Raw genomic sequence first — 57,163 nt, forward strand, 5'->3', positions numbered from 1 at the left:
AAGCGGCGGCCACGGCCCTCGTGCGCCTGACGGTGGCGCGGCAGGCGCTGTCGATCAAGCTGGGCACAGGCAGCCTGCTGCGCGAGTATTCGACCAGCGTGCTGCAAAAGGACTTTACCGTGTTCGTTTCCGACAGCGCAGGCAATGCCGTGTCCGGCGTCGCCATCACGGCCGCCGCCTGGCCCAGCCGCTATGCCAAGGGATATTATGTGTGGCAAGCGGACAAGCCCGAGTTCCCCGACACGGGCGTCTGGCGCCTGGCCCTGCCCCACTACAGCTGCGTCAATGAAGATGTCTTACGCAACGGCATTTTTGACGCCGCCTATGACCGCAACGGCAATGGCGTGCTCGATCCGGGCATCCCCCTGACCGTCAGCGCCAGCGGCCTGAGCGACGCGCTGGGCATGGCCACCGTCACCGTCAGTTATCCGCGCAACCATGGTTCCTGGGTGGACGTCGCCCTGACGGTGCGCGGCACGGTCAGCGGCACGGAAGCGAGCGCCACGACGGATTTTCCATTACCCACGCTGGCCAGCGATTTCAGCGCGCGCCGCGTGGACCCGCCAGGACGCATCAGCCCCTATGGCAGCGGCCCCTGCGACAGCCCCGACTGAGGAACAAGCATGCCACTTGCCATTCAATCAAATTATTTGCAACATGGATAAGAAAACAGTCTTGCCACATGGAAATATTTTCGTTATGCTCATTTTTCCCGCCCAGGCCGCCACAAGCGGCCGGGCCTGCAGGAATACTTTGAGACAGATTGCTTGCCAGACCAATATGCGAAAAAAGAATACTGTAGCCTGGACACCCGGCACCACCGCCCGCCCCGTACCCGGCGCCGGACGGCGCGTGACCTCGTATGACGTGGCCCTGCTGGCCGGCGTGTCGCAATCGGCCGTGTCGCGCTGCTTCAAGCCGGGCGCCAGCATCTCGCCCGCCACCCAGGCCAAGGTCATGCAGGCGGCCATCCGTCTCGACTACATCCCCAACGCGGCCGCGCGCAGCCTGATCACGCGGCGCTCGAACCTGGTGGCCGTCATCATTTCCAACCTGGCCAACCTGTACTATCCGCAAGCGCTGTCCGACCTGAGCCAGCAAATCGCCCGCCTGGGCAAGCGTCTATTATTGTTTACCCTGGAGCGCGAAGCCGATATCGGCAAGGTCTTGAGCGACGTATGGCAATACCAGGTCGATGGCGCCGTCGTGGCCGCAGGCCTGTCGGACGAGCAGATGCTTGAGTTTGGCCGGCGCGACGTGCCGCTGGTGCTGTTCAACCGCAGCCCGCGCGAGCACGCCGTGCATGCCGTGCTGTGCGACCAGGGGGAAGCGGCGCGCCTGCTCGTGTCGCGCCTGGCCGAGGCGGGTCACCGCCAGTTCGCCGTCATCGACGGCCCCGGCGACTCGGCCGTGGCGCAGGAACGCAAGGCCGGCGTGCTGGACCGCCTGTTCACGCTGGGCTTGCCCGCGCCCATCGTCGTCAGCGGCAACTACGATTACGCCAGCGGCGGACGGGGCCTGCGCAAGGTCATCGACCGCCTGGGCCGCGTGCCGGACGCCGTCATTTGCGGCAACGACATCATGGCCATCGGCTGCCTGGACACGGCGCGCCACCAGATGGGCATCCAGGTGCCGCTGCAAATGTCCGTGGCTGGCTTCGACGCGCTGGAAGCATCGGGCTGGCTCAGCTACGACATCACCACCCTGCGCCAGCCCGTGCAAAAGATGGCCACCGACGCCGTCGCCATGCTGGGAGAATTAATGGAACGGCGCGGCGGCAACGCCGAACGGCGCCGCTATTGCTCGTATCTGGTGGAGGGGAGCACGGCCAGGCTGACCAGCGAACCTCAGCGTTTCGGCATGATGGCCGCCGCCTGAAAACAAAAAAACCTCGCATCGCTGCGAGGTTTTTTGTTGTGGCATCGGCTGCTCAACCGAAGATCTTGCCCTTGAGCATATTCAAGCCCTGGCTGACGAGGTCATTGCCTTCTGGCACTTGGCCGTTCGGCGTCAGTTTGTCGATCAGCTGGGGCAGCAAGGCTGCCAGGCCGCCCGAGGCCGCGTCTGGTGCGACACCCGCTTTTTCAGCGATCTGCGTGATGGTGTCGGCACCCAGCGCATCCTTGATCTGTTCGCCGGATACGGGCGCATTGGCGCCGGTGCCGATCCAGCTGGCCACCTGGTCGCCCAGGCCGCTTTCCTGGAATTTCTGCAGCAGGCCCGGCAAGCCGCCATGCTGGTTGACCAGGTCCATCACGCTGGCCATCAGCCCTGATGGCGCTTCCCCATCCGCGCCCTTGTTGCCCAAAGCGCTCATCGCCTGTCCTGCAAGTTGATCTAGCAAACTCATCGTATTCTCCTGAACGCTGTCAATCAGTGCCGCGCATAGCGGCGTCCGGTTTAGTCGGCAACAATTCTCCGACATACACAACAATTATACTATGAATAATTATAATGTTACATTTACAATGTAACAGGCGAATCAAAAACAATCTCTGCCGTAGCTGCGCCCACCTCCATCATATTTAGTTCGGCACAACATGCAAGCGTAAATTGACGGTTCGCAGAAACGTGTAAAATTAATTTTCCTACTTACTGAGGAGTATCAATACATGAACATCAATAAAGCGGTAGACAAAGCCTATGAGAAAAAAACGTTCAAGGAAATCGCCGATGCGCCCGTCGATGCGCTGCAAGGCGTGAGCGAAAAAGATGCGGAGCTGCTCAAGCAAGCCTTCAATATCAAGACCGTGCGCGACCTGGCAAACCTGAAATACGCGAAGTGGGCGCGCGCCATCGTCACCCTGGCCGACACGGAAGAATAGACGGGGCCATGCCGCAGGCATTCCCGTCAGCACGGCCCGCCCCCGCCGGCGGGCTTTTTTACGCCATGGCGGCTGGCAAGCCGGTCGCCGCGCGGAGGCTTCATTGCCCACGCCGCTGACCCTGCCCGGCATCTGCTGGCCCCTGCAAGCGAGCACGGGCGATCTTGCCGTCGCCACCTCCCACATCACGGGACACTTTCGCGCTGGCGCGGGCTTCGATGCCATCATCGTGTGCGATCTATTACCCGCCGGAAAGTTTCGCAATGGCGCGTCGCGCCACTGGTGCCGCACGCACCAGTGCTACTGGGGCACGCTTGCCGACCTGGCCGACTGGCAAGCGACGCGGCAGATGCGCTGCCGCCAGCACGCCAGCCCCATGGGCTATGTGCTGTATCCGCAACTGTTCGATCCCATGCGGTTTCATGCCACCACCTTGCGCCTGGGCCCCGATGGCTTGCTGCAACTGCGCGCCCGAACCGATGACGGCGGCGCCCTGTTCCACCGCGACCTGCCAGCCCTGGCCATCGACTGCCGCGCCCTGCCCGGCCTGTTTCCGCCCGACATAGTGCAGCTGAACCTCACGCCGCCCGCCGCGCAGGCGTTCTCCGCCGCCTTGCAGGCGGGCACGCCGCTGGACTGCAGCGACTGCGCCCGCTGCGGCCATCCGCATCTGGACCTGGGCAGCTTCGCGCTGGCGCCGCACCGCCGCCACAGCTGCGGCCATTGCGGCCACGACGCCTCGCACAGCGCCACGGCCATCGTCTCGACGCCCTTGTGGCGGCTGCGCCAACGCTACCTGCACTGCTTCTGACACAATGCTTCTGAAGGTGCGCCCGCCCACAGTCGGCCTGGTCGCTTGTGCGTAGACTGCTTCCATCACCACTGCGAGGACCAGCCCATGCCACACGCGCAACACCAGGATGAAGATGGCCAGCCCGGCGACGAAGGCGACTTGTCCGACCTGCTCAGCGAATTGCGCATCCTCTTGCCGGGCGCGCAGATGCTGACGGCCTTCCTCATCATCCTGCCTTTCAACGGCGGCTTCGCGAAGATCGTGCAGGCGGAAAAAATCATCTTCCTGCTGACGTTTTTCCTGTCCATGACCAGCCTGGTACTGCTCAGCGCGCCAGCCATCCAGCACCGCGTGATGCGCCCCCTGCAAGACCGCGAACGCTTCAAGCGCGTGGCCGACCGCATCATGATGTGCGGCGCCTTTTCGCTGGCGTTGGCGTTTATTTTGGGCACCAATCTGGTGATGTCGGAAGTGTTCGGTCACATCGCCGGCATCGTCGCCTGCGGGCTGATGGGCACACTCATCATTTGCATGTGGTGGTGGCTGCCCCTGCACTTGAAGCACGCCAGGAAAATCTAGGCGGTAAGGCCCGCCTGCTCCAGCAAGGTCTCGAGGAAGATCCCCCAACAGCGGATGCATTCCGTGTTATCGTTAACAAAAAGCGCAATCGCTGGTGTGTGCAGTGCAGCAGATTTTAGCCGTCACCCAGCAGAGCTTGCCCGAATCTTTTACAATGTTGTCCCTGGGCAGCTGTTATAGCCCGAAAATACCGGCCAGCCGTCGACTCTGGTGGCGCATGGCCACTTCCGGCCCGGCCACCGCGCGCCTCTCCACCCAGTCATTCTTTACCCAACCAACAAGAACATGCACGCCTCCGTAGATCCCCTGATTCCGCGCGTCACCGCGCCTTTTGGCGCCGGCTATGCCGACCTGGCCCTGGCCATCGGCGGCCTCGCCATCGGCACGGGCGAATTCGCCTCCATGAGCATCCTGCCCGTGGTCGCCGACGACCTGGGTACGACCTTGCCGCAGATGAGCCACATGATCAGCGCCTACGCGCTGGGCGTGGTCATCGGCGCGCCATTAATCACCATCTTCCTGGCGCGCATGCCGCGCCGCCTGATGCTGATCTGTTTGATGCTGATGTTCGCTGGCGGCAACTTGCTCAGCGCCATCGCCCCCAATTATGGCTTGCTGGTGGTGGCCCGCTTCGTGGCCGGCATCCCGCATGGCGCTTACTTTGGCGTGGCAGCCCTGGTGGCGGCCGCCCTGGCCGAACCGGACAAGCGCGGCCAGGCTGTCGCCCGTGTCCTCATGGGCTTGACTGTTGCGAATATCTTCGGCGTGCCGCTGGCCACGTATATCGGCCAGACCCTGGGCTGGCGCTCGGCCTTTTTGCTGGTCGCCGCGCTGGGCTTGCTGACCATGCTGATGGTGCGCATCTTCGTGCCCATGGTGGCCGCCGGCGATTCCAGCCCGCGCCGCGAGCTGGGCGTGTTCCGCCGCCTGCAAGTGTGGCTGACCCTGCTGATGGTGGCCATCGGCTTCGGCGGCATGTTCGCCGTCTACACCTTCATCACGCCCACCTTGCTGGAAATCACGAAAGTGTCGCCCCTGGTCATTTCCATCTTGCTGGCCATCATCGGTGTCGGCATGACTTTGGGTAATCTGATCGGCGGCTGGCTGGCCGACCGCTCGCGCCTGTGGACGATTTTTGGCGTGCTGCTGTGGAACGTGGCCGCGCTGGCCGCGTTTACCTATACCAGCAGCAATGTCTGGTTGACGGCGATCAACCTGTTCGCCATCGGCGCCGGCATCGCCGTGGCTCCCGCCGTGCAGACGCGCCTGATGGACGTGGCCGGCGATGCGCAAACCGTGGCCGCCGCCCTCAACCATTCCGCCTTCAACATCGCCAACGCGCTGGGCGCCTGGGCCGGCGGCATCGCCATCGCCATGGGCATGGGCTTGCGCTCAACGGGCTGGGTCGGCGCCATGCTGGCCTGCGGCGGCATCGTCGTGCTCGGTATTTCCGTGCTGGTGGAAAACCGCAGCCGCAATGTGGGCGGCGCGCAGCCGGCTTGATGCTGGCGCATAGGAATACTAATTCTATTTGTATCGTTATCATTTCCTATATCATGAATAGGGAGCGGATTTCACAATTCCTGCGTATCCGATTTCTTTACATGATGAAGCGTGCAAGCCATGAACAAAGCAATCATCGCCAGGTACAAATCTGAAAGCTGGCATCTGTGAATACAGCGACCATCTTCATTGACGAGGTCCTCGGGCGGGCGCAGCAAGGCATAACAGAACCATTTATTTGCCGAGGTGACGATGGAGCGATTTACTTTATCAAAGGCAAGGGAGCTGGTCGACGCAGCCAGATTTGCGAGTGGGTCTCGGCGCAACTGGCGACGGAATTTGGCCTTCCGATCGCAGAATATGCCTTGGCCGAAGTAGCTGTGGAGCTTATTGAAGCAAATGTATTTCCCAATATCAGCCAACTCGGTAGCGGGATAGTCTTTGCCTCGAGAGAACTTCCACATCCACAAGAGCTGACAGCGATCACACGAGACCTTGTGCCGGATCAATTGGCAAGCGATGTGTTGGTTTTTGACTGGTGGCTGCATAACGAAGATCGTCATTTGACCGAACGTGGCGGCAACCCTAACTTGCTTTGGGACATGCAGAATTCAGAATTGGTCGTGATCGACCATAACCAAGCCTTTGATCGGCACTTCAATCCGAGTAACTTCCTGAAAACGCATGTGTTTGCGAGCAGGTGGAACGATATTTTTAGCGACCATCTTCAACGCGAGCACTACGCAAGCAAGTTAGAGGCAATTTTGCCAAGATTGTCGGGCATCCGTGCTAACATACCGGACTCTTGGTGGTATGTTGATGATGGCGTACCAGCAGATGTGACGTGGGATGAAATCGAGACCTGCCTGCAGCGTTGCCGCCAAGAAGATTTTTGGAATACCCCATGAAAAAGTTCGCCTGCCAATATGCTCTTTTGCGATTTCGCCCGTTTGTGGAAACCGGAGAGTTCGCCAACGTCGGTATTGCGCTGATCGCCCCCGAAGCGCGCTTCTTTGGCTTCCGCATACTGAAGCGGTATGGCCGTATCACGCAATTCTTTCATCAACTTGACCGTCAAATCTACCTGGATGGCCGACAACTTTTTAAAGAAGAGATGGATCGCTTCGCTCTTGAGCTTCGTCGACTGGCATTGGATGGACGAAAAACGCAACCCGATATAGTACTCGCAAGAAATCTGTTTGCTGAGGTAGTTCGTCCACGAGAAGCGATGCTGCAGTTTGCCGATCAGCGCGTCGTCCTGGCGGAGGATCCAAAAGCCAAACTTCTGCAGCTATTTGATCATTATGTCGAACGCAACTTTGTAACCAAAGAATATCAAGAGCGTTTATTGGAAAACAACGTTCGCAAACTCCTGTTCAACGCGCAAGTCGGAGCACGATATCAACGTGAAAAGGTTGGTACGGACGATTTCGCCGTAAACTTTCCGTTTGTTGACATGGTTGAAGGCAAAGCTGAGCGAGTGATCAAACCGCTGTACCTTGCCCAAGGCGATAGCACCAAAATCCTCACGCATGGCGGTCAATGGGTCGATAAAGTACGGCGCTTACGCAAACGCAATGCACTACCACCAAAAGTACTGTTCCCGGTCACTCAACCGGCAGCCAACACCAAGCCTTACTATGCATTCCAAGAGATTCGACAAGATTTGCTGGCTGAAAATGTACAGGTAGTGGCCGCAGACGATGAACGTCAAATTCTCAAATTCGCTACTGACAGAAACTGACTATAGCGCCTGATCATAATAGTAGTAGCGATCTTGAACGTGGCAGTAGCGCTCAAAATGCCCATGAATGTCAGGATTGCTACTCCGCAATGGCAAACGCCACCGCCTCCTCGCAGTGAATCGCCGTGGTATTAAATAGCGGCAAGTCGACATCGCCGGACTGGATCAGCAGCGGCATCTCCGTGCAACCCAGGATCACGCCCTGCACGATTTCCTGGCCGGCCGCATCGGCGTCACCGTCACCGTCACCGTCACGATGCCGCACTGCCCCAGCGCCTGGTGATAAAAACTGCCCGCCATCGTCTGCTTGACGCCCAGCAAGCCTGCCTTGCGCACACCCGACTGCTGCACCCGCTTTGCCGTTTCCTCGGCGATAATTATACGTTGAGGCGTATCAATTTAACTGCAGCGAGACTAGCGGACGAAAAAGTGAAACATGGCAATGACGGCGCGCCAGTCAACTTAATGCTCCACACAGCTCGCACCAAAGCCTGCACGCCATTGTTCGCAGCCCGCTCCGGCCCTAGCCGCCTCGGCCAGCAAGCGCCCCACCCCATGAAAGCCGAACAGGCTGGCGCTGGCACGCAGCGCGGCGTCATCCACCTCATCCTCGCAGACATCGAGAAACAGCTCCGCCAGCAAACCCTGCAATGAAGCGTAGCTGCACCATACCTCGTCAATATTTTCCAGGCTGCAGCGTTCAAAGCGGCCATTGGCGGGATGGAAGTAATCGAGCACCATGCCGCATTCCCACAGAGGCACGATGCCACGCCCGGCAATGGGCGAGGAACGCCACGCGCGTGCCTCTTGGCAACGGTAGTCCAATGGCGGCGCAACGCTGTCGCCATCCAGATGGCACAGCATGGCTTCGGTGAGGCCCAGCGCACGCAACACTTTGCTGTTAATCATTCGCGCTTTACTTGATGTCATGTCCATTCGAGGTCTGTCGGCTGTATTCACGCTCGAACGCGGCCAAGCCTTCCGCCTGCGCCCACAGGCTGGCGATATAGCGGAATTCATCCTCGAACGGCTGCTCGAAATCGGGCACGTCGATCGCGTATTCGCAATTACGGCTCAACATGACCAGCCAGTCGGGATAATCTAGCGCCGGGTACAGGCGGGTCAATTTGCCGTCGAGCGACGACACGCTTTCCCGGCCCGCCAGGTAGGCGGCGCGCAATTCGACGATGAATTTTCCGGCCAGAAACTGGTCACTGAGCCGCTGAGCGCCCCGGTAGCGCTCGATGATGGTCTCGGCCAGGGGCAACACCTCGTCAATGCCCCGGGCGCTGGCCAGCAGCACGACTTCCAGGTCGTCGCCTTCCTGGTCCAGGCGCAAGCGCTCCACGGCCCAGTCCACGCAACGGTCGGCATGGCCAAAACCCATGCGCAGCTGGAAAACGGCGATTTCCAATTCTGTCAGTTGTTCCATTACCTGCCGTTCACGCATACTCTTCTCACCCGGCCCGCAACATCTTTTGCAGCACCGCATCGAGCTCATAAAAATCCACCGGCTTGGTGAGATGCAAATCAAAGCCCGCGTCGGACGCCATCTGGCGGTCCTTGTCCTGGCCCCAGCCCGTCACGGCGACCAGGATGGCATGTTGCCCGCACGGCTCGGAACGCAGCAGGCGCGCCACGTCATAGCCGTTCATGTGCGGCAGGCCGATGTCGAGCAAGATCACTTGCGGCATGAAGGTTTGCGCTGCCGCAACGCCCGCCGCGCCATCGTAGGCCGTGCGCACTTCATAGCCGAGGATGTCGAGCGCCAGCGCCAGGCTTTCGGCCGCGTCGGCGCTGTCGTCGATGACCAGCACCTTGCCTTCGCGCGTACCGGCCAGCAGGCGGCGGTCCGGGGGTACGGCCGGCTGCAGCGGCACGGCGGGCAGCGGCAAACGCAGCTCGAAGGTGCTGCCCTGCCCCACGCCATCGCTGTGCGCGCTGACCGTGCCGCCATGCAATTCGGCCAGGCCGCGCACGAGGGACAGGCCGATGCCCAGGCCGCCCTGGGCCCGCGACAGGGCCGGTTCCAGCTGCGAAAACAGCTCGAAGACGGTGTCCAGGTGCTCGGGCGCGATGCCGATGCCCGAGTCGCGCACGCTGATGCGCACTTCGTCATCCGTACAGGTCACTTCCAGCCCGATGATGCCGTTGGCGGGCGTGTACTTGACGGCGTTGGTCAGCAGGTTGGCGATCATCTGCCCCAGGCGGGTGGCGTCGGCGTCGAGCCAGATCGGCTGCGGCCATTGCTCCACATGCACCTGGTGGCCGGCCTGCGCCGCCAGCTCCGCCACGCTGTGCAGCGCCGCTTCCACCACGGGCGCCAGCTCCACGCTGGCGCGGCGCAGTTCCAGGCGTCCCCGCGTGATGCGCGACACTTCCGTCAAATCGTCGACCAGGTGCGTCATGTGGCCCACCTGGCGGCCCAGCACCTCGCGCGCCCAGCGCAGCTGCGGATCGTCCAGCTGCGCCAGGCGCAGCACTTCCAGCACGTTGCGCATGGGCGCCAGCGGATTGCGCAGCTCGTGCGCCAGGGTGGCGAGAAACTCGTCCTTGCGCCGGTCGGCGGCCGCCAGTTGTTCGTTGAGCTCGCCGGCCTCCTTGCGCGCCAGCTGCAGCTGCTGCTCGTATTTGCGCCGGTCGCTGGCGACAAAGACGGCGATCTCGTCATAGCGCACGCCTTCATGCACGCGGCGCACGGCGTTGAGCAGCATGGGGATGGATTGCCCCTGGCGCTGGCGCATGTCAAGCAGGATTTCCGACACGCTGCCTTGCACCTGCATCAGCGGCAGCCAGTGCGTCTGGTGGAACACGCGCCCGCCGATGGTCAGCAAGTCTTGCAGTTTCTTTTTCCCGAGCAATTCCCCGGCGCCATAGCCGAGCCAGCCGCAAAAGGTGGCATTCGCCTGCACGATGGTGCCGTCGGCCGTGCACAGCAGCAAGCCGCAGGCCGCATGCTGGAACAAGGTATTGGCGTCAGGCAAGGAAGGCAGCGTGTCGTGCATTACAGGTGCAAGCCGTCGAGAAAGTGACGGATGGCGCGGTGGCTGGCAACGGGCACGCTCATGTGCGGGCAATGGCCCACGTTCTCGACCACGTGCAGGCTGCTGCACGGCAGCATGGCGCGCAAATACTCGCCCACGGGCGGCGGCGCGATGAAGTCGTCGCTGCATTGCACGATCAAGGCCGGCGTGCGGTTGTGCGGCAAGACGGCGCGGTGGTCGGACAAGAACGTCACTTGCGCAAAATGCCGGGCGATGGCGGGGTCCGTGCGGCAAAAGCTGCTGGCCAGCTCGTCGCCCAGCGCCGGTTGTCCGGGCGCGCCCATGATGGCCGGTGCCATGCTGGCGGACCAGCCCAGGTAATTGCTGTCCATGGCGCCCAGCAAGTCGTCGATATCGGCGCGGCTGAAGCCGCCCCGGTAGCCGTCCGCCGCATCGTCGACATAGCACGGCGACGGCGCCAGCATCACTTGCGCGGCGAACAGGTCCGGCTCGGCGATGCTGGCCAGCAAGGCGCTCATGGCGCTGACGGAGTGGCCGACGCAAATGACGGGGCCACCGCCGACGGCATGGATGACGTGCCGCAAATCGGCGCCATGCGCGTCCAGGTGCGCATAGCGCTCGAAATCATAGGCGTCCAGGTCGGAAGCGCCGCTGCCGACCAGGTCGAACAGCACGGTGCGGTAACGGGGACGGAACATCGGCTCCAGGTAGCGCCACATGGTCTGGTCGCAGCCAAAGCCGTGCATGAACACCACGGTGGCGGCCGCGCCGGCTTGCGGCGCGGCACTGCATTCGCTCACGCGGATATTGTTACGATCTTCTATGCGCATGCCGCTTCAGCCTTGAATATTTCTATGTGGAATGTAAATTAACTTATTGCCAGCACCATCTTAGCATGCGCGATTTGCCCCGGGCCAATACCAATGGCGCTGGACAAACGCCTGGCCACGGCGGATAATGAGAACGATTCCCATTATCAAAATACCAGGCCCGTGCCTGGCGTTCCCTGTGCGCCGCCATGGCGCCTGCTGGCGGCAACAAGCCGGTTTCATGTTGAAGGTTTGTACCGCATGCGCGCTTTCTGGACTGTCATACACCGCTGGGCCGGTCTCACCGTCGCCCTCTTCCTCATCGTCGCGGGCCTCACGGGCGCCGTCACGTCGTGGGACCACGAACTCGATGAATGGCTCAACGCCGACATCATGGACACGCCGGGCCGCGGCGCCCTGCAGCAACCATTTGCGCTGGCGCAAAAGGTCGCCGCCGCCGACCCGCGCGTGGCAGTCAATTACATGACCCTGGGCCTGGAAGAAGGCCATGCGGCCGCCTTCATGGTGCGCCCCCTGACCGACCCGGCCACCAACAAGCCGTTCGCGCTCGACTACAACACCGTCTACATCGACCCCGTCACGGCGCGCATCACGGGCACGCGCGATTCGACGGCCATTTCCCTGTCGCGCCGCAGCCTGATGCCGTTCTTGCGCCACCTGCACTACAGCCTGCACGTGCCCGCCTTCTGGGGCACCGACCGCTGGGGCTACTGGCTGATGGGGAGCGTAGCCCTGATCTGGCTGCTCGACAGCATGGTGGCGTTCTATCTGACCACGCCGCGCCGTTTGCGCCCGCGCGCGCAGGACGAGGCGCCGCGCCACCGCGACGCCGCCAGCTGGTGGCAACGGTGGAAACCGTCGTGGGTGGTGCGCTGGGCGGCCGGCGGCTACAAGCTCAATTTCGATCTGCACCGCGCGGGCGGCCTGTGGGTGTGGGCCATCATCATCGTCGTCGCGTTCACCTCGTTCTCGCTGAACCTGTACCGCGAAGTGTTTTATCCCGTCATGTCGCTCGTGTCGACCACCACGCCGGGTCCGTACGAAACGCAGACGCCGGCGCCGTACGGCACGTATATCACACCAGTGATCGGCTTCGAACAGGCGGTGGAGATTGCGAAAAAACAAGCCGTGCAGCGCGGCATCAGCGCGCCCATCGGCGGCATTTATTATGGCGGCAATTATTCGTTCTACAACGTCTCGTTCTTCGACCCGGCCGACGAATTCGGCGCGGCCGGCATGGGCCTGTCGAACCTGTACGTCGACGGCATGGACGGCAGCATCATCGGCCAGCACAAGCCGTGGGAAGGCACGGCCGCCGACGTCTTCGTGCAACTGCAATTCCCCCTGCACTCGGGCCGCATCCTCGGCTTGCCGGGACGCATCTTGATGTCCTGCATGGGCCTCATGGTCGCCATGCTGTCGGTGACGGGCATCGTCATCTGGGAGCGCAAACGGCGCGCGCGCCGGCTGCAGGCGACAAAGCCATTGCAATCCACCTGAAGTAGCGACACCACAACGGCGCAGGCAGACTGGCTCGGCCTGCGCGCTTTCCATGCGCCAGCCATCAAAACCCTCAAATGCAGTTTACTTGCAATAGCATTGCGCGCAAGCTATTATTGCAACTCGATTGCATTTACGTCGTCGCGCTGCGCCTGCGTCCAGCGCCAGCACCCCCATTCCGCCTTTTCAGAAAGTCCCATGCGCCATCACGTATTCGCAGCCGCCATGCTGTCCACTACCCCGCTCGCTTACGCGTCGGACGACATCACCCTGCAGACCATCAAAGTCCGCGCAGACAAGCCGGCAAGCATCGACAGCGTCGTTGTCGTTGAAAATACGCAAGCTCAGAACAGGACGCTGGGCAGCATGCTCGAGCATGTCTCGGGTGTGCAAAGCAGCGCCTTCGGGCCGAATGCCGGCGCACCGGTGATACGCAGCCTGAGCGGCAGCCGCGTGCAGATCCTCGAAGATGGCCAGTCCGTCCTCGGCATGAATGCGCTCAGCGGCGACATCAACATCCCGTTCGATCCGCTGTTTGCGCGCAGCGTCAGCGTGAACAAATCGTCCGATAGCGTGCGTTTCGGCGGCAATGCCATCGGCGGCAGCGTCGACGTCGATTCCGGCCTCATTTCCAGGAAGATGGAGGACCAGCCTAAAGACCTGGAACTGGTCCTGCGCAAGGGTTTCAACGATGCCGATGCGCAAGGCTTGCGCCTGAATTTCAACGATGGCAAACGCTTCTCGACCAACCTGCAGCTATCATTCCAGAACATCGGGCATTACGCTATTGCGGGCAACAGCAAGGCCGGCGTGTGCAACAGCCAGTTGTTTCCGGCGACAGGCGGCGTCAACACCTTTCTGGCCGACAGTTGCCAGAAAGAAGCGAGAATCCAGCAGGTCTACAACAAGGCGTCGCAACCGTTTATCGACCAGTTCATGACGGAAAATCCGGACTGGGCGGACGGCGATTTTTCCTTCTACACAAATAACCCGACCTCCGTCTGGCAGCGCAAGACCTACGTCAATCCGGCCAACCCCGCCTACGTGCCCGGTACGCCATCGATGACCCAGAACAAGATCAACAAGGACGTGACGCCTGATTACCACGGCACCCTGGGCAACAGCCATGCCAGTAACAGCCACTTTGGCGTCGGCACGACCTACTTTTTCGATCGCGGCTACGTGGCCGTCAGCCTCGATGCGAAGGAAAGCGAATATGGCGTGCCGGGCTTTTCCATGGAGAACAAGTCGTTCGGCGCGAATGATGACGCGGGGCTGCCCGTCGGCGTGATCATCAAGCAGGATAAATATGCGCTGGAAGCCCATCTGCGCGATCCCGTCGCGTACATTGAAAGCGCGCAACTGCGCGTGTCTCGCCTGAACAATACGTCGGGAGAGCGCCTCGGTACTACCAAGGCGAACGACTACCGGTTCGACACCAATCAAGCCGAGCTCCTGCTGGCGCACCGACGTGCAGGGCCATTGAGCGGATTGCTTGGCCTCAGCCATCAAGCCAGGGATATCGCCGGCAGCGGCCCGCAGCTGTACCTTCCCGATGCCAGCACGGTCAGCCGCGCGCTGTTCGTCAAGGAGAGCCTCGACGTCGACTGGGCCACTTTCGATGCGGGCTTTCGCCATGAAAAAGTGGAGCACGACATCCGCAAGAGCGGATTCAAGACGTCGAGAAATGCGAGCAACGCCAAACTCGAGGACAAGTCGTTCAGCCTGAACAGCTATAGCCTGGGGGCCTCGGCCAAGCTTGGCCAGCTTTTCGGTGCGAAGCTGCGCTATGCCTCCTCGGAAAGAGCGCCCGACGTCAATGAGTTGTATGCGAGCAACCGCCACTATTCGATCATGACCCAGGAAGAAGGCAACCAGAACCTGAAGGCCGAGCGTGCCAGGAATACCGAACTCACCGCCCTGTTCGGCGATCGCGGCTTCAACCTGTCCGCCACCGGCTACGTCATGAAGTACGAGAACTATCTGTACCTCGGCCATTCTGGAGCCCAGATGGCCAATCGCCTGCCATTAAAATACTGGAAGCAGACCGATACGACGGTCAAGGGATTCGAGATCGACGCTTCCCAGGTCGTTCAGCTTGGCGCCTACGGCAAGCTGAACCTCTCCGCATTTGCCGACCTGGTCAAGAACAAGGCGGACCATCCCGACAAGCTGCGCGCGCACAACGACGGGGCATACCTGCCCAACATGCCCACCAACCGCTATGGCGCAAATGTGCTGTGGGAAAACCAGGGCTGGAAGGCCAGAGTGTCGAGCACCTGGTACGACAAGCAGAAGTACCTGGGCAAAAGTGTCAGCGAGGAAGTTCCGCTCGACGGCTACACGATGGTGAACTTCCAGGTGAGCCGCGCACTGCAGGTGCCGAATTCGCCGTTTGCAGGCCTCGAAGTGTTCATCAGCGGCAGCAACCTGCTCGATGACGATGCCAGGCCGCACAATTCTCCACTGAAATACATCGCGCCCTTGCCGGGCCGTGGCTTCCAGGTGGGCTTGAGCGCCAGGCTTTAAGGCGCGGCGACCATACGGCAAGCCCTGGCAACGCAGCCATGGTCATTGCCTCCGGCCCGCGATCCCGGCCCGCTCTTAAACCGCGCTATCCCAAGGCGCCGACAAGCGCACGGCACAGTTGATCAAGCCCACCATCGAATACGTCTGCGGGAAATTGCCCCACATCTCGCCCGTCACGGGGTGCGTGTCTTCCGACAGCAGACCCAGGTGGTTGCGCGCCAGCAGCATGGTTTCGAAGATTTTGCGCGCTTCGTCTTTCCTGCCGATGCGCGCCAGCGCGTCGATGCGCCAGAAGGTGCAGATGTTGAAGGCGGTTTCGGGTTTGCCGAAGTCGTCGGGCGCTTCGTAGCGGCGCATGTAGGGGCCGTCGCACAAGGATGCTTCCAGCGCGTCGACTGTCGCGATGAAACGGGGGTCCATGGGGTCGATGAAGTTGACTTCCGCCATCAACAGAACGGAGGCATCGAGGTCGCGCCCGCCCAGGCTTTCCGCGAAGGCCTGGCGCTCCTCGCTCCACGCTTCGCGCAATAATCTCTCGCGGATCAGCACGGCGCGGCCGTTCCAGTGATCGGCCCGGTCCGGCAAGTCCAGTTTATGCGCGACTTTCGCCAGGCGGTCGCAGGCGGCCCAGCTCATCAGCATGGACGAGGTGTGGACGCGCGCCCGCGTGCGCAGCTCCCACATGCCCGCATCTGGTTCCGCGTGCAGCCTGAATGCCTGGTCGCCCACGGCTTCCAGTGCGGCAAACTCGGCTTTTCCCGCCCGGTGGAACAGCCGGTGGTCGAGGAAGGCCTGCGCCGCACCGAGCACGATATTGCCGTAGACATCGTGCTGGAAGTGTTCCTGCGCCTGGTTGCCCACGCGCACGGGACCATTGCCGCGGTAACCGGGCAAGTGGTCCAGCGTCGATTCGGGTAGCTGCTCTTCCAGACCGATGCCGTACAGGGGCTGGATGTGGCCGCCCTTCGAGCGGGCGACGATATTCGTCAGCCAGCGCAAGTATTCTTCCATCGTGCCTACTTCCGACAGGCTGTTGAGTGCGCGCACGACAAAGAAGGCGTCGCGCAGCCAGCAATAGCGGTAATCCCAGTTGCGGCTGCTGCCCGGCGCTTCCGGGATGCTGGTGGTCATGGCGGCGATGATGGCGCCCGTGTCTTCATATAAAGACAGTTTCAGGGTGATGGCGGCGCGGATGACCACGTCCTGCCATTCCAGCGGCACGGCCAGGCGGCGCGTATAGGTGCGCCAGTAATTGATGGTGTCCTTTTCGAAGATGCGCGCCGTCTCGTCGATGCCGCCGGCCAGGGTTTCGTCGGGTCCCAGCAGGAAGTTGGCGGTGCCGCCCAGCACGAAATACGTTTCACTCAGCACATAATTGAGCGACACATCCGTGTTCAGGCGCAAGGTCTGTTCCGGCCCCACGTAGCGGATATGGTGGCTGCCCTGCGTGATCTGCGGCGCCAGCCTGCCCCAGTCGTAGCGAGGGCGCAGCCGGACCCGGATGCGCACGGCGTGGTCGAGCGGCCGCACGCGGCGGACCAGCATCAGCGGGCGGAACATGCGGTCGCGGCTAAGGAAACGGGGCGCGAAATCCGTGATTTCCACGCCGCGCCCTTCGGTGTCGTACAGGCGCGTGCGTAGTACGGCCGTGTTCGGCTCGTAGTATTGCTCGCTGCGGGCAAAGTTTTCAATGTCGATGGCCCACACGCTGCCGTTTTCCGTGTCGTCCAGCAAGCGGTTGAAGACGGGATCGCCGTCGAATCGGGGCAGGCAGGACCAGACAACCTGCCCGGCCTGGTCGATCAGGGCGTTGAAGGCGCAATTGCCCACCACGCCGCAGTTCAGGGACGCTTGCGCGGACGGTGGGTTGGCGCGTGTGTCATAGGATGTCGTCATGGGCTACTCCTTCGATGTCGGGGATACGGAAGCGGCCAGCAAGGCGGCGCGCAAGGCGCCGGGGCTGGCCAGGCGCAGGGTGGCGGCGCTGGGGCCGCTGCCCACTTTGACGCCCTGCCCGCCTGCTTGTTGTACAAAGGCAAAGCCTGCCTCGTCGGTGGTGTCGTCGCCCGCGAACACGGGCCGGCGACCGGCAAACGGGGTTTCGCGCAGGAAGGCGGCGATGGCGCCACCCTTGTCGGTGGCGGCCGGCTTGGCTTCCAGGACCATTTTGCCATGCAACAGCAACACCCCCGGGCACGCTTGCACGGCTGCCGTCATTTCCTGCAGACATAGCGGCGCCAATTCGGGCGCCAGGCGGTAATGCAGGGCCACGGCGCCCCGCTTCTGTTCCACCAGCAAACCGGGGTGGACTGCGGCTAGCGCCCGCGCGCGCGCCAGCACGGGCGCCACATCGGGCGTGGCCGCCACATGCCACACGCCATCGGCGCCGCGCCGCTCCACGCCATGCACGCCGGCAACAGGCAAGACCAGGGGCGCCAGCATGGCGTCGATCTGCGCCACGGGACGCCCGGAAATGAGGGCCAGCGCGCCGCCATGGCGCTCGGCCAACAGCGCCAGCGCTTCGACCACGCCCGGTTCCAGGCGCACGCCGTCGGGCGTGGGCGCCAGGTCGACCAGGGTGCCGTCGAAGTCGAGGAAGACGGCGCTGCCGGGAGTACTCAGCAGCTGCAACAGGGCCGCGCTATCGTCAGGGATATCGGCCATCACATCATCCCCTTGCGCCGCTTGATGCGGCTGTGGGCGTCGATCTTGGTCATGACCTTGTCGCGCTGGCGCAAGCGGGCCGCGTCCAGCAGCATGCGCCCGGCCCAGCGGTAGACATTGAAATGTTTCACGCGAGCCCGCATGCTTTTCATGCGCTCGCGCTGCTCCACGGGCGGCATCACGAGGCCACGGTACAGGGCGCCGGCGCCCTGCTCGATGTGATACGGATTGATGATCAGCGCTTCATGCAGTTCGCGCGCCGCGCCCGTAAATTGCGAGAGCACCAGCACGCCCAGCTCGTCGTCGCGCGCGGCGATGAATTCCTTGGCCACCAAGTTCATGCCGTCATGCAAGCTCGTCACCATGCACACTTCCGAGGCGCGGAAATAGCGCTGCAGATCGTCCTGTCCATGGTGCTCGGCCTTCAGCAGGATGGGCACGTAGTCTCCGCTGCCGAAGCGGCGGTTGATGCGCTCGACCATCTTGCGCACGCGCGCGTCGAAGCTTTGATATTCATCGAGCGAAGCGCGGCTGGGGGCGGCGATCTGCACGAAGGTAAAATTGCCGACCATGCCAGGCTGCTGCTCCAGCATGCGCTCGACGGCCTGGAAGCGCTCGACGATGCCTTTCGTGTAGTCGAGGCGGTCCACGCCGATGCCCAGCAAGTGGTCGGGCGCCACGCCCAGCTCGGCCCGGATCTGTGCGCGGCACGCGGCCACGTCGGGCTGCGCCGGGTCGTCTTCCGGCCAGGCGATGGAAATCGGGTAATCCTCGACCTGCGTCATCTCGCCGCCATACGAAATCGTGGAAGCCTCGGGCTCGATGCGGGTTTCCAGGTAGCGGTCCACCGTTTCGAGGAAATTCTTGCGGTGGAACGGCGTGTGGAAACCGAGGATCGTGCTGCCCAGCAAGCCGTCGAGGATTTCCTCGCGCCAAGGGCAAATGCCGAACGATTCCGAGTTCGGCCAGGGGATATGCCAGAAAGTAATAATGGTCGCCTTCGGCAAGGCTTCGCGCACCATGCGCGGCAGCAAGGCGAAGTGGTAATCCTGCACCAGCACGACGGGGTTGTCCGTCTTCGCCTCGGCGATCACGGCGTCGGCGAAGCGGCGGTTGACCTTGACATACTGCTCCCAGTCGGACGAGCGGAACACGGGGCGCACGTGGGCGATATGGCACAGCGGCCACATGCCTTCATTGGCAAAACCATAATAGTAGCCCTGCTCTTCCTCTTCCGTCAGCCACACGCGGCGCAAGGTGTAGCTGGGATTGTCGGGCGGCACGGGCACGTGGTCGAATTTATCCACCGTCTCGCGGTCGGCGGAACCGGCGCCATGCGCGATCCACGTGCCGGAACAGGCGCGCATCACGGCTTCCACGGCCGTCACCAGGCCGCTGGCCGGACGCTGCACGCGGATATCGCCGCTGCCGTCATCGGCTTTCGTGTGGATATACGGTTCGCGGTTCGACACGACGAGTACCTGGTCGCCCTGCAAGTCCGCTTCCAGCAGCGCGCGCAGTTTGTCCGGCGTCCAGTCGGATGACCAGCCGTTATCGCCCTGGCGTTCCAGATGGTATTCCTGCAGCAATTCGCGCAAGTCGCCGATCAGCGGCTGCATTTCCGGCGGCGGCGCGGGCGTGGCGGCGGGCGCCGTGGCGGCGGCCACTGCGCCATTGCTTTTCGGCAGCAACTCGCCCCGTAAAATATCTTTCACGGCCGACAGCCAGCCGCGCCAGCTCAGGTGGGCCACGAACACGGTCATCAGGGAAATCAGCACGGCCAGCACGGCCAGGAAGGCAAAAATAAACCGCTTGGTATCGGTATTGCGGCGCTCGACAAAGCTCATGTCCTGCACCAGCACCAGGCGTCCCAGCTGGGACGCGTCCTGCATGACGGGCGTTTCGCTGAGGTGGACTTGCCCTTGCGGCAGTTGCGCCAGGGATTTGTACAAGCCGCCCGTGGATGGCGTGCTCCAGCAGCCGATGGATGCCGGGTATTGCGCGGATTGGTACAGCAAGTGGCCCGCATTATCGCAAAAGCCGATGGCGATCAGGCGTTCGTCGCGCGTGGCGCCCTGGAACAGTTCACCGATGCGCGTGGCGTCTTGCGCGGGCAGGTATTCGGTGAGCGAGGGCCGCAGGGTTCCAGCGAGCAATTCCGCCCGGCTGTCGAGGTCGCGCACATACCAGCGCAGGGTAATATTATCGAGCAGGGGTACCACGATATAAGCAAACAATCCCAGCACGAGGGCCAGTGGCAGGATGAAGCGCAAGGACATTCGGAGTGATCGTATTATCATCGTTTTCCTTTGCAGACATAAACAACCATTGCAAGTATGGCTATATTTCCAATAGGGTGGCGCGCGCTTGCTTTCCATATTGAAACGTCAACGTGGCATGGCGCAGCGCAGCAATTTCTGCCAGTATCCACCTTGACGCAAGTCTTATCCGTACGGCAACGCACGCCCCCGCGACGCCATCTGCCCGTAAAATAGCCGCTTCCGACATCCATTTCACCAATAACTAAGGAGTTTTCGCCTATGGATCTCAGCACGTTTCACTCGCTGATGGGAGGCCCGCTGCGCTCGGCGCTGACCGTGCTCGTTTCCGCCCTGCTCGTCACCCTGGTCGCCATCGTCGTGCACCGGGCCGGCATCGGCTTGCTGAAAAAACTCGCCAATGGCCACGCGCTTGCCAGCAACGTCGCGCACGTGGCCTTCCGCGCCAGCCAGCTGTGCATGATCGTCTTCGGCCTGCGCATGGTGCTGGCCAGCGCGCCCGACGACACGCCGGGCCTGGTCGCCATGTCGCACGTCACCAGCGTGGCGCTGATCATCGCGCTGACCTGGCTGGCCATGCAATGCATCGAGTCGCTCAGCATCACGATTTCCCAGATCAATCCCGTCGACGCGGCCGACAACCTGCGCGCGCGCCGCCGGATCACCCAGGCCCGCGTGCTCACGCGCAGCGCGCATGCCATCGTGGTCCTGCTGGGCCTGTCCTTCGTGCTGCTGACCTTGCCCGGCGCGCGGCAGATCGGCGCCAGCCTGCTCGCTTCGGCCGGCGTGGCGGGCCTGGTGGCCGGTATCGCCGCCCGCCCCGTGCTCGGCAATTTCATTGCCGGTTTGCAAATTGCGTTTTCTCAACCCATCCGCATCGACGACGTGCTGATCGTCAATGGCGAATGGGGCACGGTCGAGGAAATCAAGGGCACCTACGTGGTCGTGCGCGTGTGGGATGAACGCCGGCTGATCGTGCCGCTGCAGTGGTTCATCGAAAATCCGTTCGAAAACTGGACGCATACCTCCTCGGACATCCTGGGCACGGTGTTCCTGTGGCTCGATTTCAGCGTCCCGATCGAGCCGCTGCGCGCGGAACTGACGCGCATCTGCGAAGGGGCCAAGCAATGGGATGGCCGGGTCTGCACCGTGCAGGCGACGGATTCGAACGAGCGGGCCGTGCGCGTGCGCTTCCTCATCAGCGCGGTGGATTCAGGCACGGCGTTTGAATTGCGCTGCCTCGTGCGCGAGCAGATGCTGGCCTTTATCACGAGCAATTATCCGCACAGCCTGCCCCGCTTGCGCTCCACGCACGACCCAATCGAGCTGCATGCCATGCAGGCGCAGAACGATACGGTGCAGTTGTACAAGGCGTAAAAAGAGCGTGGCGCTGTTCCTGCGGCTGGTGGCGCGCCCGGCTTGCTTGCCACGGACACCAGCGTGCGTGCGCGGCATCGGTTCGCTGTATTACCTCAGCTATGCCATCGCGCACGGACTGACCGTCAAACCGCTGCTGGAACGCTACTGGCGCAAATAACTGCTGCAAATAGGCGCCGGCCGGCCCCCTTTGTCATTGCTGCAGAGCAATGATTTATCAATCGCCCCTATGGCGGGCGGAAATATTGTTAAGATAACTAAAAATGGCAAAAGAAAGAATCAATGAAACGAAGAAGCGTGCTGGGACTGGGCGTCTCACTGGCCCTGCTGCAAACGGGCTGCGCCACCGATCCGGCCAGGCTGGCGTGGGAAACGGAGTTTGACGGCTTCATGCGCGATGGCCTGGCCCGTACGGAAACGCCGGGCATGAGCGTGGCCGTGGTGCGCGGCGAACAAACCATCTTCGCGCGCGGCTATGGCTGGGCCGATATCCAGGCCGGCAAGAAGGCCGATGCCAATACGGTGTTCCATATCGCCTCCGTCAGCAAGCTCGTCACGGCGACGGCCGTCATGATGCTGCTGGAACAGGGCGCCTTCCAGCTCGACGACAAGGTGGCGGCCTACCTGGACTTCCCGCTCATGCATCCGAAGTTTCCCGACGTGCCCATCACCTTTCGTCATTTGCTCAATCACACCTCGGGCATTTCCGATGCCGTGTACGAAAAGACGACGGCGTTTGCCGTGCAGGGAGATCCGCGCTTGCCGCTGCGCGACTTCGTCAAGGGCTATCTGTCGCGCGGCGGCGCCTGGTACGACGCGGATGTGTCGTTTGCCGCCCGGCCCGGCACGGAATGGCGCTACAGCAACGTGGGCATCGCCCTGCTCGGCTATCTGGTGGGCCGCTTGAATCCCGACGGCCTCGACGCCTTTGCGCAGGAACAGCTGTTCGAACCGCTAGGCATGGACAGCACGGCCTGGAACCTGGCCGGCTTGCCGCGGCGCGCCGTCGTTGCCCAGCCGTATGCGCACAAGGAGGCGGGCCTGCAAGTGCTGCCGCCCGTCGGCTATCCGGACTGGCCGGCCGGCCTGCTGCGCAGCTCGGCGCATGACTTTGCCCGTTTCCTGGCCATTTTCAGCAATGGCGGCCGGGTCGATGGCCACCGCTATCTGCAAGATGCCACCCTGCAATTGTTTTTTGCCCCGCAAACGGCCCCCGTCGTGCCCGCCGACTCGTCCGTGCGCCAGGCCCTGGCGTGGCTGCTGCGCGACGTTGACGGCAAGCCGCTGGCCACGCACAGCGGCGGCGACCCAGGCGCCGCGTCCGTCGTCTGTGTCGACCGTGCCAGCAGGACGGCCGTGCTGGCCTTCGCCAACGTCAGCGCCGACAAGGAGTTTCGTTCATTCCAGAAAGAAGTCGTGCTGCGCCTGCTCGCGCATGGGGCCGGCGGTGCACCCGCTGTCAAGAAAACCTAGGCACCGAACCAGCCGCGCAGCTTGTCAGCGGCGCGCTCCTTGACCTCGGCCGTGATGTAGGTGGCGACGGTGGCGACGGCCGCCGCCAGCACGGCCAGGTCATCCGCATAGCCGATCACGGGCGTGATGTCGGGAATCGCATCGATGGGTGAAATGAAATAGCCGAGCGCGCCATAGATGGCCGTCTTGGCCCACAGCGGGGTGTTCGGCTGCTGCGCCGCGTAGTACAGCCACAGGGCTTTTTCGATGACTTCGCGTCCCGCCGTCTTGGCGAACTTGACGACCTTGTCCCAGAAGCTGTCATCCGTGTATTTCTTTTCATACTGCTTGTCGGCCTGGGGGGCGTGGTCTTCTTCCAGATTCTTTTTTCTGCCAAACATCTGCTGCTCCTGTCTGCCGCGCACGGCGTTACGAATGCGCACCTTAGCATAACAGCGCGCCGCCGAGGTGACGGGCGACGACTACACGGCCAAGGATTTCCACACCTGGCCTTGCAGCTGCAGGCTGGCGTCAAGCCTGGCGGCCAGGCTGGCAGTGTGCCGACAGTGTGAGGGCATCGCTGCCGCAGACCGGCAAGGCGCCATGGCCCACATCGCGCGCCACAGGCGCAGGCGCGGCATCGCTGGCTGGCGCCTCGCCCGCATTCATCCAGGTAGCCGCCAGGGTCGATAAAGTGAACAGGCAGATTACCAGGAACGGCTTGTTCAAATGACTGGGCTTGGCTGGCTTGGACATCGCATACTCCATCGGATTGGTTGGCTGTTGCAGCATGGATACGATCATCGCGTGTTTCCGCAAGGCATACAATCAGACAGTTTCGACAAGATAGGTAGGACAGCGCTGACATGCTCAGCCGTATGGACGAGTGTCGCCAGATTTGACACCGGCGCCGGCCCTCCCCAGCCAAACCCTTGTTTTTACGGCACAATTTTTACAGGAACGTTTCCTGCTTGAGCTATTTCCTGGGCACGCTTGGCGCCAGTCAATGGGGGAACGATCATGAGCTTTATCAAACAGGTGCTGCTGGCGCTGCTGCTGTGCGCCATGTCCGCCGCGCACGCCACCAGCATCGGCTACACGGCGACAGCGCTGGGCGGCACGCAGTGGCGCTACGACTATACGGTCAGCAATACCACCCTGGCCGTGCCCATCGAGGAATTCACCTTGTTCTTCAGCGTGGGCCAGTACGCCAAGCTGCACAACGTCTCCACGGCACCGGGCTGGGACGTGCTGCTGGTGCAGCCCGATCCCGCCATCCCCGCCAGCGGCTATGTCGATGCGCTGGCCTTGCTGGGCGGCATCAATCCCGGCGCCACGGCCACGGGCTTTTCCGTCACCTTCGATTACCTGGGCGCGGGCAACCCCGGCGCCCAGCCGTTTTCCATTCTCGACCCCGTCTCCTTCATCGAGCTCGAGGCGGGCATCACGCAGGCGGCCGCCGTCGCCCTGCCGTCCACGCCATGGCTGCTGCTGGCAGGCGTGCTGGCCATGGCCTGCCTGGGCCGGCGCCGGCTGGCCGCCGCCGCGCTGGCCCCATTGCTGGCCATGAGCCTGTGCGCCTGCGGCGGGCCGAACGATCCCACCCAGCCGCCCACGCCGAAAGTCATGCTGGCCGCCGCAGCGACTACCGGCACCACCGCCCAGGCCGCCGGGGACTTCGAAGTGACCTTGCTGGAAAAAGTAGGCGAGCAGCGCGTCAGCCGCACGGCCTGGGACTATACCTACCGCGTACACATCCGCAACAACAGCGGCGCGGCGGCCAGCAATGTGCAAGCCGTGCTGGCCAGCGCGCCCGAAGGCAGCACCATCATCGATGGCGAGGTGCTGGCCGGCAGCATCGATGCGGGTGCCACCGTCACGCCCGACGACACCATCACCGTGCGCATCGAACGCAGCATCGCCTTCCAGAGCACGGGCCTGACGTGGACTTTCAGCACCAACGCCAGCTTAGCCCTCGATCCCGTGCGGCCCGCGCAAGTGGTCGTGCTGTCGCTGGCCGAGCTGGGTTTTACGGACGGCGCCGACAGCGTCAAGGCCAGCGGCGCCGTCACGGACGTGCTGCTGCAGGACGGCAGCCTGCGCTTTTCCACGCCCGGCGACACGGGCGTCGACCAGCATGCGCAGTTTTCCCTCAGCAAGGGCAACAAGGTCACGACCCTCGACCTGCTGATCCAGACGGAATTGCCCACGGCCGTGGAAACCTATGTGGAGCCGGACGACGACGGCAACCTGCCCGCCACGGCGCCCGTGCTGGCGATCACGGGACTGGGGCCGAACAACCGCCTGCAGCCGGGCGGAATGGCGTTCCGCCTGGTGGGCGCGCCGTCACTGGCCCTGCAGGACGACAGCGACGGCCTGCTGTCGATGCCGGACGGCGTGGCCGTCAGCCTCAAGAACTACTGGACGTTCGATGCCGCCAGCGGCACCTTCGCCATCAGCGCCACGGCCATGCAGCAATTGCTGGCATCCTTGCCTAACGGCAGCTACGAGCTGAACCTCAATTTCGTCTCGCAGGACGGTGAATTCACGGCCAGCTATGCCTTGATCGTCCTCAAGTCCGGCGCCGTGGTGCAGGGCCAGCTGCGCACACCGGCGGGTGGCAATGCCACGGGGCTGGCCGGCGAGAAGATGTTATTGGCTGGCTACAACAACCACCAGCGCCAGGTGGCCGTGGTCGACGCCACGGGCGCCTTCCACTTCGATGGCGTGCTGCCCGATACCTACCAGCTGACCTTGAACGACCTGGTCCATCCGAACGTGGTCAGCGTCAGCGCCGTCGTGTTTGACAACAGCAGCACCGTCAGCGTCGGCATCGTGTATCCGTACGGAACCGGCCTGGCCCAGCGCACCGCCTCGGCACAGAGCTATGTGGCAGGCAGCGTCACGCAGGATGGCGCCGGGCCGCCCGCGCGCGCGGTGCCGGCCAGCCCCCGTGCAGGCGACGTCACGCCGCAGGATGACGAAGGCAGCAAGACGTTTACGGCCACGGCGGCCGCGCAAAACCAGACCATCACCTCGCCCATCGCCTTCACGGTGCCCAAGGGCACGAAAAACGTGGGTGTGAAAATCACCGTCAGTACGGCCGAGTATCCCGTCTACACGACGGCGCAAAGCCAGTACAACGATACCTGGTCGTATTCCGTGACGGGGCTGCCGGGGGTCAACCTGGCCGCCACGGGCGCCGTCAACCAGACGCACTACACGCAGGGCAGTATCGTCAGGACGGAATGCGTCGATGTCAGCAAGCAAACCAAGGATGGGGCGTTGAGTCTGGGCGGCAATGTCAGCGCCACGAATATCGGCGACAGCGCCCTGGCCACCGTGACGACGGTGGAACTGAGCCTCGTGTGCAAGGGTTTGAAGGTGACGCAGGCGAAATTTCTCTCTCCCAACAAGGCCGGCCATCCCGTGCTGCAGCCGATCAAGCTGACGGGCAATCTGCCGGGGCCGTATGTATCCGTGTCGCAAGGCGCGGCCACGGCCACGCACACCTTGCCGCTGGAATTGCACTACACGCCGGCGGCGGCGACGATTACGGAAGTCAATATCGGTATTTCGTCGGGCGGCGGCGATCCCGCCTTCAGCACCGAGAATTTATTGTCCCAGACCAATACCAAGAGCGCGGGCAAGGTGACATTCCCCAGCCTGGTGCTGCCCGCCTTTGCCGGCGCAAAACTCGACAAGAAGGCCGTCGTCACCTTGCGCCTGAAGGGCAAAGTCGACAATACGGACGCCAGTTCCGACCCGGCCGAAGGGGGGCAAGTGGAGTTCAAGGGCAGCACGGCCTACATTCCCCTGTACCTGGCCAACAACGACGCGGCGCTGGCGGCGCGGCGCTACGGCACGCGCGATGCGGGTGGCGATTCATGGGCCACGCGCCTGGCCATCGCCTGGCTGGCGGGCAAGCCTTACCGCTTCGACGACATCAGCGGTCAGCACGTGACGCAGACGGCGGCGGGCCGCTCCATCCTCGGCCACAGCGGCCACAGCGACGGCCAGCAGATCGACTTGCGCTACGCGGACGGCGCGGGCGGCTACACGGATACGCTGGGCGGCCAGGGCAATGGCGCAGGCATTCACAAGCTGATCATCGACGCGAAGGCGGAAGTGGCGGCCAACCCCGCGCAAAAGCCGAAATTGGCGGCCCTGCTGGCGTGGATCGCGGCGAACCGGGCCATGCTGGCCCAGGAAGCGGCGCCGGCCAGCACGCGCGTCATCTACATCGGCCCCAGCTTCGTCAAGCTGGCCCTCGTCGACGGACGTTTTTCCGCCGCGCCGGCCGACAAGATCCCCGGCGCGGGCGCGTGGAACAAGCCCATCAAAGTGCACATCGAAACGGGACACCTGAGCCACTGGCATATCAGCATCACGGCCCACCCGTGACGCCGCGACAGATTCAGGCAGGCAAGTCGGACAGTTCCAGCTCCGAAAAGCCCGCCCGGCGCCGCGCTTCCAGGTTGAACGGGCCGCGCAGGGTGGGCGCTTCGTAGCGCAGCGCCAGCTCCGCATACGTGGCGCGCAATTCCAGGCCCCTTTGGTCGCACAGGTAGCCGTACCAGCGGTTGCCGATCTCGACGTGCCCCACTTCATCGCGCAGGATGATGTCGAGGATGGCGGCGGCGGCCATGTCTCCCGCCTGCGCCAGCTTGGCGCGCAGCGGTGGAATCGCATCGAGGCCCCGCGCTTCCAGGGTGCGCGGCACCAGCGCCATGCGCGCCAGCACGTCGCCGCGCGTCTTGTCGACCATTTCCCACAGGCTGTCGTGGCCGGGAAAGTCGCCATACGTGTGGCCCAGCACTTGCAGGTGCGCCTGCAGCATGGCAAAGTGCGTCGCTTCCTCTTTCGCCACGCGCAGCCAGTCCGTGTAGTACTCGGCCGGCAAGTCCGGGAAGCGCCACAGGGCGTCGAGCGCCAGGTTCATCGCGTTGAACTCGATGTGCGCGAGCGCGTGCACCAGCATGGCGCGCCCTTCCGGCGTGATCATCGAACGCCGTCCCACCAGGCGCGGCGGCACCAGTTCCGGGTGTTCTGGACGGCCCGGCACGGGGCCGGTGGGCGCCAGCGGCGCTTGCGCATCGAGAGAAAGCTGCGCTTCTGCCATGGCCGCCACCATCGACACCTTGGTGGCCGGGTCCGGTTCGAGCAGGCAGGCGAGCGCATACGTGCGCAGTTCCTGTGGCGGCGTGGGGGTCAATGGAGATGATGCGTGCATGGTGCTTCCTTCGTGCGCGTTCTTGAACAAGGCGCGCAGTGTATCAAATAGCCTGCCCCAGCAGCCAATCCAGCAACGCCTGCACGCGCGCTGGCAGCGCGGCGCGTGCGCTGTGCACGAGATAATACGCCTGCGGGCTGGGCAAGTCGAAAGCGCCAAACGGCAGGATCAGCTGGCCGCTGGCCAGCCACGGCTGCACCAGCTGGCGCCGGCCCATGGCCACGCCCGCGTGGTGGATGGCCGCCTGCGCGCACAGGTCGGCGCGGTCGAAGCGCAGGCTGCGCGCCGGCAAGTTCACCTCGGGCGCGCGCCCGTCCAGCCACAGCCGCCACTCGGCGTCGGGCGCGCAGGCGGGCCAGGCCAGCGTATCGTGCAGCAGCGTCGCGCCTGACAAGTTGTGTGGCGCATCCAGCAAGCCGTGCTCGCGCGCATACGCGGGACTGCACACGGGCGCCAGCCATTCATCCATCAGCTTGCGCGATGCCAGGCCGGGAAAGTGGCCGTCGCCATAGTGCAAGGCCAGGTCGACCTGGCCGGCGCGAAAGTCCACGCTTTCATTGCCCACGCGCAAGTCAATCGATACGTCCGGATATTGCGCAGCGAACCCTGCCAGGCGCGGCACCAGCCAGCATTGCGCCACCGAGGGACGCGCATGCACGGTGATGCCGCCAGTGAGCGCATCGCCGCCGGCCAGCGCCGCCTGCAAGCCGTCCCAGCCGATTTGCAGCGCGGCGAAGATGCGCTCGCCATCGGCCGTCAGCTTGACTTGCCGCGTCAATCGTTCGAACAGGCGCAGGTCCAGGCCCGCTTCCAGCCGCGCGATGCGGTGGCTGACGGCGCTGGGCGTAAGCGCCAGTTCCTGCGCGGCCAGCGCAAAGCTGGCGTGGCGCGCCGCCACAAGAAACGTGTGCAGGTTGGCGAACTGGCTGGCCGTCAGCATGGCCCCAGGCGTGGCCCTGCTCGGCGCGCCGGCCGCCATTACGCGGCTCCGGCCGCCAGCAGGGCGCGGCCACGCGCCACGTAGGCCGTCATTTCCTGCTCCGGCACCATGCTGCCGCCCGTGCCCCATACCAGGTGCGTGGCGTGTGCCAACGTTGCCTGGTACTGCGGCGCCGCCAGCACGGCAGGAATACCCGCGAAACCGGCCACGGCCGACGGTTCCAGACGCAAGCCTTGCGTTTGTTCAAGCAGCGCCAGCAGACGGTACAGTTCTTCATCCGTGACGGTGGCGTAGCCGTCGATCAGCCGCTGCATGGCCCGGCCGACGAAGCCGGACGGGCGTCCCACGGCCAGGCCATCGGCGGCCGTGAGGTTGTCGATGCCGATCTCCTGCACGCTGATGCCCTCGTGCAAGCCCGTGTGCACGCCCAGCAGCATGCACGGCGAATGGGTCGGCTCGACGAACACGCAGTGAACAGCATCGCCAAAGGCCAGTTTCAAGCCGAAGGCCACGCCGCCGGGACCGCCGCCGACGCCGCACGGCAGGTAGACGAACAGCGGGTGCTGCGCATCGACCGCGACGCCGGCCGCTTCGAACTGGGCTTGCAGGCGCTGGCCCGCCACCGCATAGCCGAGAAACAGATCGTGCGAGTTTTCATCGTCGACGAAGTGGCAAGTCGGGTCATTTTCCGCCTGCTGGCGCCCCGCTTCCACGGCCACGCTGTAGTCGGTCGCGTACTCGACGACGGTGACGCCATGGCTGCGCAATTTATCCTTTTTCCACTGGCGCGCATCGGCCGACATGTGCACGGTGGCGCGAAAGCCCAGGCGCGCGCTCATGATGCCGATCGACAAGCCCAGATTGCCCGTGGAGCCGACGGCGATCGCATACTGGCCAAAGAAGGCGCGCACGGCGTCGCTGGCCAGCAGGCTGTAATCGTCGCCCTCCTGCAGCAAGCCGGCGTCCAGCGCCAGCATTTCCGCGTGTTTCAGCACTTCATAGATGCCGCCGCGCGCCTTGATCGAGCCGGAAATGGGCAAATGGCTGTCCTGCTTGAGCCATAGCTGACCGCTCGTCATGCCTGACGCCAAACCCAACGCCGCCTGCATGGCGGGCAGCGGCACGACGGGCGACTCGATGATGCCGCCGCTAGCCTGCGTTTCCGGAAAAGCCTTCGCCAGGTAGGGCGCAAAGCGCGCCAGACGGGCGCTGGCATCCGCCACGTCGGTCGCCGTCAAGCCCACGTCGTTCAAGGCTACGGCCGCCGGCGCGATGGCGGGATTGAACCAGCTCAAGGGCTGCAAGGCCATCAAATCACTAATGAGGGGAAATTTTTCGCGCAGCGCGGCGATGGCGGGAGTGGGCAGCATGGCAAGCTCGTGTAGGAACAAGCCATGATTAGACCGCATCCGGGCGCCGCTGGCAAACGATGGTTGATCAGGCAATGGGTGACGGGAGATCATGTATCCCGCATTCATCTCCATGCACTGAGCTTGGCCCATAGCTAAATTTAATTCTTGAATGCACTATCGATTAAAGAAAAATTTCCACAAAGTCACAAAAATAAGTTATCTTAAAGGCAAAATAAAAGGAGACATTTTTTCTCTTTTCTACCGAGGCAAAAATGCGCTCCAAGAACGACAAAGTCATTGCTACGAATATGGATATCATCGACTGCGCAAGGCAGGACGATTTGACGGCCCAAAAGGTCGAAGTCGGCATTATTTTCCAGGAAATGCTCGATACGGCCACGGCCGCCGCCTACCTGGCCAAGAACAAGGTGCCGATCGCCACTGCGCTGCGCGTCCTCACGGGGTCACGGCGAAAAAGAGCGGAGGAGGAAATTGATGGCGCTGTGCCGCATACCCACGTTGCCAGTTTCCCACGCGCCCGACAAACCCGGACCTACCGGGGCTGACCATGCTCATCATACAACTCGCCTTCATCACCCTGAATGACAGCCGATAGCTGCTGGGCAATGCGCCACATTTTCCCGACGATTTCAGCATCGGGGTTATTGCAGCTGATACTGCCGCGATAAAAACTGAACCATGCCCGTTTGCCGTTTTCCTGATGGGCGCAATAGGCCGTCCATACGGCCAGGCCTTCGTCTTCCATGCGTATCGTCGTGCCATCGGGCGCCCTGACTTCGGCGTAGCCATCACGGCGCATTTCTGCATCCTGTGCAAGCAGCTTGGTTCATTCCTCGATCGAAATGGCAGGTCCCCTACGCGTATGCCCGTCTGCGCTTCTTGTAATATGCAGGTTATATCCCATTACGGCTCCAGCGTTTATTCAACCTTCTTATTCAACTTCATCCATCCAGATAACTGCCATCCAGGTAATTCTCGGGAGCAATCCTGTGTAATCTTGCGAGTCCTCGCCGATTACTCTTTCAACGAACAGAACCGGCTTCATACCATACCCGAATACCGCGCTCAACCTTGGCTAGCACCATCCAGCCCCTCGTTTCCGTGATCGTTTCGATGTTGACCGGATGAACACCTGTTTTTACCAGCCATTCATTGGCCATTACCAGCGACCTGTCGATGCCGTCAGAGAGAGGACTGCCCGACGTGGTCGAACGAAAATCTTTAAACGCGATCATGTACACCTTTTTTGTCAGCCAACATCATTTCAGCAGCCAAGGCCGGCAACCTTCGCTATCGCACCCATGTGCGCCAAACGCCTGAAGCAGGCGCCAGAAAGAATAACAAATTACCGGCGAGAAACATGCACACATTGTCACGAACATGGTGCTCGCTGCTGCGGCGATACCGGCAGGCGCCTTCCGCTTCCCGCATCGGCAGCAGGAAGGCGCCATAGCCAATTGCCAGCCTTAGAACTTCAGCTGCAGCCCCACATCAATCGACCTGCCCTCGGCCGGCAACGCTTGCAGCGCGCCGCCATTCGCTTTCAACCCCGACAGGTACACGCCGCCGAGCGGGTCCGCATACGCGCGGTTGAACAGGTTGCTGACACCGGCGCTCAGGCTGGCCATCTTGCTCAATGCCACGCTGCTGCGCAGATTGACGAGCGCATAGCCGCCCGTTTCCGGTTCGAAGCGGCGGGCATCGACCTTGTCCTTGCGGGCCACGATCTTCGTTTCGATGCGGCTGCTCCAGGCGCCCAGCTTGTGCTCGACGGCCAGCAAGGCGTTGAACGGCATCATGCGGTACAGGTCGCCGCCATCGCTGCGCTTGCCCCGCGTGTAAGCGGCATTGCCCGTCGCCATGAAGCGGCCCCAGCGCGCGCTGCGCACCAAAGGCAGTTGCCACGCCAGATTCGCGCCGTACAGCTTGGCGTCGTGGTTGGCAAAGCGCAACAAGTTACCGTTAGCGCCCATTTTCATGTACGGGTGGAAAGACGCCAGCACGTCGACGTCGATGTAATTGTCGACCTTGCTGTAATAGGGATTGACGCGCAGGAACCAGCCCTCCTCGCCGCCGCCATGCCAGTCGGCCGTGAACGCGGCCGTGTAAGCCGTCTCGGGCTTGAGGTCGATATTGCCCACATAGCCGTTGCCATCGCCAAACCAGTTGGTCATGGTCATGGCCATCGAGCCGCGGCCCCACGAGTAGCGCTCGTACAGATTGGGCGAGCGCACCTTGCGCGCCAGCGCGAATTCGTAGCTGCTCGCCACATCGGGCGTGAAGGTGGCTTGTGCCGAGGCATCGATATTCGTGTCGCGCTGGCTGCGGCTGCGCGCATTGAAGGCCCTGGCGGCCATCACGTCCGGCATGTTCATCATATTGGTGCCATACGATTGCACGTCGCCCGTGTCCATGCGCACGGATTCGCCGCGCAAGCCCAGCACGCTCGTCCAACGCGCATCGTGGCGCGTTTCCAGTTCGCCGAACAGCACGGTGCGGTCACGCTTGCCATCGTTGATGTTCAGGTAGGTGCGCGGCCCCATCATCATGGAACCGGGCACGGCAGGCCAATAGTCGTCGAGGCGGAAACCGTGCCACTCCTGGCCCAGGCGCAACTCGCCCGCGCCTGTCGGCAGGCTGGCCATCAGCGCATAGCCCGTGTTGCGTCCGTGCGTCATCATCGGCATCGAACCCTTGCGCTCGGGCGAGAAGAAGCCCATTTCATGGTCCGTCTGCTGCCAGTAGGCGCGCGCGTCGAGCACGCCCCAGTCGAACTCGCCTTTATAAGCGAGATTGGCGAACTGGCCGTGGTTGTCCGTCATGTCCATGTACTGGTTCGGAAAGCCCTGGTAGGGGATGTGCTGCACGCCGGCGCGCAGGGTCAGTTGCTGGCCCTGGCTCTTCGCCGCCAGCACGATGGCCTGGTTGATGCTTTCGTACATGCTGGCCAGCACCTTGTTGCCGTGGCCATCTTCATAGCTGTGGCCGCGTGTGTAAGCGCCGGTGTAGCCGATGCTCAAGCTGTCGCTGGCGGCCGAGGCGTTCACGCTGGTCGCCACGCTGTTGTTGACGCTGCGTCCCGACACGGCAAAGCTGCCTTGCGTCAGCAGCGGCGCGCCAGGCTGGGCAAACACGGGCGCGTTCGATTGCACCTCGATGGTGCCGCCTATGCTGTCGCCGCCCGCGCTGACGGGTGTGACGCCGGCGATCAGGCGGATGCGCTGCACTTGCTGCGGATCGATGTAGGACAGCGGTGCATTCATGTGATTGGCGCAGGCCGACGTCAGTTCCATGCCGTCGATGCGAATCTTGATGCGGTCATCCGCAAAGCCATTGACCACTGGCAAGCCGGACACGCCGCCGCCGGACGCCACGCTGTAGCCGGGCGTGCTACTGAGCATCTGCGCCGTATCGGCGGCGGGACGGTAGCCGTCGCCGATGGCTGTCACGATGACTTTCATCTCGGGAAGAACAACTTCAGTGCGCGTTTGCGCCACGGCAGGCATGGCGATGGCGAGGGAAATCAAGAACGGTAAATGTTTCATGGTGCTGCTTTCAGATTCTGTAGAGGTAAAACGAACAGACGCAAGCGCAGCACAGCACATAGCCGCGCTGCGCAAGGCAGTTCAGGGAAAGGGACAGATCAGAAAGCGGCGGGCGGGCCACGGGGCTGGACGGGCGTCCAGGCGAACAATGGCGTGGCGGATTGGTAGAACAGCTCGGGCAGCAAACCCGTGAGGAGCTCGCCGGAAGCGAGCACGAGCGAGGTAGGCGGAAGCGACAAGGTGTCGGCGTGCATGCTGCAGCACGGGCAATCGCCCATGCGCATGCTGCCCTTGGAAGTATCGGGCGCGTCGCTGGAGAATGTTGCGGGAGACATATTCATGCCGCCCGCCACCGAACAGATTTCCAGGCTGGGCACGGCCAGGCCGCTGGCGACCGTCAGCGCGCGCGACACCGTAGGGGCGAGCGTGGCCAGGAAGATGGCGATACACGCGATCCACAGGACGATGCTGGCCTTGCCTTTGCTGATGAACATGGCAATATTGTATCAGGGCAAGCCCCCTGCGCACAGGGCGCAAGTCAAACCTTGCTTACAAATCCACCTTCATGCTCAGCTTGATGGCGCGCGGCGCACCGGATGCCAGCCGCGTGCCGGCGCCGGCCCAGTAGCGCTTGTCGGCAAGGTTTTCCACGTTCAGCTGCCACACGACAGACTTGTTCATTACCGTGCTGGCGTAGCGGGCACCGGCGCTGAAAAGTGTCACCCCGCCGAGGAAGGCCTGGTTCAGGTCGTTGACGGGACGGGCGCTGTAGTAATACGCACCGCCGTTGACGGACAGGCCCGGCACGCCATCGAAGGCGTAAGCCAAAAAGGCGCTGGCCGTGCGCTTCGACGCGTTTTCCGGCGCCTTGCCGTTGTAGTCGGCGTTGATGTGCGCAAAACGCGGGTCAAGCAACTGGGCCGACGTTTGCCACGACAGCTGGCGCGTCAGCTTGCCCTGGGTCGACAGTTCCAGGCCGCGATAGCGCTGTTCGCCATCCGACGTGAACACATTGCCGGCATTCGTGTAATAGCCGGGGCGCGTGATGTCGAACAGCGCGGCCGACAGCAAGGTGCCGCCCGGCGTCAGCCAGCGCGCGCCCAATTCCTTTTGTTTACTCACGCCAGGCGCCATCTTGACGCCCTGGTTGACGGTGCCCGTCGGCCCCGTTTCGCCCTCTTCCAGCCCCCGCGCCGTGGACGCGTAGAACGACAGTTCGGGCGTGGCCTTGTAGATCAATGACGCCATCGGCGTCGTCTTGCTGACGTCATAGTGGCTGGCGCCCTGGTCGCTTTGATAACTGCTACGGCGCACGCCGATGACGCTTTGCCATTGCGGGCTGAAGACCATGCGGTCGAGTGCGTACAAGCCCGTGTCGCGCGTGTCGAGCGCGGCCGTCGTGGGCGAAGCCGGCTTGGGACCGAACACGACATTCGTCACGGGCACGGGCTGGTACAGGTTTTGCGAGGCGATCGTGTAATTGCTCTGGTAAATCGGATCTTGCGACTTGTCCGTGCGCGAGGCGCCCAGGGTCAGTTCATGGGCAATGAAACCCGTATTGACATTGCCGGCCAATTCCGCGCGCAGCAAATCCGACGCCGTCACGCTGTGCTGGATATTGCCCGTGATGCGGCCCGCACCCGTGGCCAGCGCGGCCGCGTTGTTCAGGCGGAAGATCGCCAGGCGGCGGTCGCGCGCCGTTTCCGAGTGGCCCGCTTCCACCGTCAGGGCCCAGCCATCCGCGATGGCGTAATCGGCGCGCAATTGCGCGTTTTTCGTTTGCGCTTCGAAAGCCGACCAGTCGGGGCCGATCAACTGGCGCGGATCGACGGCGCGCGGCAAGCTGATCACGCCTTTCACGGCGGTGGGCAAGGCCACGCCCGCCTGCTCCGTCACCTTGCGGCGGTCGTACTCCAGGTCCGCCTTCAGCAACAGTTTATTGCTCACGCGCCAGTCCAGCGCCGTGGAGAGAAAGCGGCGGTTGCCATTGCCGACATGGTCCAGCCAGGAACCCAGGGTGCCGCCGGCCGCGTTGATGCGCACGCCGAATTCCTGCTGCGCGCCGAAGCGGCGGCCCACGTCGACATTTGCCACGGCACTGCCCCGGTCGTCGAGACTCAGGCCCATGCTGGTGACGGGCTTGCTACCGGCCCGCTTGGTGACGAAGTTGACGACGCCGGCCGGCGAGGTAAAACCATAGTACAGGGCCGAGGCGCCCTTCAGCACTTCCACCCTCTCCTTGTTTTCCATGGGCACTTGCGAGAAATTCATGATAGGCATGGAGCCGTTGAGGCGGTAATTCGTGCGGTTTTCCACGGCGATGCCGCGTATCACCAATTGATCCCAGGTTTCGCCGCCGTTTTGCTGGCGCGTCACGCCGGCCGTATTGCGCACGGCATCGTACAGGCCGGAGACGGCTTGCTGCTCCAGCAATTCGCGCGTGATCACGTTGACGGTCGACGGCACATCCATGATGTTGGCGCCGCGAAAGCTGCCCGCCTCCGTGGTGACGGGCACCAGGCCTTGCGCGCGGGCGCCCGTCACCTGCACGGCTTGCATGACTTTTTCATCGCCAGCCGTCAAATCGTCCTGGCCGCTGGCGGCATGGGCCGCATGGGAAGCGAAAGCCAGCGACAGGGCGGCGGCGACTGGAAGCAAGCGGGTGCGAGGAGAGACGACAGGCATGACATCGGGCTTTCAATGAGAAAATATGTACGAATGGGAACTTACGGTTAGCGGCCATGATACCGATAATGAGAATCATTATCAAGTAAGTGTGAGTTTGTGTGAGTTTTACAGAAGAAACAAGGTCACCCTGGCGCCTGTTATCACATGAACACGTTTGGATTTTGCAGACGAGGCTGCAAAGAGGCATACTGACAGTCACGGCGCACAGGACGCGCCGCCCAACAAGATCAAAAGGTAAGTTCGTGAACACAATCGACAACAAAAGCGTGCAGACGAAAACATTTCGCTGGAAACGCTGGCAGCGCTGGGCCGTTGGCACCGGCTGCGCCCTCGCCGCCTACAGCGCGGCCGGCTTCTGGCTGGTGCCCTATGTCATCAAGCACCAGCTGCCCAAATTTGCAGAGAAAGAACTCGCGCGCCAGGCCAGCATCGCCGATGTGCGCTTCAACCCGTTTACCCTGCGCCTGGAAGCGCACCAGATCGCTTTCAAGGAAGCGCCTGGCGTGGATGGCAAGAGCGATGCGCCGCTGCTGACCATCGGCGCCCTGGCCGTGCAGCTGGAATGGAAATCCATCGTGCGCCGCGCCTGGAGCCTGGCGGAAATCCGCATCACGGCGCCACAGGCGCATTTGACCATCGCGCCGGACGGCAAGTTCAACCTGGCCGAAGTGCTGGCCACCTGGCAACGCAAGCACCCGGAAAAGAGCGACGGCGGCATGCCGCGCCTCGTCATCGCCCACTTTGCGCTGGAGCAAGGCAAAGTGGATTGGCAAGACCAGAAGGCGGGCTATGCGGACAACTTCACGCCGATCAATTTTACGCTCGACAATATCTCCACCCTGCCCGACGCCAACGGCAGCTACAGCCTCAGCGCCGATGCGGCGCGCGGCGGCAAGCTGCACTGGCGCGGCACGGCCTCGCTCAGCCCGATTCGCGGCGAAGGCGAGCTGATACTGAACGACGCTTCCCTGCCCGGCCTGGCCGCGTATTTGAAAGCCTATACGCGCGCCACGGTGACGAGCGGCAAGCTGTCGGCGCGCCTGCCCTACGCCTTTTCCTATGCCGACGGCAAGCTGGAAGCAACCGTCAAAGGCGCCGGGCTGGCCTTGCGCGACTTGGCGCTGGTACAAAGCAGCAAGGGAGAGGCCTTTACCTCGCTGGACACCTTGGGCATCGCTGGCGTCAACGTGGATCTGGCGCGCCAGAACGTCACGGTGGATAAAATCAATCTGTACGGCGGCAAGGTGGCCGTGCGCCGCGACAGCAAGGGCGAGATCGATGTGGCGAACCTGATGATGCCGGGTAATCCCGCACCCGCAGCATCGGCCACTGCAGCACCTGCCAAGCCTGGCAAGTGGAAGGTGGATTTAAAACAGCTGGCGCTGGCCAATGTGGACGTGTCCGCCATCGATGAAACCGTCTCGCCGGCCCTGCAATTGAGCGCGAAACAGTTGCAACTGCAGCTGCAACTGGGCTTGCAACAAGGGCCAGCGGGCATGGCCACCGTCATCGACGGCGCGCACTTTGCGCTGGCCGATCTCACCATGCAGCGCGGCGCGCAAACGCCGTTCACACTGGCCCAACTGGGTTTTACGGATGGCAAGATCGACCTGGCGGCGCATACCGTGCACGTGGGCGCCGTGACGGCCAGCGGCGCGCAGATCGACCTGGCGCGCAACCGCCAGGGCGAATTTGCGATTGCGCAACAGCTACCCGTGTTTGCCTCCGGCAAGGCTGACGCAGGCAAGGAAACCCCGTCCGCGCCCTGGTCCACCAAGGTAGACAAGGTAGAACTGAGCAAATTCGGCGCCCGTTTCGATGATGCGGGCACTGGCATCCAGGGCACGCTGCAGGATGCCCGCCTGTCCCTGCACAACGTCAGCAACGACATGAAGCAGGCGCTGCCATTTGAGCTGGGCGTAGGCCTGCGCGAAGGCGGTGTATTGACGGCCAACGGCAAGGTCGTGCCGGGCACGGGTGCCGTCGATGCGCAGCTGAATCTGCAACGACTGACCCTGGCTCCTGTGCAACCGTTGCTGGCGCAGCATGTAAAACTGAAGCTGGCGGGCGGCACCCTCTCCGGCAGCGGCCGCCTGACGACGGGCGGCGGCGCGCCGAAAGCGCCCAAGGTACGCTATGAGGGCGGCGTGGATATCGCCGGCCTGGTGCTCAATGAAACGGATGGCAAGCGTTTTGCGTCATGGAAAAGCGTGCGCGCCGACAAGCTAACGGCCAGCGTGGGCCCCGATTTTGTCGACATCCCCGAGCTGCGCGTGGTGGAACCGAATGCCCAGCTGATCATCGAAAACGACCGCAGCCTGAACGCCCAGCGCTTGCTGGTGAAGGCGCCGGAACCGGCAACGGCACCCGTTGCCGCCGCCACGCCGGCAGCCGACGCCGCCTTCCCCGTGCGCGTGCGCCGCGTGCGCCTGCAAAATGCCAAGCTGGACTTTGCCGACCTGAGCTTGCGGCCCCAGTTCGCCGCCAAGATTTATGAACTCAATGGCGTCATCACGGGTCTGTCCACCAAGCGCGATGCGCGCAGCCAGATCGAACTCGATGGCCGCATCGACGAATTCGGCCTGGCCCGCGTGCGCGGACAATTAAATCCCTTCGCCCCGACCGACAACACGGACTTGAACGTGGTCTTCAAGAACGTCGACATGGTCTCCGCCTCGCCGTACACGATGAAGTTCGCCGGCTACAAGGTGGCTGAAGGCAAGATTTCGCTGGACTTGCAATACAAGGTGCGCAACCGCCAGCTCGACGGCACCAACCAGATCGTGCTCGACAAGCTGACCCTGGGCGAACGCATCGACAGTCCTGACGCCCTGAAACTGCCGTTGGAACTGGCGCTGGCCATCCTCAAGGATAGCGACGGGCGCATCGACCTCGGTTTGCCCGTGTCGGGCGACATGAACGACCCGCAATTCAGCTATGGCGCGCTGATCTGGAAAGCCGTGGGCAATGTGCTGACGAAAATCGTCACGGCGCCGTTCCGCGCGCTGGGCAACTTGCTCGGCATCAGCGCCGACAAGCTCGAATCGATCGACTTCGATGCGGGCAGCGCCGTGCTGCTGCCGCCCGAGCGGGAAAAGCTCAAGCAGGTGGCGCAAATCCTCGCCAAGCGCGAACAGCTGAAGCTGGCCGTGCCGGGCCAGTACAGCGACACGGACGGGGCCGCCCTGCGCGCCCAGGCCGTGCGCCGCGCCGTCGCCGCCAAGGCCGGCATCAAGCTGGAAGCGGGAGAAGAACCGGGGCCGTTGAACCTGGGCGAACGCAAGATACGGGGCGCCCTGCGCGAGCTGTACGGCGAACGCTTCGGCAAGGCCGAGCTGGACAAGCAGAAGAAGGCGGCGGAGTCGGCTGCGCCTGGGGCAGCGGCGGCCGCCTCCATTCCGGCTCCGGCCAAAATCCCCGTCTTGCAGCGCCTTGGCAAGCTGATCGAGGGCGAACCGCAAGTGGCCGACACGGGCGCTTTCTATAACGGCTTGCGCGAGCAACTGGAAGCCAGGCAGCCGCTGCCTGCCGACGCCTTGAGCAAACTGGGCGCCCAGCGCAGCGCGGCGATTCTGGCCGCCCTGCAGCAGGACGGCACGCCCACAGCCAGGGTCAGCGCCGGCGCGCCGGAGAAAACGGAGGCCGCGCCTGGCAAGCTGGTGGGGTTAAAGCTAGGATTGGCGGCGCAATAGTCTATTGAGTAGGGCCTTGCCAGCCTGAATCGCCACCAGTCGCTTGGACTCTTCTGATCCATCGTTCATGAAAGATGAAAACCGATGGATCGTCTTGGGGGCCTGGGTGTCCTGGCAGGCACCTGGTGTGCGATCTCGTAGCGGCCTAAGCCAACGACGAGGCAGGGTCAGGCGTCTCTATGGCTGGCCCTGCAGAGACTCCTGCCTCGCTCAAGTAAGAGCAGGCCTTTCCTTGTCAAAACAGAAGGCGGAGCCCGGCCCCGGTTTCCAGGCGCTAGTATATTGTGCATGTCTATTGCACAATGACTAACATCCACAATGTGATGCTGCAGGACCTTGGCGGCAACTTCTCCGACGTCGTCAGCTTCAGCTTCCTGGTCGACCAAGTGGTGGCCGTATCGGAGCCGCCCACGCTGGCCATCATGCTGGCCGGCCTGGCCGGCATGACCGGCATGATGCTTTGCCGTACTCTCCCCAACCAAGGAGGCAATCATGGCTAGTAAGCCACAGATCGGCACGGGCAACGCCACGGTCATCAACACCGGCGAAGAAGTCATCGTCTCGATCACTGTTGCCAACATCGGTAACGAGACCGCCAGCAAGGTGTTCCTGACCGGCGCCACATTGGGTGCGGCACGGCGAATCAGCCCGCAGAATTTTCCGGTGTACATCGGTAGCCTGACGAACGAAGGCAGCGGCAGCATAGGCGCCAGATTCAGCCACACCGGGCTAACGCCCGGCCAACAATACCTGCTGACCCTGCGCGGCACCTACGAGGCCGGCGGCACGCTGGGCTTCGTCGTCAATCGCTACGTGATGATTCCGCAGCCGGCGCCGTATGCCTCGCCACGTCTGCGCTCGCATGTGAACGTGCTGCTGAATAACGCCACGTGGACCTACACCATCTTCAACGACGAGCCGCTGGGCAGCTCCTTGTATATCGCCGCCTTCCACCTCGACATCGCTGCGTCGGCGGCGGTGACTGCGTGTGCTTTACGACGCCGAATGGCTCGGGCGTCTGCGTGCACGGCAATACTCCTTGTGCCGGTTTACCCACCTGCAGCTCCAACGACGATTGCCCACCGGGATACGGTTGCGCCGGCTCAAATTGTTGCGGCGGCACCGCATTGTGCGGGCCACTGTGCTCCGACCTGACGAACGCATCGATCATCTCGCCGTTTGGCGGCGCTCAACGTTACGATGGACCTACCCTGGGAGGAAAGAGATAATGGACGCGTTTACATTGCCATTCACCGTCTTACGCCTGCTGGTAGGCGGCATCTTGCTGATGGCCGCTGCCGGCAAGCTGCTGCACCGGCAGGCGTACGCTCAAACGCTGGCGGAATTCGGCATTCCCGCTGCGTTGCAGCCGCAGCTGGCGTGGCTGATGCCGACGTGCGAACTGGCGATCGCCTTCATGCTGACGCTGGCGATGTCCACGTGGTGGGCCGCCATCGCCGGCGCCGCACTGCTGGCGCTCTACAGCGCCGTGCTGGCGTACAAGCTGCAGCAAGGCCAGCGGCCCAGTTGCAACTGCTTCGGTCAGCAGGACGCCACGCCGATCGGCCCCACTACGCTGCTCAGGAACGGGGTATTGCTGTCGATGGCGGGCGCGCTGATTTACGCCGGACCGGCATACGCGCATGCTCCTGTATGGCCGCATCTAGCCGAGATGTTGGTCACGGCCCCGGCACTGTCGATATGCATCGCCGTGATGGCGCTGCAATGGTGGCTGCTACTGCATACGCTGCGCCAGAACGGGCGCCTGATCTTGCGCATGGATACGCTGGAGCTGCGACTCGACGCCACCAACATTCAGCCACTGCATGCGCTCGACATGCGGCCGCGCGGACTGGCAGTCGGCAGCATGGCGCCGGACTTCGCGCTGCCGGAAATGGGCACTGGCGAAGCGAAGACGCTGGCGCAGCTCAGGTCTGTCGGCCTGCCGGTGCTGCTGGTCTTCTCCGACATCGCCTGCGGCCCTTGTGCCGAACTGGCGCCGCGCATTGAGAGTTGGCATCGGCAATACCAGGGCTTGATCAGCACCGCCGTCATCCTGCGCGTCGATGCCGGGCAGCTGCACCGTCCACATACCGCCGGCTCCTGCACCACGCTGCTGCAAGAGGACCGAAAGGTATCCGAGCGCTACGACGCGCTGGTGACTCCGAGCGCCGTACTGGTGTCCGCCGAGGGGACGATCGCATCGCATCTGGCGCTGGGTTCAAAAGACATATACGATCTACTGGAGTCGACCGTACCGCAGATTGATGAAAACCGGAATATCGCCGCTTAAATCCCCACGACAGGCAAGCCGGCTACTGCTGACGGTCAGCACTTGCCTGCACCTGATCACCGCACTATTTCTGGCCAACGGTAGCGGCATCGTCTTTCGGACGGCGCTGTGCGCCTGGTCGCTGGCGCCCTACCTATTGCTGGCACTTGCGCTACAACGCAGCAAGAATTGCGGCGGTCTGCTGGCCGGCGCCTTGCTGATGCTGCTGTTGGACGCGCACACCTACTGGTCGGTGTGCGTGGCCCCGCAAAGCTCCACTGCTGCATTGGGTCTGCTAATGACACCGTTGTTCAACCTGTTCTGCATGGTGCCGTTATCGATTGCAGCCAACATGTGGCTGGGCCACAGGCGACCTTAGAGGGGAGTCCGGTTTTTTACACTTGATCTGCGACAGAGTACGTCCCGATGAGCCCAATCTCGACTTCAGCGATTTTCCCTGTTTTGCCGCAGAGCGGATAGAACTGATTGTGTAAAAAGACGACGCAGTCATGCTGTGCGGCAACGCCGAGGCGGCGCTGCACAGCGATGCCGCCCCCTACTTGTCTTTGCCTCCCGCTGACACCCCCTCGTCCGGCAACGCAAACGCCACCAGGCTGTCGCCCATCTTCGTACCCAGCGACCCGTGGCCGCCGGCCATCACCACCACATATTGCTTGCCCGTCTTGTCGGAGACATAACTCATCGGCGTGGCCTGGCCGCCGGCCGGCAGGCGGGCCTTCCACACGGTTTTGCCGTTGCGCACGTCGTAACCGCGGATGTAGTAGTCGAGCGCGCTGCTGAGGAAAGCCACGCCGCCGCCCGTCGTGCTCATGCCACCCAGGCTCGGCACGCCCAGCGGCAAGGCGATGGGCACGGGGGCGCTGTCGCGCGTGGTGCCGTTCTTGTGCATCCACACTTTTTTCATGGTACGCAAGTCGACGGCGGCAATATAGCCCCAGGGCGGCGCCTGGCATGGGAAGCCCAGCGGCGACAGGAAGGGCTTGATTTCCACGGCAAACGGCACGCCCGTCTGCGGCTGCAAGCCCATTTCCGAGCCCGTGCCGCCCTTCGCGTTGGCTTGCGCACGCGGCACCAGGCGTTCCAGGAAGCCCATGTAGTCGGGATTAACTAACAGCAACTGACGCACGGGATCGACGGCCGCCCCGCCCCACTCGAAGATGCCCAGCGGACCCGGCGAGATGATGGCGCCCTTGATCTTGCCTTCGGCCACCGTTTGCGGCGTAAACGGCCCCTCATAGCGGTGCTGGCGGAAGATGATGCGGCAGGCGAGCTGGTCGAATGGCGTGGTGCCCCACATATCCGTTTCGCTGATGTGCTTCTCGGGCAGGAAAGTGAGGGCCGAGAACGGCTGCGTGGGCGACAGCTTGTCGCCAGGCGCGGCGTTGGCCGTCGGCACGGGTTTTTCCGGCGCCGGCACGACCAGGCTGCCGTCGCGCCGGTCGATCACATAGATGTCGCCCCGCTTGGTCGTGGCCACGACCGATGGAACTTTGCCTTTCGGCGTGTCGATGTCGACCAGGGTGGGCTGGCCGCCGATATCCATGTCCCAGATATCGTGGTGCACGGTCTGGTACACCCAACGCACCTTGCCCGTGGCAAGATCGAGCGCGACGATGGCGCTATTGTATTTCTCGCCGTTCGGATTGCGCTTGCCACCCCATGTATCGGGCGTTTCATTGCCCATCGGGATGTACACCATGCCCAGCTTTTCATCGACGCTGGACACGCCCCAGGAATTGGGCGAGTTGTTGGTGTACGTCTTGCCGTCGGCGATCGGCGCCGTGTCGTCCGGGTTCGAAGCATCCCAGTTCCACATCAGTTTGCCAGTGACGGGGTCGTAGCCGCGGATCACGCCCGACGGTTCTTCCGTGGAAAAATTATCGGTCACGCTGGCGGCCATCACCACCACGTTTTGCGCCACGGCCGGCGGCGACGTCGGCATCAGAAAGCCCCGCTTCTTCATGCCCATGCCGTGGTACAGGCCGATCACGCCATTTTCGCCAAAGCTCCTGCACGCCGCGCCCGTATCGGCATTCACGGCGATCAGGGTCGCATCCATGGTGGGCGCGAAGATGCGGCGCGGGCATTCCATGCCGGCCGCCTCGGGCGCAGGGTCATCCTTGGCGCGGCCCGCGTTGACGTCCCAGTAGGCCACGCCGCGGCAGATCATGTGCTGGTAGCTGGACGCATCGCGGTTGATCTTCGGATCGTGGCGCCAGAGCTCCTTGCCCGTATCCGGGTCCAGCGCGATGACGATGTTATGCGGCGTGCACAGGTACAGCATGCCGTTCACTTTCAGGGGCGTGACTTCGTTGGCGATCTCGCCCGGATCGTTCGGCCCCTTGAAGTCGCCCGTGTGGTACACCCACGCCTGTTTCAGCCGCCCGGCGTTGGCCGGCGTGATCTGCGCGGCCGGCGCGTAGCGGTCGCCATAGCCGGAACGGCCATACGCGGCCCAGTCGTTGGGCGCCACGCCCGGGGCGACATCGCCTTGCGGCGCGGCCGCCATGTTCTCGGCCGGCACTTCGCCGTGCAAGGTGTAATAGTCCTGGAACAGCGAGAACACACCCACGGCGGCCGTCAGCACGACGGCGGCGGCCAGCGCGCTCTTGCCCGCGTCGCGCGGTTTCGCGCCGGCGACCAGGGCTGGCGCCAGACGGCGGTCGACGAACGGCAGCAGCAGCCAGACGGCGGCGGCGAACCAGATATCGAGGCGCGGCAGCAATTGCCACCAGTCGAACTTCACTTCGATGACGGACCAGATCAGGGTGGCGAACAGCAACAGCGCGAGAAACAACTGGGCGCTGCGCCGCCCTTTCCACACCAGCGCGCCCGCGAACAGCATGCCGATGCCGGCCACGACGTAATACCAGGAGCCGCCAAGGCTGACGAGCCAGGCGCCGCCCCCAAGGAGCGCCAGGCCCAGCAAGATGAAGAGGACTGCGGTGAGGATAAGCAAGGGTCCAGGCCGGGCAGAGGCAGTCATGATGCTCCTTTACAAGAGTCAGTCGGCGGCACGCGATTGCGCACCGTATTTGATGGCGATCAAGAAGTCCCATTTTTTCACTATTTGGCCAAGCGTGGCACACGCGAGAACGCCCGGTGCGCGCGGTGTGGCGCTGTTCCCACCGCATTCCCGACTGCTGCCCTGCCATGCTGCTTTTTATCGTGCAATTTTGATAAATAAAATTAAATCACACAAATAAATAACAAATTACTCGAATAAAACAAATTTTTATCGTAAAATGAAAAAAACAAGCAAACGAACCGGTTTTTCCGATTTTCAACCTTGAAGTGGAGCACCCATCATGACCATCGCCAAACGCCTGTATGCATTGATACTCTGCGTCGTCCTCGGACTAGCCGCCCTGACGGGCTTCAGCATCTATGAAATGGAGCGCGTCTACACGGCGGCCAGCTATACCACCGTCAACACCGTTCCCAGCCTGCTGACCTTGCACCAGGCAGTTACCCCTTTTGCAAATATACGTGTAGCTGTCTGGCAGCATCTGGCCAGCAGGGATGCGGCCGCGCACGACAAGCTGGAAGCGGACATCAAGGTAGCGCGCGCGGCAATCGGCCAGGCGCTCGACAAATATGAGAAAGAGTATCTTTCTGATGAGCAAGATAAAGCGCTGCTGGCCACGGACCGCGATGTACTGCTGCGTTACGATGGCATGCGCGACAAGGTACTGGCCCTGTCGAAGGCGGGCGACCTCGACGCGGCGCGCGCTTTGCTGATGGCCAACCAGCCCATCATCAAGGAGCTGATCGACGCCCTCGCCGCTCACTATAGCTACAACGAAAAGCTGGGCAACATGGGCGCGGCCGAAGGCACGACCGTCGCCGCCAACGCCCGCTGGATTTCCATCAGCGTGGCCCTGGCCGTGATGGTACTGGTGGCCGGCATGGGTCTGCTGCTGGCGCGCCGCATCGCCTCTTCGCTCAAGAATGCCATCGACGTGGCCCACACCATCGCAGGCGGCGACCTCAGCGTGCAAATCAGCGCCACCTCCAAGGATGAAGTGGGACAACTGATGACAGCCCTGGGCGAAATGAGCGAGAGCCTGGTGCGCATCGTCGCCGAAGTACGCTCCGGCACGGAGACCATCAGCACGGCCTCGAGCGAAATCGCGGCAGGCAACCTGGACCTGTCGGCACGCACGGAGCAGCAGGCCGGTTCGCTGGAAGAAACCGCTTCGGCCATGGAAGAACTGACGGCCACCGTGCGGCAAAACTCGGACAATGCCCGCCAGGCCAAGCAAATGGCCGTCAGCGCCTCGGACAAGGCGGTGCGGGGCGGCGAGGTGATGAGCGACGTCATCCGCACCATGGAAGCGATCGACAGCGCCTCCAACAAGATCGCCGACATCATCAGCGTCATCGACGGCATCGCCTTCCAGACCAACATCCTGGCCCTGAATGCGGCCGTGGAAGCGGCGCGGGCAGGGGAACAAGGACGCGGTTTTGCCGTCGTGGCGACCGAAGTGCGCAACCTGGCGCACCGTTCGGCGGCGGCCGCCAAGGAAATCAAGGCGCTCATCAGCGACTCCGTGGAGCAGGTGGAGCAAGGTGGCAAGCTGGTCCAGCAAGCCGGCGCGGCCATGACGGAAGTGGTCGACACGGTACGCAGCGTTACCGACATCGTCAGCGAAATCTCGGCCGCCAGCGCCGAGCAAAGCACGGGCATCGACGAAATCAACCGCGCCATCACGCAGATGGATGAAGTCACGCAGCAGAATGCGGCGCTGGTCGAAGAAGCGGCGGCGGCATCGCAATCGCTGCAGGAGCAGGCGAGCAACCTGGCCAGCGTGGTCGGCGCCTTCAAGCTGGCGCACGATCAGGCCAACGCGACGCAACACAGCACCCCGGCGCGCCATGCCCCCGCCGCCAAGCCACCGGCAGCGCGCAAGGCGGCGCCGCTCAAGCTGGTCGCACAGCGCGACCCCGCTCCTGCCCGCGGCACGGCCAGCGCCGGTGCCGGCGGCGATTGGGAAGAATTCTGAACCCGTCGCCATGACATCCGTTTTCAACCACTCTCACTGCATGCAGGCATTGCCATGAACTCCTTCCTTGCGGTCCATCCTTACCTTCGTTGCGACGATGTCTCGCTGATGCGGCCGGCGCTGGCGCTGGCGGGCCTGTTGCTGCTGCTGGCCGCCCTGCTCTGGCGCCGCCTCCACTGGCGCCAGGCCGGCCGCGCGCCGACCGCCAGCGCGACAGTTGCCGATCTGCATCAGCAGCTGCAAATGCGCAGGGCCACCCAGCCGGCCAAGGCGGCAGACACGGTACCGCCGCCACAGCCCGAGGGGCTGGACACGCCGCCGTTCGAGCTGGCCCGCCTGGACGCCATGTTCGGCTACGACCGGCGCCTGCAGGGTGAGATTCTGGCCCTGTTCGTGGCCGAGACGCGCGACCGGCTGGCCGGCATCGCCCATGCGCTGCGCTGCGAACGCCCGGCCCCGGCACGCGTACTGGCACAAGAAATTGTCGACAGCAGCTACGCCATGGGCCTGCTTCCCTTGCAGGCACTGGCGCGCCAGGCCGTGCATGCGGGCTTTTCCAACGATATCGACGCGCTGCGCCGCCTGCATGCGGACCTGCTGATGGCGCTCGATGCCCTGTCGCAAGCGGTCTCGGCCCTGCAAACGGGCGCCGCGCGGGCGGATGACTGCAGCGGCATCGGGAGCCGGCCATGAGTGCGCACCGCGATCTGGCGGGCCTGCTCGGCGGCGCCACCCTGCCCTCGCCCGCCTGGCGGCACCACTGGCTGGCGACGCTATGCCAGCAGGAAGTGTCACTCGCTGAGCTGGCCGAACAACTGGGCTGCGATCCGGCCCTGACCGGCAAGGTCATCGGCCTGGCGAATGGGGCCGTGCCGCCGGGCGGGCGCCAGCATGCGGCAGTCGACGCCGCGATGCTGGCCGCCATCGGCCTGCCCGCCCTGCGCCAGGCGTTCGCCATCCCGGCCCTGCCAGCGGCCACGTGTGCGCACTTCGACGAGCAGCGATTCTGGTCGCACTCGCTGGCCATGGCCTGCGCCGCCCGCGTGGCGGGCGATGCGCTGCAGCTGGCGCCGAGCAAAGAGCTGTACACTTGCAGCTTGCTGGCCAACATTGGCCAACTGGCCTTGGCCGCGCTGCATCCGCAAGCGTATGGAGAACTGCTGGGCCAGTACGGCGGCGCTGCCAGGGCGCTGCTGCTGTGCGAGGAATCGCGGCGCTTCGGCCACCATCAACTGGCGCTTTCAGCCCGCCTCATGCGGGGCTGGGGCATGCCGGACATCCTGTGCGATGCCGTGCGCTGCCATGCCGCGCCGCCCGGCTTCGGGCAGGCCGGACGCATGACGGAGCTGGCCTGGCTGCTGCAACTGGCCAGCAGTTTCGCCGACCTGATACTGCGCAATGGCGTGGGGCCGCGCGGGCCGGCCACGGCCGCCGCAAGGGTACTGGGTCTGGATGTGGACCACATGGAAACCCTGCTGCGCCACAGTAACGCGGAGTGGAGCGAATGGCGCGAAATCCTGGAACCACCCGCCCGCGTCGCCACCTGCCGCACGCGCACGCGAGTCCGCCCCGCCACGCGGCAGGTTTTTAGTGAATTCATCTAATTTGTTGAAATTGATTTTTTGAGCGTGATTGCGTATCATTCCATTCAACTTCATCCTCGACCATAAAAGTCCATCATGCACACTGCAGACGTATGCACTACCCAAAAGGCTGCCGAAATCCTCGGCATCTCGGTCACATCGGTGCAGCAATTGGTCGAGGCCGGCGTTATCGAAGCCTGGAAGACCAAGGGCGGCCACCGGCGCATTCCCCTCGCGGCCGTCGAGGCCTACAAGGGCAATCCCGGCCAGCCAGGCCAGGATCAGCGCGCGGCACGCGCCAGCCGCCCCGCAGCATCGGGCCGCCCGCCCTCCATCCTGGTGATCGAAGACAATCCGATCGAACGCGCGCTGTATGAAAAGCAGATCGGCTCATGGGGCTTGCAGGCAAGCTTGCGCTTTTGCGAAAACGGCTACCAGGCGCTGATGGAAATAGCCCGCGACCAGCCCGACATCCTGCTGGCCGACATCATCATGGAAGGCATCGACGGCTACGAAGTGATCCGCACCATCCTGGCCGACCCGCTGCTGGCGGACATGCATATCGCCATGCTGTCGAGCCTGACGCCGGAGGAACTGGAAGAACGCGGTGGCGTACCGCCCGGCGTGGTGTTCTTTGCCAAGCCCGTCAATTACGACGAGCTGCGCGGCTATCTGCGCGCCTGCTGCGCCGGCCACGCGCGGCGCAACAGCCTGGCCGCCTAATTCGCCACCGCTTTCCCCGGAGCCCCCATGCAAGCCTATCGCCACATCGATCCTGCCGTGCTGTTCCAGGCCACCGGCCATGACCTGGAGATGTTCCGCGCCCTGTCGCAGACCTATCTCGATACGGCGCCGGCCATGTTTGCACGCGTGGAGCAGGCCGTGCGCAGCGGTACGGTGCCCGCCATCGTGCATAGCTGCCATACCTTGCGCGGCACCGTGGCCCTGCTGGGCGCCCGCGCGCTGACGGCCCGCCTGGCGGAGCTGGAGCAGCTGGTGCGCCACCAGGGCGTGGCGGCACCGGGCTGGCTGGCGGAAACGGCAGCGCTGGTCGGCGCGGTGGAGCAGGAGGTCTGCCACAGCATGCGCGAGTACACGGGCGCGCAGGCATGAACGCCCGCCAGGCCGTCCTGCGCCTGGCGCACCGCTATCGCCCGCGCACCACGGCAGCCGTGGTGGGCCTGGTGCTGGTATGCCTGCTGGCGCTGCGCATCGTCGTTTCCGGCGTGCTGCTGCACCGCGAAGCCGTCGATGACTGGCAACAGGACCTGTCCAACCTGTCGCTGCTGCTGGCGGAAAACACGGCGCAAAGCATGACGGCGGCCCGCCTGGTGCTCGACAGCGTCAGCCACGACATCGACGCCGCCGCCCCCCCGGACGCACCCGCGCTGGCCGCCGCCGTCGGCACCCCGGCCATGCACCAGATGCTGCTGCAGAAGATCGGCGGCGTGCCGCAAGTGGACGTCGTGTCCATCGTCGGCAGCGATGCCAGCGTGCTGGCCTTCAGCCGCGCCTATCCCGCGCCGCCCATCCGTCTCGACGAGCGCGACTACTTCGAGTATCACCGGCGCCACCCGGACGGCGGCATGCACGTCAGCGCGCCCGTGCAAAACAAGGGCAATGGCGCCTGGACCTTCTATATCAGCCGGCGCATCAGCGGGCCGGACGGCCGCTTCCTGGGCGTGGTGCTGGTGGGCCTGTCGTGCGACTTCTTCAGCAAATTCTTCCAGAACAGCAGCATCGGCGAACACACGGCCTTTTCCCTGTACCGCAGCGACTACACGCTGCTGGCACGCTGGCCGGCCGTGCCCGCCATGATGGGCCAGCGCAACCTGACGGGCAGCACCTACCGCCTGCTGGAACAGGGCAAGACGCATGGCGTGCTGCAGGTGGACTCGCCGCGCGCGGCCGACCAGGGGCGTACGGTCGACCGCCTGGCCGGGGTACGGCTGGTGCGCGACTATCCGCTGGCCATCAACGTGACCATTACGGACGAGGTCTACCTGGCGAGCTGGCGGCGCATGCTGCGCACCATGGGCGGCGCGGCGGTCATCAGCCTGCTCGTGCTGGCCGGCGCCATCGCGCTGATCATGGCCCTGCTGCGGCGCCAGGAGCGCGACGCGGCCATGGCGCTGGCGCTGCAAGCGCGCGCGGAAGCGGCAAATTCTGCCAAGTCGCGCTTCCTGGCCATCATGAGCCACGAGATCCGCACGCCCATGGCCGGTATCGCCGGCATGGCCGAACTGCTGCAGGAAACCGGACTCGAGGCGTCACAGCGGCAATATGCGCAGCGCATCGGCGATGGCGTGCAGCACCTGATGCGCATCCTGAACGACATCCTCGACCTGTCCAAGGTCGAGGCAGGCCAGATGAACATCGAACTGCGCGACTTCGATCCGCGCCTGCTGCTCGATGACGTGCTGGCCCTGCACCGCCCGCACGCCGACCGCAAGAAGCTGCACCTTGCCAGCGAGATCGGCGACAGCGTGCCGCAGCGGGTGTGCTCGGACCGCACGCGCATCGCGCAAATCCTCGGCAACCTGCTCAGCAATGCCATCAAGTTTACGCCCTCCGGCAGCGTCACCGTGCGCCTGCACCTGGAAGCGGCCACGCCGGACGGCGCCGGCGCCTGCCTCGTCGCCAGCGTCAACGACCAGGGCATCGGCATGAGCCAGCAGCAGCTGAGCCGCATCTTCGAGCCGTTTTGCCAGGCCGACGACAGCATCAGCGGCACGTATGGCGGCACGGGACTGGGTCTGAGCATCTGCAAGCACCTGCTGGCGCTGCTGGGCGGCGAGATTTTCTGCAGCAGCGAGCCCGGCGCCGGCTCCCGCTTCACCGTGCGCATTCCCTGCCAGGAGGCCCGGGCGCCAAGCGCCGCCACGCCGCAGCCGGAGCCCGCTGCGGCACCGGCGCCCGCCCCCCTGCCCGCGCCCGCATCAGGACCGGGCGCGCGCATCCTGCTGGTCGAGGATACGGCGCTGAACCGCCAGTTGGTGTGCCTGCAGCTGGCCGCCCGCGGCTACCACATCGACACGGCGGAGAACGGCGCACTGGGCCTGCAGGCGCTGGCCGGGCAGCAGTACGACCTGGTCCTGATGGACTGCATGATGCCCGTCATGGATGGCTACCAGGCTTGCCAGGCCCTGCGTGCCCGCGAAGCGGCCAGCGGTGCGCCGCGCCTGCCCGTCATCGCCCTGACGGCCGGCGTGACCGAGGACGACCGGCAACGCTGCGTGGCGGCCGGCATGGACGACTATCTGTCCAAGCCCTTTACTGCCGCCCAGCTGCGCGCAATGGTAGAGCGCTGGCTGACGCGCTAAGCAACCTGGACCAACCTGGGCCGGCGCTGAATACAACACTTCCGCATAAAAATCAATTTATTCGATAAAATCAATTATATTCGCTATAATTGACAAATCAACGCGCCAGTGATGCCGGACATCCGCGCATGACGGAAACCTGGCAGACGTGGCGGAGGCGGCATGCGGGAGTACAGATACTGGAAGGCCATGGCCTGGGAGCGCTGCGATACGCGCACCCTGCTGTCGCTCTTCATGGCGGTCCTGCTGGCGGGGCTGTGGAGCATCACCATGCTGCAATTGCAGCGCGCGCACGACGCCGCCATCACCGATGCCGGGCGCGATGCGCGCAGCATAGCGCGCGTCTTCGACGAACACGCGATCCGCACGATCGAGGCGGCGGACCAGGCGGTGACCTACCTGCGCGGCCGCTACCAGGCGCTGGGCCAGCACCTCGACATCGTGGCGGACCTGCAGCAAGGCCTCAATCCCGGCCCCCTGTACAACCTGTTTACCATCGTCGACGAACGGGGCGACACGGTACTGTCGAGCCACGCCTTCAAACCGACCAACCTGGCCGACCGCGAACACATCCGGGTACACATGCGGCGCGACAGCGGCGAACTGTATATCAGCAAGCCGGTGCTGGGGCGCGTGTCGAAAAAATGGTCGATCCAGATGACGCGCCGCATCAACCATGCCGATGGCCGCTTCAAGGGCGTGGTGGTGGTCTCGATGGACCCGTATTACTTTACCCGCCTGTACGACGAAGTCGACCTGGGCGACAACAGCTCCACCGAACTGGTCGGCAACGACGGCGTGGTGCGCGCGCGGCGGGTAGGCGCCGTCAACACCATCGGCCAGGATATCGGCGGCAGCAAAGTATTTTCCTTGATGAAAGGTAAAACGCGGGGCAGCTTCACCGAACGCAGTCCCGTCGATGGCTCCCTGCGCTTTTATGCATTCGAAAAACTGGCCGGCTACCCGCTCTACATGCTGGTCGGACTGGAGCGCGACGCGGTATTGGCCGACTACGTCTCGCGCCGCAACCAGGCCTTGCTGATGGCGGCCATCACGAGCGTGCTGATCGTGCTGTCCTGGGCGGCGCTGGTGCTGCTGATCAGCCGCCTGGTCGACAGCCGCGCCAGGGCCATCGCCGCCAGCGAGGCCAAGTCGCGCTTCCTGTCGAACATGTCGCATGAATTGCGCACGCCCCTCAATGGCATCCTGGGTTTCTCCGAACTGCTGCTGGAGCAGCTACGCGAGCCGGAACAGGCCGCCTACGCGCAAACGATACAGGACAGCGGCCGCCAGTTGCTGGCCATGGTCGAGGCGGCGATGGAACTGAGCGCGCTTGAAAACGACCAGGTGCGGCTGGCGTCTGCCGCCGTGCCGCTGGACCAGCTGCTGGCGCTGGCGCTGGCGCCGCACCGGCAGCGCGCGGCGCACAAGGGCCTGCTGCTGGCCTCGCACATCGCGCCCGCAACGCCGCCCAGCATCGATTGCGACCGCGCGCGTCTGGTGCGCGTGCTCGACATCCTGCTCGACAATGCCATCCGCTACACCTCCGCGGGGCGGGTCGATGTCCACGTCATGCAGAGTGGCGCGGACCTGCAGATCGAGGTGCGCGATACGGGCATCGGCATCGCGCAAGCACAGCAAGCCGACATCTTCGACAAATTCTCGCAGGCGGACGATTCGCCGAGCCGCGCCCATGGTGGCGCCGGCATGGGCCTGGCCATCGCGCGCCAGCTCGTCACCTTGATGGGCGGCAGCATCGGCGTGGCCTCCGCGCCGGGCCACGGCGCCGCCTTCCGCCTGCGGCTGCCGCTGGGCGGCATGGCCCGCGCGATGGCGGCGGACGGCGAATTGACCACACTTTCGCATGCATAGTCATACGTAAAAGTTGTCCTGCGTGCGTATCGGGTATAGCATCGCCCCATGACCTATCACACAGATGCGGCGGCGGTACGCAGACAATGGATCGAATGGCTGTTTTTACTGCTCGGCTTGCTCCTCGTGGCTGCCGCCCTTGCCTACGCGCATCTGGCCGAAGCCGCGCGGCACGACGCAGCCGAGCGTGAGCGGCTCAGCGTGCTGACGGCACTGCTGGCAAAAAATATCGAAGTCGACCTGGCAGCGACCAACCTGGTGCTCGACGGCGTGATCCGCGACTATCTTGTTGCCAGTGCCACGGAAGACGCCGGGCAAGCACTGCCCCGGCGCCTGGCCGCAGTGGTCGACGCCATGCCGGGCGTGCGCGCCATGCTGGTCATCGATGCGAAGGGCAAGCCGATCGCCACCAATATCGCGCAACTGGCCGAGCAGGATTTTTCGCATCGCGGCTACTTCCAGACGGCGCGCGACGCCCCTGATGTGCGCATGCTGTACATCTCGGCGCCCTTCCATTCCCTCAAGGGCGACCTGGTCATCACGGCGTCGCGCATGGTGCAGGACAAGCAGGGCCGCTTTGCCGGCGTGGTGGTGGCCACCCTCGATCCCGAATACTTCACGGCCAAGTTCCGCACCGCCATGTATGCCCCCGACGTCTGGGCCGTGGTGCTGCATGGCGACGGCCGGCAATTCCTGAACTATCCCGCCAGGACTGCCGATGGCGGCAATGTGGACGTGCCCGGCAGCTTCCTGCGGCGCTTTCGCGACAGCGGCTATCAGGCTGGCGTGCTGAGCGGCGTCCAGATAGCCGGCACCAGCGCCGCCGCGCCCCGCATCATGGCCATGGCGACCATCGCGCCTCCCGCGCTGCACATGGACCGTGCCATCATCATCGGTCTGAGCCGCGAAGAAGCGGCCATCGCCGCCCCGTTGCGGCGCCAGGCGCTGGCCTACATCCTGTGCTTTGCCATGCTGGCGCTGGCCGGGGCCAGCCTGCTGTTCTGGCGCCAGCGGCGGCGGCGGCAGCAAACCGCCTGGCATGCGGAACAGGAAACGGAGCGCCAGGCCATGCAAGCCGTGTCCGACAGCGAAACGCGCTTTCGCACCTTGATCGAAGATGCGCCCGTGGCCATCGCCATCCTGCGCCACGGCCGCTTCATCTACTCGAATCCCCGCTACCGCAGGCTGCATGGCTACTCGTTCGAAGACGATCTGAACGGCCTGCCCTGGTCCGCCATGATTTCCGCGCAATCGCAGGCGGCACTGGCCACCAACGAAGCGCTGATCGAGGCGGACTCGCCCAGCGAACAGGTGTTCGAAGCCGTCGGTCTGGACAAGCAGGGCCTGCCCGTGCCCGTCTTCAAGACCACCACGCGCGTGATGCTCAAGGATGGACCTGCCACCTTGATCTTTGCGCAGGATATTTCCGTGCAAAAGCAGGCGGAAGAGGCCATGCTGCTGGCGCGCGATGCGGCCGAGGCGGCCAACCGCAGCAAGGCCGAATTCCTCGCCAACATGAGCCATGAAATCCGCTCGCCGCTCAACGCCATCCTCGGCATGGCATGGCTGCTGGAACGTGGCAGCCTGGACGGGGCAGGACTCGAAATGACGCGCAAGATCCGCGCCGCCGGCCAATCCCTGCTGGGCATCATCAACGACGTGCTCGACGTGTCGAAGATCGAGGCCGGCCACATGAGCATCGAACAAGCGCCGTTCCGCCTGGCCGAGGTGACCGAGAAGATCGCCGCCAGCATGGGCGTGGCCGCGCATGACAAGCCCATCGCCGTGCGGGTCGGTCCCTTGCCCGATGGCGTCGACCTGTTGCTGGGCGACGCGCTGCGGCTGGAACAGGTGCTGGTCAACCTGACCAGCAATGCCATCAAATTCACGGCGCAGGGCACGGTCGAGCTGTTGAGTACACTGGAAAGCCGCGACGGCGATGCCGCGCTGCTGCGTTTCAGCGTGCGCGACACGGGCATCGGCATCGCGCCCGAGGCGCAGGAAACGATCTTTTCCGCCTTCGCCCAGGCCGACACGTCCACCACGCGCCGCTTCGGCGGCACGGGCCTGGGCCTGACCATCTGCCGCCAGCTGGTCAGACTGATGGGCGGCTCGCTGCGCCTGCAAAGCCGCCTGGGCCAGGGCAGCGAATTCAGCTTCACGGTGCCGCTGCAACTGCTGCCCGCAGGCACCCTGTCCTCGCCCGACATGCAAGCCTTGCATGCCTTGCTGGCCGATGCCAACGCCGACGCGCGCGAGGCCGTTGCCGCCGTGGCGCAGGGCCTGGGCTGGCGCGTGCATGCCGTGTCCGACGGGCGGGCGGCCCTCGACTATGCGCTTGCCTGCGCCGACGACGCACGGCCCGGCGTCGTCCTGCTGGCCGCGCGCATGCCGGAGCTGGATGGCGAAGCGACGGCGCGCGCGCTGCGCGAATACCTGCCGCCACAAGATTGCCCCGTCGTCATCCTGGCAGCGGGCGGCGTGCCGGCCACGCGGCCGGCACGCCGCCATACCGACCCGGCCGATCCGGCCGAC

General features: G+C 63.7%; 48 protein-coding genes and 1 pseudogene. 28 read left to right on the top strand and 21 right to left on the bottom strand.

The features are described from left to right. Together K0F86_RS15535 and K0F86_RS15540 are read left to right on the top strand one after the other, a co-directional pair. Positions 1 to 614: pseudogene (locus K0F86_RS15535) on the top strand (Ig domain-containing protein); the annotation flags it as partial. A 166-nt stretch (positions 615 to 780) separates the two neighbouring features. Then, positions 781 to 1,878 (top strand): LacI family DNA-binding transcriptional regulator, encoded by a 1,098-nt coding sequence (locus tag K0F86_RS15540; protein WP_219135249.1) that lies wholly within the window; start codon positions 781 to 783, stop codon positions 1,876 to 1,878. 52 nt (positions 1,879 to 1,930) lie between these two features. Here the strand turns inward: K0F86_RS15540 and K0F86_RS15545 are convergent, their stop codons facing one another. Further along, positions 1,931 to 2,317, bottom strand: a complete 387-nt coding sequence (locus K0F86_RS15545; protein ID WP_374197296.1) for a YidB family protein — start codon at positions 2,315 to 2,317, stop codon at positions 1,931 to 1,933. A gap of 295 nt (positions 2,318 to 2,612) precedes the next feature. Between K0F86_RS15545 and K0F86_RS15550 the strand changes: the two genes are divergently transcribed. The 6 genes from K0F86_RS15550 (at position 2,613) to K0F86_RS15575 (ending at position 7,444) form a co-directional block, all read left to right on the top strand. Further along, positions 2,613 to 2,825 carry a hypothetical protein gene (locus tag K0F86_RS15550; protein ID WP_076568831.1) on the top strand — a complete coding sequence of 71 codons (213 nt, stop codon included), beginning with the start codon at positions 2,613 to 2,615 and terminating at the stop codon, positions 2,823 to 2,825. A gap of 103 nt (positions 2,826 to 2,928) precedes the next feature. Continuing rightward, positions 2,929 to 3,636 carry a hypothetical protein gene (locus K0F86_RS15555; protein WP_219135250.1) on the top strand — a complete coding sequence of 236 codons (708 nt, stop codon included), beginning with the start codon at positions 2,929 to 2,931 and terminating at the stop codon, positions 3,634 to 3,636. Positions 3,637 to 3,723: 87 nt separating this feature from the next. Beyond that, a complete protein-coding gene (locus K0F86_RS15560; protein WP_219135251.1) occupies positions 3,724 to 4,197 on the top strand; it encodes a DUF6328 family protein in 474 nt (157 codons plus the stop codon). 285 nt (positions 4,198 to 4,482) lie between these two features. Then, positions 4,483 to 5,700: an MFS transporter gene (locus K0F86_RS15565; RefSeq protein ID WP_100872860.1), complete on the top strand. Its 1,218-nt coding sequence runs from the start codon at positions 4,483 to 4,485 to the stop codon at positions 5,698 to 5,700. Between the two features lie 167 nt (positions 5,701 to 5,867). Then, positions 5,868 to 6,608 carry a HipA family kinase gene (locus K0F86_RS15570; protein WP_219135252.1) on the top strand — a complete coding sequence of 247 codons (741 nt, stop codon included), beginning with the start codon at positions 5,868 to 5,870 and terminating at the stop codon, positions 6,606 to 6,608. Further along, positions 6,605 to 7,444 carry a DUF3037 domain-containing protein gene (locus K0F86_RS15575; RefSeq protein WP_219135253.1) on the top strand — a complete coding sequence of 280 codons (840 nt, stop codon included), beginning with the start codon at positions 6,605 to 6,607 and terminating at the stop codon, positions 7,442 to 7,444. The genes K0F86_RS15570 and K0F86_RS15575 overlap by 4 nt, the downstream gene beginning before the upstream one ends. 79 nt (positions 7,445 to 7,523) lie before the next feature. Here the strand turns inward: K0F86_RS15575 and K0F86_RS27565 are convergent, their stop codons facing one another. The 6 genes from K0F86_RS27565 to K0F86_RS15600 all read right to left on the bottom strand — a co-directional run bounded on the left by K0F86_RS27565 (position 7,524) and on the right by K0F86_RS15600 (position 11,279). After that, positions 7,524 to 7,652 carry a hypothetical protein gene (locus tag K0F86_RS27565; RefSeq protein WP_257572173.1) on the bottom strand — a complete coding sequence of 43 codons (129 nt, stop codon included), beginning with the start codon at positions 7,650 to 7,652 and terminating at the stop codon, positions 7,524 to 7,526. Then, entirely contained in the window at positions 7,640 to 7,795 is a 156-nt protein-coding gene (locus K0F86_RS15580; RefSeq protein WP_219135254.1) for a hypothetical protein, read from the bottom strand. Before K0F86_RS15580 ends, K0F86_RS27565 begins: the two co-directional genes overlap by 13 nt. A gap of 111 nt (positions 7,796 to 7,906) precedes the next feature. Further along, on the bottom strand, positions 7,907 to 8,353 hold the full coding sequence (locus K0F86_RS15585; protein WP_219135255.1) for a hypothetical protein: 447 nt from the start codon (positions 8,351 to 8,353) through the stop codon (positions 7,907 to 7,909). 7 nt (positions 8,354 to 8,360) lie between these two features. Next, a complete protein-coding gene (locus tag K0F86_RS15590) occupies positions 8,361 to 8,876 on the bottom strand; it encodes a hypothetical protein (RefSeq protein ID WP_219135256.1) in 516 nt (171 codons plus the stop codon). A 25-nt stretch (positions 8,877 to 8,901) separates the two neighbouring features. Then, on the bottom strand, positions 8,902 to 10,449 hold the full coding sequence (locus K0F86_RS15595; RefSeq protein ID WP_219135257.1) for an ATP-binding protein: 1,548 nt from the start codon (positions 10,447 to 10,449) through the stop codon (positions 8,902 to 8,904). After that, a complete protein-coding gene (locus tag K0F86_RS15600) occupies positions 10,449 to 11,279 on the bottom strand; it encodes an alpha/beta fold hydrolase (RefSeq protein WP_219135258.1) in 831 nt (276 codons plus the stop codon). Before K0F86_RS15600 ends, K0F86_RS15595 begins: the two co-directional genes overlap by 1 nt. 240 nt (positions 11,280 to 11,519) lie before the next feature. Between K0F86_RS15600 and K0F86_RS15605 the strand changes: the two genes are divergently transcribed. Together K0F86_RS15605 and K0F86_RS15610 are read left to right on the top strand one after the other, a co-directional pair. Continuing rightward, positions 11,520 to 12,779: a PepSY domain-containing protein gene (locus K0F86_RS15605; RefSeq protein WP_219135259.1), complete on the top strand. Its 1,260-nt coding sequence runs from the start codon at positions 11,520 to 11,522 to the stop codon at positions 12,777 to 12,779. Between the two features lie 198 nt (positions 12,780 to 12,977). Next, a complete protein-coding gene (locus K0F86_RS15610; RefSeq protein WP_219135260.1) occupies positions 12,978 to 15,308 on the top strand; it encodes a TonB-dependent receptor in 2,331 nt (776 codons plus the stop codon). A 75-nt stretch (positions 15,309 to 15,383) separates the two neighbouring features. Here the strand turns inward: K0F86_RS15610 and K0F86_RS15615 are convergent, their stop codons facing one another. Genes K0F86_RS15615 through K0F86_RS15625 form a run of 3 tightly spaced genes read right to left on the bottom strand, consistent with a single transcriptional unit; the run spans position 15,384 to position 20,251 of the window. Next, positions 15,384 to 17,204 (bottom strand): glycoside hydrolase family 15 protein, encoded by a 1,821-nt coding sequence (locus K0F86_RS15615; RefSeq protein WP_219135261.1) that lies wholly within the window; start codon positions 17,202 to 17,204, stop codon positions 15,384 to 15,386. Between the two features lie 3 nt (positions 17,205 to 17,207). After that, positions 17,208 to 17,972 carry a trehalose-phosphatase gene (gene otsB / locus K0F86_RS15620; protein WP_219135262.1) on the bottom strand — a complete coding sequence of 255 codons (765 nt, stop codon included), beginning with the start codon at positions 17,970 to 17,972 and terminating at the stop codon, positions 17,208 to 17,210. Further along, positions 17,972 to 20,251: a trehalose-6-phosphate synthase gene (locus tag K0F86_RS15625; protein ID WP_257572174.1), complete on the bottom strand. Its 2,280-nt coding sequence runs from the start codon at positions 20,249 to 20,251 to the stop codon at positions 17,972 to 17,974. Before K0F86_RS15625 ends, otsB begins: the two co-directional genes overlap by 1 nt. A 261-nt stretch (positions 20,252 to 20,512) precedes the next feature. Here K0F86_RS15625 and K0F86_RS15630 point away from each other — a divergent pair, with 261 nt between their 5' ends. The 3 genes from K0F86_RS15630 to K0F86_RS15640 all read left to right on the top strand — a co-directional run bounded on the left by K0F86_RS15630 (position 20,513) and on the right by K0F86_RS15640 (position 23,101). After that, positions 20,513 to 21,628 carry a mechanosensitive ion channel family protein gene (locus K0F86_RS15630; RefSeq protein WP_219135264.1) on the top strand — a complete coding sequence of 372 codons (1,116 nt, stop codon included), beginning with the start codon at positions 20,513 to 20,515 and terminating at the stop codon, positions 21,626 to 21,628. A gap of 7 nt (positions 21,629 to 21,635) precedes the next feature. Then, positions 21,636 to 21,788: a hypothetical protein gene (locus K0F86_RS15635; protein WP_219135265.1), complete on the top strand. Its 153-nt coding sequence runs from the start codon at positions 21,636 to 21,638 to the stop codon at positions 21,786 to 21,788. A gap of 122 nt (positions 21,789 to 21,910) precedes the next feature. Beyond that, a complete protein-coding gene (locus K0F86_RS15640) occupies positions 21,911 to 23,101 on the top strand; it encodes a serine hydrolase (RefSeq protein ID WP_219135266.1) in 1,191 nt (396 codons plus the stop codon). Here K0F86_RS15640 and K0F86_RS15645 read toward each other — a convergent pair. Continuing rightward, positions 23,098 to 23,481, bottom strand: a complete 384-nt coding sequence (locus tag K0F86_RS15645; protein ID WP_219135267.1) for a YkvA family protein — start codon at positions 23,479 to 23,481, stop codon at positions 23,098 to 23,100. The genes K0F86_RS15640 and K0F86_RS15645 overlap by 4 nt on opposite strands. Positions 23,482 to 23,611: 130 nt before the next feature. Continuing rightward, positions 23,612 to 23,872: a hypothetical protein gene (locus K0F86_RS15650; protein ID WP_219135268.1), complete on the bottom strand. Its 261-nt coding sequence runs from the start codon at positions 23,870 to 23,872 to the stop codon at positions 23,612 to 23,614. Between the two features lie 228 nt (positions 23,873 to 24,100). Here K0F86_RS15650 and K0F86_RS15655 point away from each other — a divergent pair, with 228 nt between their 5' ends. Continuing rightward, entirely contained in the window at positions 24,101 to 27,484 is a 3,384-nt protein-coding gene (locus K0F86_RS15655) for a hypothetical protein (protein WP_219135269.1), read from the top strand. Between the two features lie 13 nt (positions 27,485 to 27,497). Here the strand turns inward: K0F86_RS15655 and K0F86_RS15660 are convergent, their stop codons facing one another. The 3 genes from K0F86_RS15660 to K0F86_RS15670 are packed head-to-tail and all read right to left on the bottom strand — an operon-like array spanning position 27,498 to position 30,623. Beyond that, positions 27,498 to 28,313, bottom strand: coding sequence for a ferritin-like domain-containing protein (locus K0F86_RS15660; RefSeq protein ID WP_219135270.1), 816 nt, complete (start codon positions 28,311 to 28,313; stop codon positions 27,498 to 27,500). 43 nt (positions 28,314 to 28,356) lie between these two features. Continuing rightward, positions 28,357 to 29,292, bottom strand: coding sequence for a DNA-binding transcriptional regulator DsdC (gene dsdC / locus K0F86_RS15665; RefSeq protein WP_219135271.1), 936 nt, complete (start codon positions 29,290 to 29,292; stop codon positions 28,357 to 28,359). Next, positions 29,292 to 30,623 carry a D-serine ammonia-lyase gene (locus tag K0F86_RS15670; RefSeq protein ID WP_219135272.1) on the bottom strand — a complete coding sequence of 444 codons (1,332 nt, stop codon included), beginning with the start codon at positions 30,621 to 30,623 and terminating at the stop codon, positions 29,292 to 29,294. The genes dsdC and K0F86_RS15670 overlap by 1 nt, the downstream gene beginning before the upstream one ends. 254 nt (positions 30,624 to 30,877) lie before the next feature. On the opposite strand from K0F86_RS15670, the gene K0F86_RS15675 reads away from it, so the two are divergent. Beyond that, positions 30,878 to 31,171 (top strand): hypothetical protein, encoded by a 294-nt coding sequence (locus K0F86_RS15675; RefSeq protein WP_219135273.1) that lies wholly within the window; start codon positions 30,878 to 30,880, stop codon positions 31,169 to 31,171. On the opposite strand, the gene K0F86_RS15680 is transcribed toward K0F86_RS15675, so the two are convergent. From K0F86_RS15680 to K0F86_RS15700, 5 genes are all read right to left on the bottom strand, one after another. After that, entirely contained in the window at positions 31,159 to 31,425 is a 267-nt protein-coding gene (locus K0F86_RS15680; RefSeq protein ID WP_219135274.1) for a hypothetical protein, read from the bottom strand. The two genes, K0F86_RS15675 and K0F86_RS15680, sit on opposite strands and share 13 nt — an antisense overlap. A gap of 223 nt (positions 31,426 to 31,648) precedes the next feature. Then, positions 31,649 to 31,861, bottom strand: coding sequence for a hypothetical protein (locus K0F86_RS15685; protein WP_219135275.1), 213 nt, complete (start codon positions 31,859 to 31,861; stop codon positions 31,649 to 31,651). A 231-nt stretch (positions 31,862 to 32,092) separates the two neighbouring features. Further along, entirely contained in the window at positions 32,093 to 34,171 is a 2,079-nt protein-coding gene (locus K0F86_RS15690; RefSeq protein ID WP_219135276.1) for a TonB-dependent receptor, read from the bottom strand. A gap of 98 nt (positions 34,172 to 34,269) precedes the next feature. Continuing rightward, a complete protein-coding gene (locus K0F86_RS15695; protein ID WP_219135277.1) occupies positions 34,270 to 34,665 on the bottom strand; it encodes a DUF2946 domain-containing protein in 396 nt (131 codons plus the stop codon). Positions 34,666 to 34,720: 55 nt separating this feature from the next. Continuing rightward, positions 34,721 to 36,856 (bottom strand): TonB-dependent siderophore receptor, encoded by a 2,136-nt coding sequence (locus tag K0F86_RS15700; protein ID WP_219135278.1) that lies wholly within the window; start codon positions 36,854 to 36,856, stop codon positions 34,721 to 34,723. Between the two features lie 245 nt (positions 36,857 to 37,101). Here K0F86_RS15700 and K0F86_RS15705 point away from each other — a divergent pair, with 245 nt between their 5' ends. From K0F86_RS15705 to K0F86_RS15725, 5 genes are all read left to right on the top strand, one after another. After that, on the top strand, positions 37,102 to 40,551 hold the full coding sequence (locus K0F86_RS15705; RefSeq protein ID WP_257572176.1) for a DUF748 domain-containing protein: 3,450 nt from the start codon (positions 37,102 to 37,104) through the stop codon (positions 40,549 to 40,551). Positions 40,552 to 40,853: 302 nt separating this feature from the next. Then, positions 40,854 to 41,051: a hypothetical protein gene (locus K0F86_RS15710; RefSeq protein ID WP_219135279.1), complete on the top strand. Its 198-nt coding sequence runs from the start codon at positions 40,854 to 40,856 to the stop codon at positions 41,049 to 41,051. Further along, positions 41,044 to 41,706: a hypothetical protein gene (locus K0F86_RS15715; protein WP_219135280.1), complete on the top strand. Its 663-nt coding sequence runs from the start codon at positions 41,044 to 41,046 to the stop codon at positions 41,704 to 41,706. The genes K0F86_RS15710 and K0F86_RS15715 overlap by 8 nt, the downstream gene beginning before the upstream one ends. A gap of 73 nt (positions 41,707 to 41,779) precedes the next feature. Next, the gene (locus tag K0F86_RS15720) at positions 41,780 to 42,844 is read left to right on the top strand and encodes a MauE/DoxX family redox-associated membrane protein (RefSeq protein WP_219135281.1); all 1,065 of its coding nucleotides are present in this window, start codon (positions 41,780 to 41,782) and stop codon (positions 42,842 to 42,844) included. Continuing rightward, positions 42,819 to 43,202, top strand: a complete 384-nt coding sequence (locus tag K0F86_RS15725) for a hypothetical protein (RefSeq protein ID WP_219135282.1) — start codon at positions 42,819 to 42,821, stop codon at positions 43,200 to 43,202. The genes K0F86_RS15720 and K0F86_RS15725 overlap by 26 nt, the downstream gene beginning before the upstream one ends. Before the next feature lie 177 nt (positions 43,203 to 43,379). Here the strand turns inward: K0F86_RS15725 and K0F86_RS15730 are convergent, their stop codons facing one another. Continuing rightward, on the bottom strand, positions 43,380 to 45,830 hold the full coding sequence (locus K0F86_RS15730) for a membrane-bound PQQ-dependent dehydrogenase, glucose/quinate/shikimate family (protein WP_219135283.1): 2,451 nt from the start codon (positions 45,828 to 45,830) through the stop codon (positions 43,380 to 43,382). 322 nt (positions 45,831 to 46,152) lie between these two features. Here K0F86_RS15730 and K0F86_RS15735 point away from each other — a divergent pair, with 322 nt between their 5' ends. The 8 genes from K0F86_RS15735 to K0F86_RS15770 form a co-directional block, all read left to right on the top strand. Further along, positions 46,153 to 47,850 (top strand): methyl-accepting chemotaxis protein, encoded by a 1,698-nt coding sequence (locus K0F86_RS15735; protein WP_219135284.1) that lies wholly within the window; start codon positions 46,153 to 46,155, stop codon positions 47,848 to 47,850. Positions 47,851 to 47,904: 54 nt separating this feature from the next. After that, positions 47,905 to 48,543 (top strand): hypothetical protein, encoded by a 639-nt coding sequence (locus tag K0F86_RS15740; RefSeq protein WP_219135285.1) that lies wholly within the window; start codon positions 47,905 to 47,907, stop codon positions 48,541 to 48,543. Further along, complete coding sequence (locus tag K0F86_RS15745) at positions 48,540 to 49,454, top strand: HDOD domain-containing protein (RefSeq protein WP_219135286.1); 915 nt, start codon at positions 48,540 to 48,542, stop codon at positions 49,452 to 49,454. The genes K0F86_RS15740 and K0F86_RS15745 overlap by 4 nt, the downstream gene beginning before the upstream one ends. A 75-nt stretch (positions 49,455 to 49,529) precedes the next feature. Continuing rightward, positions 49,530 to 50,156 (top strand): response regulator, encoded by a 627-nt coding sequence (locus tag K0F86_RS15750; RefSeq protein WP_071077537.1) that lies wholly within the window; start codon positions 49,530 to 49,532, stop codon positions 50,154 to 50,156. A gap of 27 nt (positions 50,157 to 50,183) precedes the next feature. After that, positions 50,184 to 50,546: an Hpt domain-containing protein gene (locus K0F86_RS15755; RefSeq protein WP_219135287.1), complete on the top strand. Its 363-nt coding sequence runs from the start codon at positions 50,184 to 50,186 to the stop codon at positions 50,544 to 50,546. Further along, positions 50,543 to 52,756: a hybrid sensor histidine kinase/response regulator gene (locus tag K0F86_RS15760; protein WP_219135288.1), complete on the top strand. Its 2,214-nt coding sequence runs from the start codon at positions 50,543 to 50,545 to the stop codon at positions 52,754 to 52,756. The genes K0F86_RS15755 and K0F86_RS15760 overlap by 4 nt, the downstream gene beginning before the upstream one ends. Positions 52,757 to 52,918: 162 nt before the next feature. Next, a complete protein-coding gene (locus tag K0F86_RS15765) occupies positions 52,919 to 54,628 on the top strand; it encodes an ATP-binding protein (protein WP_257572177.1) in 1,710 nt (569 codons plus the stop codon). Between the two features lie 48 nt (positions 54,629 to 54,676). Beyond that, the coding region (locus tag K0F86_RS15770; RefSeq protein ID WP_219135289.1) for an ATP-binding protein at positions 54,677 to 57,163 on the top strand (2,487 nt) is incomplete at its 3' end.

The sequence above is a fragment of the Janthinobacterium sp. UMAB-60 genome (assembly GCF_900095235.1).
In the GTDB taxonomy this organism is placed as follows: domain Bacteria; phylum Pseudomonadota; class Gammaproteobacteria; order Burkholderiales; family Burkholderiaceae_D; genus Janthinobacterium.

Excerpts from the sequence above, each read along its gene's own strand:
- K0F86_RS15540 (WP_219135249.1), top strand. The coding sequence starts at position 781 with ATGCGAAAAAAGAATACTGTAGCCTGGACACCCGGCACCACCGCCCGC.
- K0F86_RS15545 (WP_374197296.1), bottom strand. The coding sequence starts at position 2,317 with ATGAGCGCTTTGGGCAACAAGGGCGCGGATGGGGAAGCGCCATCAGGG.
- K0F86_RS15550 (WP_076568831.1), top strand. The coding sequence starts at position 2,613 with ATGAACATCAATAAAGCGGTAGACAAAGCCTATGAGAAAAAAACGTTC.
- K0F86_RS15560 (WP_219135251.1), top strand. The coding sequence starts at position 3,724 with ATGCCACACGCGCAACACCAGGATGAAGATGGCCAGCCCGGCGACGAA.
- K0F86_RS15565 (WP_100872860.1), top strand. The coding sequence starts at position 4,483 with ATGCACGCCTCCGTAGATCCCCTGATTCCGCGCGTCACCGCGCCTTTT.
- K0F86_RS15575 (WP_219135253.1), top strand. The coding sequence starts at position 6,605 with ATGAAAAAGTTCGCCTGCCAATATGCTCTTTTGCGATTTCGCCCGTTT.
- K0F86_RS15585 (WP_219135255.1), bottom strand. The coding sequence starts at position 8,353 with ATGATTAACAGCAAAGTGTTGCGTGCGCTGGGCCTCACCGAAGCCATG.
- K0F86_RS15590 (WP_219135256.1), bottom strand. The coding sequence starts at position 8,876 with ATGGAACAACTGACAGAATTGGAAATCGCCGTTTTCCAGCTGCGCATG.
- K0F86_RS15595 (WP_219135257.1), bottom strand. The coding sequence starts at position 10,449 with ATGCACGACACGCTGCCTTCCTTGCCTGACGCCAATACCTTGTTCCAG.
- K0F86_RS15600 (WP_219135258.1), bottom strand. The coding sequence starts at position 11,279 with ATGCGCATAGAAGATCGTAACAATATCCGCGTGAGCGAATGCAGTGCC.
- K0F86_RS15605 (WP_219135259.1), top strand. The coding sequence starts at position 11,520 with ATGCGCGCTTTCTGGACTGTCATACACCGCTGGGCCGGTCTCACCGTC.
- K0F86_RS15610 (WP_219135260.1), top strand. The coding sequence starts at position 12,978 with ATGCGCCATCACGTATTCGCAGCCGCCATGCTGTCCACTACCCCGCTC.
- K0F86_RS15615 (WP_219135261.1), bottom strand. The coding sequence starts at position 17,204 with ATGACGACATCCTATGACACACGCGCCAACCCACCGTCCGCGCAAGCG.
- otsB (WP_219135262.1), bottom strand. The coding sequence starts at position 17,972 with ATGGCCGATATCCCTGACGATAGCGCGGCCCTGTTGCAGCTGCTGAGT.
- K0F86_RS15625 (WP_257572174.1), bottom strand. The coding sequence starts at position 20,251 with ATGTCCTTGCGCTTCATCCTGCCACTGGCCCTCGTGCTGGGATTGTTT.
- K0F86_RS15630 (WP_219135264.1), top strand. The coding sequence starts at position 20,513 with ATGGATCTCAGCACGTTTCACTCGCTGATGGGAGGCCCGCTGCGCTCG.
- K0F86_RS15640 (WP_219135266.1), top strand. The coding sequence starts at position 21,911 with ATGAAACGAAGAAGCGTGCTGGGACTGGGCGTCTCACTGGCCCTGCTG.
- K0F86_RS15645 (WP_219135267.1), bottom strand. The coding sequence starts at position 23,481 with ATGTTTGGCAGAAAAAAGAATCTGGAAGAAGACCACGCCCCCCAGGCC.
- K0F86_RS15650 (WP_219135268.1), bottom strand. The coding sequence starts at position 23,872 with ATGCTGCAACAGCCAACCAATCCGATGGAGTATGCGATGTCCAAGCCA.
- K0F86_RS15655 (WP_219135269.1), top strand. The coding sequence starts at position 24,101 with ATGAGCTTTATCAAACAGGTGCTGCTGGCGCTGCTGCTGTGCGCCATG.
- K0F86_RS15660 (WP_219135270.1), bottom strand. The coding sequence starts at position 28,313 with ATGCACGCATCATCTCCATTGACCCCCACGCCGCCACAGGAACTGCGC.
- dsdC (WP_219135271.1), bottom strand. The coding sequence starts at position 29,292 with ATGGCGGCCGGCGCGCCGAGCAGGGCCACGCCTGGGGCCATGCTGACG.
- K0F86_RS15670 (WP_219135272.1), bottom strand. The coding sequence starts at position 30,623 with ATGCTGCCCACTCCCGCCATCGCCGCGCTGCGCGAAAAATTTCCCCTC.
- K0F86_RS15675 (WP_219135273.1), top strand. The coding sequence starts at position 30,878 with ATGCGCTCCAAGAACGACAAAGTCATTGCTACGAATATGGATATCATC.
- K0F86_RS15680 (WP_219135274.1), bottom strand. The coding sequence starts at position 31,425 with ATGCGCCGTGATGGCTACGCCGAAGTCAGGGCGCCCGATGGCACGACG.
- K0F86_RS15685 (WP_219135275.1), bottom strand. The coding sequence starts at position 31,861 with ATGATCGCGTTTAAAGATTTTCGTTCGACCACGTCGGGCAGTCCTCTC.
- K0F86_RS15690 (WP_219135276.1), bottom strand. The coding sequence starts at position 34,171 with ATGAAACATTTACCGTTCTTGATTTCCCTCGCCATCGCCATGCCTGCC.
- K0F86_RS15695 (WP_219135277.1), bottom strand. The coding sequence starts at position 34,665 with ATGTTCATCAGCAAAGGCAAGGCCAGCATCGTCCTGTGGATCGCGTGT.
- K0F86_RS15700 (WP_219135278.1), bottom strand. The coding sequence starts at position 36,856 with ATGCCTGTCGTCTCTCCTCGCACCCGCTTGCTTCCAGTCGCCGCCGCC.
- K0F86_RS15710 (WP_219135279.1), top strand. The coding sequence starts at position 40,854 with ATGACTAACATCCACAATGTGATGCTGCAGGACCTTGGCGGCAACTTC.
- K0F86_RS15715 (WP_219135280.1), top strand. The coding sequence starts at position 41,044 with ATGGCTAGTAAGCCACAGATCGGCACGGGCAACGCCACGGTCATCAAC.
- K0F86_RS15720 (WP_219135281.1), top strand. The coding sequence starts at position 41,780 with ATGGACGCGTTTACATTGCCATTCACCGTCTTACGCCTGCTGGTAGGC.
- K0F86_RS15725 (WP_219135282.1), top strand. The coding sequence starts at position 42,819 with ATGAAAACCGGAATATCGCCGCTTAAATCCCCACGACAGGCAAGCCGG.
- K0F86_RS15730 (WP_219135283.1), bottom strand. The coding sequence starts at position 45,830 with ATGACTGCCTCTGCCCGGCCTGGACCCTTGCTTATCCTCACCGCAGTC.
- K0F86_RS15735 (WP_219135284.1), top strand. The coding sequence starts at position 46,153 with ATGACCATCGCCAAACGCCTGTATGCATTGATACTCTGCGTCGTCCTC.
- K0F86_RS15740 (WP_219135285.1), top strand. The coding sequence starts at position 47,905 with ATGAACTCCTTCCTTGCGGTCCATCCTTACCTTCGTTGCGACGATGTC.
- K0F86_RS15745 (WP_219135286.1), top strand. The coding sequence starts at position 48,540 with ATGAGTGCGCACCGCGATCTGGCGGGCCTGCTCGGCGGCGCCACCCTG.
- K0F86_RS15750 (WP_071077537.1), top strand. The coding sequence starts at position 49,530 with ATGCACACTGCAGACGTATGCACTACCCAAAAGGCTGCCGAAATCCTC.
- K0F86_RS15755 (WP_219135287.1), top strand. The coding sequence starts at position 50,184 with ATGCAAGCCTATCGCCACATCGATCCTGCCGTGCTGTTCCAGGCCACC.
- K0F86_RS15760 (WP_219135288.1), top strand. The coding sequence starts at position 50,543 with ATGAACGCCCGCCAGGCCGTCCTGCGCCTGGCGCACCGCTATCGCCCG.
- K0F86_RS15765 (WP_257572177.1), top strand. The coding sequence starts at position 52,919 with ATGCGGGAGTACAGATACTGGAAGGCCATGGCCTGGGAGCGCTGCGAT.